Origin of the sequence: Pseudomonas sp. IT-P4, assembly GCF_949767755.1 — a bacterium.
Taxonomy (GTDB): Bacteria; Pseudomonadota; Gammaproteobacteria; order Pseudomonadales; family Pseudomonadaceae; genus Aquipseudomonas; species Aquipseudomonas monachiensis.
Window position 1 is genome coordinate 509,142 of the sequence record NZ_CATKPX010000045.1, and the last position, 55,282, is coordinate 564,423.

Genomic DNA, 55,282 nt, shown 5'->3' on the forward strand with positions numbered 1-55,282 from the left:
TATTTGAGCCAGCGACGGACGTCGGCGCCAGAGCTGTCGGTGGTGCGGGCAGTGGTGAAGTAGTGAAAACTGCCGTTCAGGCGACAGAAATCCCGGCTTGGTCTTTACTGTGAAGCGCGAAACCTCTCAATCGCCAAGGAGAAACAGCATGTCCGGATGGTATGAAGTGAGCAAAAGCAGCAATGGCCAGTTCAGGTTTGTCCTCAAGGCAGCCAACGCCGAGACCATTCTGACCAGCGAGCTGTACACCACCCACGCCGCCGCCGACAAAGGCATCGCCTCGGTCCAGGCCAACAGCCAGCTGGATGAGCGCTACGAGAAGAAAACCACCAAGGATGGCCACCCGTATTTCAACCTCAAGGCGGGTAACCACGAGATCATCGGCAGCAGCGAGGCCTATTCCTCTGATGCCGCCATGGAGAAAGGCATTGCCAGCGTGAAAACTAATGGCCCGAGTAAAGTGGTCAAGGACAAGACCTTGCCGGTGCTTTGAACGCTACCTTCACATCCAGTACAAATCCTGTGGGAGCGAGCTTGCTCGCGATGGCGGTCAGACAATCAACATCTGTGTTGAATGTAATGGCCTCATCGCGAGCAAGCTCGCTCCCACAGGGGTAATGCGATCCGACAATGGCGCCAGCCGCGTCGCCGCTAAACCTCGACAGGAACCGTGAGCTTCGTGCCGCCCAACGCATGGCTCTTGGAATCAAAAAACCGCAACTCAACCCCCGTCCCCTCAAACACCTTCGCGTAATGCCGTTTCTGGTGCTGGATGAATGCCTTGCTGCGCGGGTAAATCGAGATCGCCAGCACCTGCGGCTTTGCCTGGCGCAAGGCATGAATGATATGGCTGTCCTGCTCCCCCAGCGCATGGCCGAAGATGCACAGCGCCTGGCCGTGACCGAGTAGTTGCTCGTAGCAGAACGACAGATAGTCCGAACTGCGGATGGTCTTGAGCTTGTCCGCACTCGGCCCTTCGTTGACGAACAGCGGCACGTCGTCGAGGGTCTTGATCGTGTTGTTGATGGCGAAACTGCCCAGCAACGTGCCCTCGGTCGACATCAGCTTGCGCGCCGTACCGTCCTGGTTGCGCACCAGATGCAGACCGCCGTGCAGGTACAGCAAGCGGGTTTTGTCGGTGGCGGTGTCGCTCAGGTCGAAACCGGGCTCGGTACCCTGGAACAGATCGGTGATCGCCTCAGGCTGCTGTTGCACCGCCCAGTAGTTGAGCAAGTCGTAATTGGTGGTGAACACCGTGCGGTAACCGGCCAGTTCCTGATTGATGGTAACCAGCGTTGAAGGCACCACCAGCCGCCACGGGATATGCACCGCATGCACGGTGTTGATCAGCGCTTCCTTGATCGCGTAGTAGCGATTGCGCGGGGCGGCGGAGCTGACAGCCAAGGCCTTGTTGACCCGGCTGGTGATTTTCAGGGCGCTCAGTACCTGTTCGAAACTGCGGGTCTGCATCGCATCGAACACGCTCAGCTCGGACGGGCTCAGGGGTTTTTCTTCAACGGTGCGGGCGTTTTCGAACAGCGACTCGTAGCCGAAATCGTCCCACACCGCGCGACTGGCACCGTTGCCCACCAGCAAACCACTGAACGAAGCGGTGCTGCGCAAGGCGTTCCAGTCTTCAAGTTGAGCATCGACATCCTGGAAATCGGTCATTGCGGTCTTCGTCTCACGGCAAAAGGTCTGTGGGCGGCGACTTTATCACGACCGGTGACCGGACCACGGCACGACGCGGGTGAAGAACGCTATGCTGCGACTTCGCCTGAGCCGACTCGCCGAGTACCCGATGCTGCAAAAAAGCCTGATCCGCCGTCTCGACCTGATCACCCTGCAACTGTTCGTCGCCGTGCATGAAGAGGGTACGCTGACCCGCGCCGCCTCGCGCGAAGCGATTGCAGTCTCGGCGGCGAGCAAACGCTTGATGGAACTGGAGGAGGCGCTGGGCATCAGCCTGTTCGTGCGCCAGGCCAAGGGCATGTCCCTGACGCCGGCCGGTGAAACCCTGCTGCACCATGCCCGGCAGATGTTGTTTAACGTCGAGAAAATGGGGCTTGAGCTGGGGGAGCACAGCCACGGTGTGCGCGGCTATGTGCGGATGCTCGCCAACCTGTCGGCGATCATTCAGTTTTTGCCCGAGGACCTGCGGGATTTTTCCGAACGTCACCCACAGGTCAAGACCGATCTCGAAGAGCGCCCCAGCTCCGGGGTGATTCAGGGGGTGCTCGACGGGGTGGCCGACTTCGGGATCTGTTCCATCGACAGTGACATCAAGGGCCTGCACAGCGTGCTGTATCGCCAGGACAAGCTGGTGGTGTTGATGCCGCCGTACCATTCATTGGCGGGCCGGTCGAGCGTGGCGTTCGCCGATACGCTGAGCAGTGATTACGTTGGCTTGCATGCCGCCAGTTCGATCAACATGCGCACCCACGCGGCGGCGCGCGAGGCCGGCAAGGTGCTGCGGGTTCGTATTCATGTGCCGGGGTTCGATGCGATGTGCCGGATGATCCAGGCCAACATGGGGATCGGCATTTTGCCGCACAGGGCTTATGAATTGTTTGGCCGGGCACTGGGTTTGCACGCGGTGCCGTTGACGGATGAATGGTCCGATCGGGCCTTGATCCTGGTGGTGCGCGATGAGGCGTTACTGTCGCCGGTGAGCAGGATGTTGTTTGAGCATTTGCGGGGGCCAGCCTGATAGTTCTTCGCTGACTAGGCCGGCCTCTTCGCGAGCAAGCCCGCTCCCAGACTGGATCTGTGTAGCGCTGAAAATCCCTGTGGGAGCGGGTTTGCCCGCGAAGGCGGCCCTGAGGTCGCGACAATCTCCCCGAGCGTTCGCATTTCGCGAACGCTCGTTGCCAACTGAAGGTTGGATTCCCGAGTCCCCTGTCCTCTAGCCTTGGCGCATATTCCAAGAACAAGAGGTACCCCGCGATGACTGCCCCCTTGAGTGCGATCAAAGTGATCGAGATCGGCACGCTGATCGCCGCGCCGTTTGCGGCGCGCATGCTGGCCGAGTTCGGCGCCGAGGTGATCAAGATCGAAGCCATGGGCCAGGGCGATCCCCTGCGCAAATGGCGCAAGCTGCATGAAGGCACCTCGCTGTGGTGGTACCTGCAATCGCGCAACAAGAAGTCCCTGGCGCTGAACCTCAAATCCCCCGAAGGCATCGAACTGGTCAAGCAACTGGCGACCAGCGCCGATGTGCTGATCGAAAACCTGCGTCCTGGCGCCCTGGAGAAACTCGGCCTGGGTTGGGACGTGTTGCACGCGCTCAATCCCAACCTCACACTGGTGCGGATCTCCGGTTACGGCCAGACCGGCCCGTACCGCGATCGTCCCGGTTTCGGTGCCATAGGCGAAGCCATGGGCGGGATTCGCTACACCACCGGTACCCCCGGTTCGCCGCCAGCGCGGGTCGGCGTGAGCCTTGGCGATTCCCTGGCGTCGCTGCACGCGGTGATCGGTGCGCTGATGTCGCTGCTAAGGGTCAAGACCGGGCAGGGCGGCGGGCAGATCGTCGATGTGTCCCTGGCCGAAAGCGTGTTCAACGTCATGGAAAGCCTGGTGCCGGAATACGACATGCTGGGCCATGTGCGCGAACGCAGCGGCGGCGCCTTGCCGGGCATCGCGCCCTCCAACACCTACCTGACGGCCGACGGCGCCTACGTGGTGATTGCCGGCAACAGCGATCCGATCTACAAGCGCCTGATGCAAACCATCGGCCGCCCCGATCTGGCCGATGCGCCGGAATTCGCCCACAACGACGGGCGTGCAGCCAAGAGCAATCTGCTCGACGCCGCCATTACCCACTGGACCAGCAGCCTGCCCATCGACGAGGTGCTGACCGCCCTTGAAGCCGCCGAGGTCCCGGCCGGCCGCATCTACTCGGTGGCCGACATCGTCGCCGATCCGCACTATCAGGCGCGGGACATGCTGCTCAATGCCGAGCTGCCCGGTGGCGCCACGGTGAAGATGCCGGGCATCGTGCCGAAACTCTCCGAAACCCCCGGCGGCGTGAATTGGTCCGGTCCCGGTTTGGGTCAGCACACCGACGGCATCCTCGCGCAATTGGGCCTGACCGCGATGGACATCGAACGCCTGAAAGTCGAAGGAGTGGTGCAATGATCAGCGATTATTCCGACAGCCTGATCGTGCAGGAAGTGTCCCCGCGCGACGGATTGCAAATCGAGCCGACCTGGGTTGAAACCGACGACAAGATTGCCCTGATCGATCAACTGTCGCAGGCCGGATTCAGCCGCATCGAAGCCGGTTCGTTCGTGTCGCCCAAGGCCATTGCGGCGCTGCGCGATGGCGAACTGGTGTTCAAGGGCATCGCCCGGCAACCAGGGGTGATCTACGTCGCGTTGATCCCCAACCTGAAGGGCGCGCAACGGGCGCTGGCGTGCCGTGCCGATGAGCTGAACCTGGTGATGTCCGCCAGCCAGACCCACAACCTGGCGAACATGCGCATGCGCTGTGAAGATTCGTTGGCCGCGTTCGGCGAGATTGTGCAATTCGTTGGCGACAGTCCTGTGCGACTCAACGCCAGCATCGCCACCACCTTCGGCTGCCCGTTCGAGGGCAAGATCGATGAGGACCGCGTACTGCAAATCGTCGAGGCCTATCAGGAACTCGGCATCCAGGGCATCACCCTGGCCGACACCACCGGCATGGCCAATCCGCGTCAGGTCGAGCGCTTGGTGCGGCGAGTGTTGCAGCGTGTATCGCCAGTGGACCTGACCCTGCATTTTCACAATACCCGCGGCCTTGGGCTGTGCAACGTGCTGGCTGCCTATGAGGCCGGTGCCCGACGCTTCGACGCGGCTCTCGGTGGCCTAGGCGGCTGCCCGTTTGCGCCGGGGGCATCGGGAAACATCTGCACCGAGGATCTGGTGAACCTGTGCGATGAAGTCGGTATTCATACCGGCATTGATTTGCCGCTGCTGCTGAAACTGTCCCGGGGACTGCCGGCACTGCTCGGTCATGACGTACCCGGTCAACTGGCCAAGGCCGGGCGCAATTGCGATTTGCACCCGATCCCCACCTGACACCGCAGAGCCCCTGTGGGAGCGAGCTTGCTCGCGATGACTGAGTCACAGTCAACATCAATGTTGGCTGACCCGACGCAATCGCGAGCAAGCTCGCTCCCACAGTAAAAGCACTACCGCTGAGATACTCAACCAGACAACAAAAACAATCGGACACCCACGGGAAGTCCGCCTGGAGAACTGCAATGAGCCTTAAAACACTGGAGGCCGGCGCAAACCCGGCCGTTAGCCACGACGAAGAAAAAGCCCTGGTCAGCAAAGTCGCCTGGCGCCTGATGCCGCTGATCATGGTCTGCTACCTGTTCGCCTTTTTCGACCGCATCAACATCAGCTTCGCCAAGTTTCAACTGCAGGCCGACCTGAGTCTGAGCGACACCGCTTACGGCCTCGGTGCCGGGTTGTTTGTGGTCGGTTATGTAATTTTCGAAGTGCCCAGCAACATGATGCTGTACAAGGTCGGCGCCCGGCGCTGGATCGCCCGGATCATGATGTCCTGGGGCCTGGCCACGGCGCTGATGGTGTTCGTCAACAGCGAATGGCAGTTCTACGTGCTGCGCTTCGTGATCGGCGCGATGGAGGCCGGTTTTGCCCCGGGCGTGCTGTATTACCTGACGTTGTGGTTCCCGCAGCACTATCGCGGGCGCATCACCTCGATGCTGTTCCTGGCGTCGGCGTTCGCCGGCCTGGTGGGCGCGCCGTTCTCGGGCCTGGTGCTGCAACACCTCGACGGCGTGCTGCAAATGCGTGGCTGGCACTGGTTGTTCCTGCTCGGTGGCGTGCCGTGTATCGGCCTCGGTTTGCTGGTGCTGACCCTGCTCAAGGATCGCATCGAAGATGCCCATTGGCTGACTTCATCGGAGAAGACCCTGCTGGCCAGCCGCATCGCCCGGCATGAGCCGCACAAGAGCGGTGGATCGCTGCTCGCAGCGCTGCGGATTCCGGGTTTCCTGACCTTGGGCCTGATCTATTTCCTGATTCAGGTGGCGTCCTACGGCTTGAATTTCTGGGCGCCGCAACTGATCCGCAGCGCCGGTACCGAGAGCCCGGTGATGATCGGCTTGCTGACGGCCATCCCATACATCTGTGGTGCCATCAGCATGGTGGTGATCGGACGCCTGTCCGATGCTACTGGCGAGCGACGCAAGTTTGTCGCCGGTCTGGTGGCGGTCGGTGCGATCGGGTTCTTCTGCGCGGGAATCTTCGCCAACCACACGACTTTCCTGATTGTCGCGCTGGGCCTGCTCGGTGCCGGGATCATCGCCTCCATCCCGAGCTTCTGGACCCTGCCGCCGAAACTGCTGGCCGGTGCCGGTGCGGGCGCTGCGGGCGGGATCGCGGTGATCAACACCCTGGGCCAGTTCGGCGGCATCGTCAGCCCGGTGATGGTCGGCCGGATCAAGGACCTGACCGGCAGCACCACACCGGCGCTGTATGTCATTGGTGTCTGTGCGTTGATCGCGGTGGCGCTGTTGCTGTGGGGGCTGCCGCAGAAGTTGCGCACACTCGACAAGTTTTAAAAGATCGCAGCCTTCGGCAGCGCCTGCTCGGACCACGCATCCCCGTAGGAACTGCCGGAGGCTGCGATCTTTTGATCTTCAAGAAGTCGCTGTCATCGCTTTTTGCGCCGAGTCACTGAACTGAATCAACACCACCCCGGCCATCAACAGCACCACCCCAACCACCTTTGGCAAAGTGACCTGTCGCTCCACCAACCCAAACCAGCCGTAGTGATCCAGCAACAGCGATGCCACGACTTGCCCCGCCAGCGCCAATGCCATGAACCCCGCGGCACCCAGCTTGGGCAGCAGTACCAATGCCAGGGAAATGAAGATCACCCCAAAAGCGCCACCGGCCCACATCCAGAGCGGAGCCTTGCTGATGAATGCCAGTGACGGCAATGGCAAGCGCATCGCAACGATGATCGGCAGCAGCACGATAACGCTCACCAACAGCGAAGCGAGCGTCGCCCACAACGGATGGCCCAACCCGCGTCCGAGGTTGACGTTGATCGCGCTCTGAAACGGCACCACCGCCCCGGCGATCATCGCCAGCCCTATCAGGCCGGCCCAATGCAACGTACTCATGATCGATCTCCAACAGGTTTTGCTGGACTCTAGGGTATTCGTCGCGCAGATTTAAATTCCGTTTTGTTATCCAGAACATGCAGCAAATGAATGATCTACGACGCATCGACCTCAATTTGCTGGTGATCCTCGACGCTTTGCTCAGCGAGCAGCACGTGACCCGGGCGGCCGAGCGTCTGCATTTGAGCCAGCCAGCAGTCAGCCATGCGCTGGCGCGCTTGCGTGACCTGCTCGGCGATCCGCTGCTGGTTCGCGCCGGTGCCGGCCTTGTACCGACTGCGCGAGCGCTGGAGCTGGTGGCACCGCTGGCCGAAGCCCTGGCCCAGGTGCAAGCGCTGCTGGCGCCGAACGCCTTCGATCCCGCGATCACCCGGCGGACCTTCCGCCTGGCGATGTCCGACTACGGCGCCGCCATTGTCTTGCCGGGACTGATCCGAACCTTGCGCCGCGAAGCGCCGTGCATCGACCTGCAAATCAGCCATGGCAGCCGCGAAAGCATGCTCGAAGGCGTGCTCAATGGTGACATTGATGTCGCCGCCGGGGTTTTCCCGGAAATGCCCAACGAATTGCGCAGCACCCCACTCTTCGAAGAGCACTACGCCTGCCTGGTGGACCGCAATAGCTTGCCCGCCGACGGTGGTCTCGACCTGCCCACCTATCTGGCTCGGCCCCATGTACTGCTGGAAATGCGCGGCAGCGGCACCCCGGAGATCGAACGCGCGCTGACCGCCTTGCGCGAACGCCGGCGTGTCGCCATCAGCCTGCCGCACTGGAACGTCGCCCCGCAGCTCATTAGCGGCACCGACCTGATCCTCACCGTCGCGTCGCGCGGCTTGCGCGATATTGGTGAGCCTTCATTGGTTGTCGTGCCGCCGCCGTTTCACATTCCGTCGTTCACCTTTGTGTTGGCGTGGCATAAACGGCGGGGTGGGGATCAGGCATTGAACTGGTTGAATGAGCGAGTCGTGCAGGGGGCCACCGCTGAAGAATTTCTGTCGCGATCAGGCAGCTGACAGTTGAAGACCTGATATAGACTGGTGGCCATTCACCATGCCGTTCATAAGGACTTTCCATGACCCCATCGTTGCTAATGGCCGTGCTTGCCTCGGGTTTTATCTACGGCATCACCCCGGGGCCGGGTGTGCTGGCAGTGTTCGGCATAGGCGCGGCCCATGGACGACGGGCCGGGGCGGGGTTTCTGTGCGGGCATTTGCTCGGCGATGTGGTGTGGTGCAGCACGGCGCTGATCGCGATTGTCGGTGCGCGGGAGATCGGCAGTACCGCGTTCGACGTGCTCGGAGTGCTCAGTGGCCTGTACCTGTTCTGGCTCGGCTGGCGTGCGGTGCGCGCCCGACGCAGCAGCGCGGATGCGCCACAGGGCCCGGCGCGACAGCCGTTCTGGCACGGCATTGTGTTTGGCTTGACCAACCCCAAGGCCTATCCGGTGGCGGTGGCAACGTTCACGGCATTGCTGTCGAGCCGCGCGGAACTGCTCAACTGGTCAATGCTGCCGGGGCTGATCGCACTGAGTTTCGTCGGCGGGTTGCTCGCCTACGCCATTCTCATTGGCGTTGTCGGTGCGCGGCGGGTGCGCAGCCTGTACCAGCGTCATGAATTGGCAATCACCCGGTTGTGCGGGGTGATGTTCATCGGTTTTGCCATCAACGCGTTGGTACATGCGTTGCCGGGGCTGATGCCGAACAAGGCTTGAACGAGATCACAAGGATGCAAGACTGACAGGGCAGGGATGATTGATGAGCGCTGTATTATCGGGACACCCACGCTGAACCATGGAAAACCGGAATTCCGCGCCGCTGGCGAGTTATATCGATCTGTTACTGGATGCCGTCTGTGCGGTGGATAAACAGGGCCGCTTCGTTTTTGTCAGCGCGGCGTGCGAGCGTATTTTCGGCTACAGCGCCGATGAGATGATCGGCGAGGCGATGATCGACATGGTGCACCCGGGCGACCGCCAGCGCACCCTCGACGCCGCCCGGGAAATCATGGACGGCGAGCCCAAGCTCAACTTTGAAAACCGCTACCTGCGCAAAGATGGCAGCGTGGTGCACATCCTCTGGTCGGCACGCTGGTCCGAGGACGATCAGTTGCGCATCGCGGTGGCACGCGACATCACCGAACGCAAGCAGGCCGAATCCCGGCAGGCAGCGTTGTATGCGATTTCCGAGGCTGCCCATGCGGCAGAGGATCTGCTGGCGTTGTTCAAACGCATTCACCTGATCATCGGCGAATGGTTGCCTGCACTGAATTTTTCCGTGGCGCTGTACGACGAACACTGCGCGCAGCTGAATTTCCCTTATCACGTCGATGACCACGAGCCTCAGCCCGAACAGCCCGGAACCATGACCGGGCGTCTGTGTGCCGAGGTAATCCGCACGGGGTTGCCGATCCTGTTGACCCCGGATCAGTACCCACCTCCCGCCGGCTTCGAAATGCTGCAGGACGAACAGAACGCACCCTGTTGGTTGGGTGTGCCGCTGAATTCGCAAAACGGCACCATCGGCGCGCTGATCGTCAAAAGCATTCCGGGCGGCGAGCGCTACACCGAGCAAGACAAGGAACTGCTGCAATACGTCTGCGCCCAGGTCGCGACCGCCATCGAGCGCAAGCAATTGCACGCCCGCCTGCAACACATGGCCCAGTACGACCAATTGACCCAGTTACCCAACCGCGAGCTGCTGCGCGACCGGCTCAAGGTATCAATGCAAGCGGCCCGGGAGGACGGCGGGCGCATGGCGCTGTTGTACGTCGACCTCGACCGCTTCAAGCAAGTCAACGACACCCATGGCCACGCGGTCGGCGACATGTTGCTGCAAGCGGTGGCCAACCGGCTCAAGGGCTGCGTGCGGGAAACCGACACCGTGGCCCGCATCGGCGGTGATGAATTCGTGGTGTTGTTGCACAGCATTCACGCGGCGGACGATACCGATATCGTGGTTGAAAAAGTCCGTCAGGTCCTGGCCCAGCCCCTGCGACTGGACGGGCATAGCCTGAACATCCAGCCAAGTATCGGCGTCGCCCGATACCCCGATCACGGCACCGAAGAGAAGCAATTGTTCCGGCATGCCGACGAGGCGATGTACTGCGCCAAACGCGAGCATCACCTGCGACTCGTCTGAAAACCCGGGCACCGTTCGTCGTGGCATCCACGTAATTTTCTAAACCTTTTGGAGCGCGCAAATTCAGATTCTATGCGGGCGCAAGCTCGCCGCGACTACTACCAAGAGGAAGAGAATCATGCCTAATTCAAGAAACTCGAACTCGGGGAACTTCGCCAACGATCGAACGAAGGCCTCTGAAGCCGGTCGCAAGGGAGGGAAAACCACTACCACGACCGTCGATAAAGACCCGACGAAACCCGACATGGGTCGCAAGGGCGGTCAGAAATCCCGCTAAGGGGTTCAGGTGGTTTTGATTGAGAGGCGGGGGCGAAAGCTCCCGCTTGAATTTGAAGAGGAGGGCGCGACCATGAACCGGATGGCCACCCGATTATGTAGTACCAGTCTTGCCACGTTACTGGGCCTGTTTGCCAGCGGCGTCTTTGCCCAGTCGACTGCCGAATTCATCGACGAGGCCTCGGCAAAAGGTATCGCCGATATTGAAGCAAGTCGCCTGGCGCACCAGAAGGCCGAGTCCAAAGAGGTCAAGGACTACACCATTATCGTCATCAACGACCGTACCACCGCGAACCAGCACCTGGCGAAAATCGCCAAACAACTGGATATACCGGTCGCCCCCCGGGAAGAGATTGTCGAAAAGGCCAAAGCCCTGATGCCACAGGTCATGGACGGGGCGACCTACGACGAGGCCTATACCGCCAGTCAGGTGAAGACCACCCAGGAAGCCATCGATCAGTTGCAGCAGGAGGCGCAGACCACCGACGTGCCGCAAATCAAGGCATTCGCCGAAGAAACCCTGCCTAAATTGCAAAATCATCTGCAAATGGCCAAGGCGCTGCAAGCCAAAAGTTGAGCGCAAGATTTGAACATGAACGGCGCGGGGCTTGAGTCACGCGCCGTTTTTCTGTTCAGCACTGATCCAGATGTGGCTTGGGATTATGCGTTGGGTTCAGGCCATCGAGGTCGAACACCTGGTTCTCGCCCATGGCGCGGTAATGCCTGCGCAGCGCCTCCAGTTGCTTGAGGTCCAACGCCTCAAGCCCGAGCATGGCCTTTTGCGCCTCCTTGTTCACCCGCAACAACTCGTCGACTTTCAAGTGCAGGATGTCGGTGTCGCGGTTCTGCGTGTTCTGGATCAGGAACACCATCAGGAACGTGATGATGGTGGTCGAGGTATTGATGATCAGCTGCCACGTATCGTTGAAATGAAAAATTGGCCCGCTCAGCCCCCACAGGAAAATCAGGAGCAACGCGCTCATGAACGTCTTGGGGCTACCGGCCCAGAGGGCGAGTTTCTGCGCGATTTTTGCGAATTTCATGACCGAGTTCCTTTTGAGGGGGGCGCCTGATTTTTCAGACAGTGGCGGCGGGATGAAAATTCGAAATGACCGAAAAGGTGATTTTCTGAAACATTTGGTGGCGCTCACCGCGGTATCGTAGCGTCCCGAGGACAACGCACCGACAGGAGAACGCAATGAGTTGGTCCGCCAAACAGTACGTCGCTTTTGAAGATGAACGCACCCGTCCCGCCCGTGACCTGCTGGCGGCCGTCCCCGCCGGAGACGTGCGCTCGGCCATCGATATCGGTTGCGGGCCCGGCAACTCCACCGAGTTGCTGGTGGAGCGCTTTGCCGATGCCAAGGTGCGTGGGCTGGACAGTTCCAGCGACATGATCGAAGCCGCTCGCAAGCGCTTGCCGCAAGTGCAGTTCGACATCGCCGACATCGACACCTGGAATGACAGTGGTCCCTTCGATGTGATTTTCGCCAACGCGGTGTTGCAGTGGGTGCCGGATCACGCGACTTTGCTACCGTCGCTGGTGAGCAAACTGGCGCCGGGTGGCAGCCTGGCCGTCCAGATGCCTGACAACCTGAATGAACACTCGCACCGCTTGATGCGCGAAGTCGCCGCTGATGGCCCATGGGTCGGCAAACTGGCAGGCGCCGCCGGGCAGAGGACCGAAATGGCCGATGCCAGTGGCTATTATTCGATATTGAAAGCCTGTTGCACCCGCGTCGATGTCTGGCGCACCACTTACCATCATCCGCTCGCAGGCGGCGCGTCTGGCGTGGTGGAGTGGTTCAAGGGCAGTGGCTTGCGGCCGTTTCTCGATCCGCTGGACGAGGCGGAACGGGCGCAGTATCTGAAGCAATATCAGGTTGCTATCGAGCGGGCGTATCCGGCCCTGGCCGATGGTTCGGTGCTGTTGCCGTTTCCGCGACTGTTTATCGTCGCGACCCGCTGATGCAAAACAGGGACAGTTGATGAGCGTCAACTGTCCCTTTTTACCGCTTGGAAAAATCACTGCGGCTTGTTCTTTTTTGAGCGTCGGGCACTCAAGTACTCAAAGGCAAACGAGGCAAAGCCGAACAACCCGATCAATGAAATGATCATGATTCCCAACTCTGAATTGTGCATGTTGATCTCGAGGCGAAGGATGAGCCGGGAGAATAAGGGAACTGTTGCCGGGCTCAACGCAGCTCTACGGCTTCTTTACTCGCTTGCGGTGATCTATACGCAAAAGATATGAGCGTCTGGGAGGCGACGAGTAATTGCAACCTGTGGTGAGGGAGCTTGCTCCCTCGCCACTATCGACCACGCTATCTCTTAACTGACCGCGTTTGGCCGATGTGACGTCAGGACGGTTCTGCGTCCATTCGGCGAGCGATCACATCCAGTACATCGCAACCGTCACGCAAGGGCACACAGCACAGCAACGCAAAGTCACTGAGTACAACCGAGTCAGAGGTCAGGTCGCCGCGCATCGCGAGGTTTTCAAGAAGCTGCGTCACGGCGCGAATTCTGTAGCTGGCGGTGCTGAGCAGGGAGTGCAGGGGTTGGGTGGTATTGACATACAGGGAGGGAAGGTCGTCGGCATTGCTGGTTAAAGCCATGAACTCTTTCATGAGTGATTCCTTGAATTGAGGTGAACTACCACTCAGTGTCGCCAAACAATGGGTGGCAGCTGTACGCAGGTTGGCGAACCGGGACAAGGCAAACCGGCAGACCCATAGGTCTCCCACGCACAGCCACCATAAACAGGTAGCCAAGTGCGTTCAGAAACGCTCCGAGATAGCTCGGAGGTTTCTATGCTTTGCCATCGAGTCGCCAAACCCGATACGCCATTTGGGCGCGATCGGACTATAGGTCTCATGGCAAAGGCACAGCAATGCGCAAGTGTACGGACAATTCCCAGTGTCGTGTAGGACGTTGCTTTTTCTGGCGTTGATCTCCGTTGGGCCTTTAAAAGTGGGCGCTTAACACTAGCGTTGACAGGCGCATCACCAAATCTCGCGCACAAAAAAACCGGTCACCCGGACCGGCTTTCTCCTGAGTTGCAGATGTAAGCTATCCAGTTCTACCGGAGATCACTCTTCACCGGCCCCCATCAATTGATCCTCAAACGCCGAACGCACTGCATCCACAACACGTTGCGCCATGCGCTCATCTTCAAGTATTGGGTACCCTTTTTTCAGCTTGCCGGAGACCTTCCAACCGTTTTCCTTGATCGAGCGGATGATGCGATTGGCATCCTGATCCGGCATTTCGATCACTTCTTTGAGTTGTTCCTGCGCTCGCTGAAAGATCACCAGTACTCTGGCCTCATCTGCCATCTCCGTACGAATCGTATGTTCGACAACGCGTGCGGTGTAGAGAACGTGCTCGGTCAGGTCTGGGTACCGCCAGGCAAAGCTTGCGTCTACGTATTCATCGAAGTTGAAATTGCTAAGCGTCCCGTCCTCGTAGGTCACCAGTTCGCCAAACCGATAGGCTGCCGCGTAACGGCGCATGAACGGTCGTGAGAATACTTCAAGCGTACGATCGTAGCCGGCCCTGAAATCGATAGAGCTGGTGATCGTGGCTGACACGGGCAGAATCACTCCGTCGGGCACTGCCTTATCCCGGATCAAGGTGTCATTGATTAGAAAGCGATGGATCCGGCCGTTGCCGTCACGCATGGGATGGATGTACACGAATCCGAATGCAAGTACTGCGGCGCGTGCCACTGACTCGGCACCACGCGTTGCGACCTCGAACTCGTTGAGGCCTTCCAGGAGGGGGCCAAGATCTTCAAAGTGCGGGGCAATGTAATGCACGATGTCTTCGCGCATTGTGGCTTGTCCCACGAAGACAGGGGAGCGTCGCAAGCCTAGTCCGATGGCATCGTGGCCCAGGATGCCGGCTTGCAGGGATCGAAGGGTGTCGTTGCTCAATGGGGCATCTATATGGCCGCAGTGCTGGGCAATGACATGCGCAAACCGCTGGATGCGATCGGCCTGGTCGGCTTCCTTTTCGATGAGAAAGCTCGCGCGCGATTCCTTGAACGTCAGCCAACTGGCCGTTCGCATCAGGATGTCGGAACCAAAGGCTTGATCCAACTCATCCAATGCCGCACGCAGTTCGAATTGCAAGGCCTCCCGCACTGGCTCGGTACGACGAACCAAGGGGCAGAAGTCGGGTGTCCCCGGCAGATTGTTATTGATTCGCCAGCGCCGCGTTCGCAACGACTCACGACGAGTCAGGTAATTTTGTGGTGAAAGTACATCAACATAGGCGCCATTGGTCACATCAGGCACCTCCAGACGTTCCCCTGTCAGCCATTCGTAGAGGAATCCTGTGCGACGGGCATACTGGCCAAAAGGCTCCCGTCGACACCAGTCTTCAACAGGCTGCGGGCCTATGGCCGCAAACAGGCGAGCAAAGAACTCGAGATGAATCTCTTCGTATTTGAGACCGAACTCGAAATGCCCTGCGAAATCGTCTGCAGGGCGGTAGCGTGGCGGATACCTGTTCTCCACGTTTCCGGCGCTTTCACGGCTGACACGTACGGTGCCAATCATCGACTGTACGCGCAGAGGCTGCGCCAATGCGATGTTGTAACGGTTCGCGAGGGTCTGGAAACCGACTTGCATTGACGAAATCCTTTACGGGGACAGGAAAAACGCTAACAGAACTTCAATATTGTGGCGAAACGATAATTTCGTAGGTGGAAAAATACTAATGCTGGATGAAATTTGATACTGAATTCGTATTTTTGGAGAAAAACGCTAATAGCTTTCAGAGTAGTCGCCACAGCCGCGAAAGAAAGAATGTACTCTCCGATAACCGGAAAGTGACCGACCAAGCTATCCACAAATCCGACGCCATCAAATTACGCCCACAAAAAAACCGGCCACTTGGGCCGGTTTTTTCTGTCTCTACATCCCCCGTCAAAAACACCCTGACGTGAGATCAAAATTCGATTGGAGCGGGTGAAGGGAATCGAACCCTCGTTATCAGCTTGGGAAGCTGGAGTAATGCCATTATACGACACCCGCTCAGAGCGGTGACTTTGTACCAGATACGGCCGCGAATTTGAAGTTTTTCTTTACGTGGAGCGGGTTTAACACGATATGACAAAAAGCCCGGACCCCATGACGGTCGATCGCGGGCAAACCTCGCGCCTGCAGAATACGTTTAACGCAGCAGGGCGGGGCTTGCTCGCGATGACGCTGTTTCAGATGGACAATGCATGGTGGTCCTGGACGTAGTGGTAACGCGGTCGGCTTTCATGCGGTGCCGGCTTCAGGAAGCCCATCAGTGCATTGCGGCTGTCCCGGCAAGCGGCTTTGTGTTCCATGTCGAGAAAGTGCCCGGTGGCCTGCAAGGTAGTGAAGGTGGCGTGTTGCACGTGATTGGCGAACAATCGGGCGCCATCGGCGGCGGTGTATTCGTCCCATTCGCCGTTCATGAATAACACCGGTACGTTGATTTTCTCCGCAGCTTTGAAAAAGCACTGGCGATCACTTTGCAGCAGGTCGTTGATGTGGAAGTGCATCTGCCCGTATTCATGCTCGGCCAGGGAACTGACGTGCCGATAATTGAAGCGTTTGAACAACGTTGGCAGGTGTTTGCCGATGGTGCTGTTCACCAGGTTGCCGACCCGGTCCCCGTCCCGGTTGCCGAGGTAATCCACGCCGCGCTCGAGGTAATCGAGCATATGCGAGTTGATTTCCGGGGAGAACGAGCTGATCACCGCTTTTTCAATGCGTCGCGGCTGTTGGGAAAGCGCGACCATGGTCGCGGCACCGCCCCAGGAAAACGACAGCACGTGTTCGGCGGCGAAGTGGTCGATCAGCTCAATAAGGATCTGCCCTTCGATTTCCTTGGTGAGCATTTTTTCATGCAGGTTGTGGGCTTTTGACCGGCCCGCGTAGGGCTGGTCGTAGCAGACGACGTTGAACTGCGGATGGAGGTTTTTCACGGTTTGTGCAAACGACGCAGTCGTGGCCATCGAGCCGTTGACCAAGATAATGGTCTTCTCTGCGGCGTCTGCGCGATAGAACTCCGTGTAAACCCGGTACTGACCCTGTATATCCAGCACAGCGATTTCTGGCCTCATGTCATAAGACTCCTGGCAAGCGGGTATGCGCGCAAATGAGATTGCACGAGCTTTGTGACAGGTAGGCATACGCCTGGAATTTGAGAGGCCCATGTCGATCCATTGCAGTCCGGTCGACGGGTATTGTTATTGGCGGGCAGTCTGCCGGATGAGGCCGGAACCCTTGGGTTCCTACCGGCAAAAAGTTTCTTAGAAGTATGGGGTGACTCGTCGGTCACATTTCGGCCGACGTCCTGATTCAAGCAGGGGTCACATCAATGCGCAAGTGCCTTTGGTAAATTGTTCGACAACTTCTGCTGAGCGGTCGCTGGCTTAGATCGATCCGATCTCTTCAGCGCTCAGCGGGCGGTATTCGCCCGGTTTCAACGTGTCGTCGAGCAGCAGCGGCCCCATGCGTTCGCGGTGCAGGCGCATCACCTTGTTGTTGAAGTGGCCGAACATGCGCTTGACCTGGTGATAACGGCCTTCGACGATGCTCAGGCGCGCGCATTTTGGCCCGAGCAGCTCTAGCCCGGCCGGTTGCGTGGTGAGGTCTTCGAAGGCGAAGTACAGCCCCTGGCTGAACGTGATCGCGTATTCGGGGCCGATGTCCTGCTCGGTTTCGACGTAATAGACCTTCGGTAGCTTGGTCTGCGGTTGGGTCAGGCGCCGCGACCAGCTGCCGTCGTTGGTGATCAGCATCAGGCCGGTGGTATTGAAATCCAGGCGTCCGGCGATGTGCAGTTCGTCCTTGTCCGGTTCATGGATCAAATCGAGCACAGTCGGGTGTTGCGGATCCCGGGTGGCGCTGACGCAGCCGGCGGGCTTGTGCAGCATGAAGTGGCGCAGGGGTTTGCCGACTTGCAGCACCTCGTTGTCGACTTCGACGCGGCTGAATTCGCGGACTTCGCTGTGCGGGTCGCTGACGACGTTTCCGTCAACCCGGACGCGTTTTTCCACCAGCAACAGGCGTACTTGCTTACGGGTGAAGCACGGCAGGTTGCTGAGGAAGCGGTCGACACGCATGACTTAAGGATCGGTGAATAAAGGGGCGCGCATCTTACTTGATCGATTCGGGCGCTGCTTGCAACTGCGCCTCGACCTCGGCGCAACGCGGGCACAGGCACGAGGCGTCGCGCAGTTGCGCCGGCAGCGCCTGGAGCACGGCCGGGTCGATGCTGACGCCGTAGCACCAGCAGGCGCGGTCAGCGGTTCGCGGATCGGCCAGGGTGCAGTCGTTGGGGGCGCCGCAGGCGGGGCAGAGGTCAGGCTGGTTCATAGCTGGAGTGAGACATTTCCACACAGGTTCGGTTACGGCCACTTTGCTTGGCCCGATACATCGCATGATCCGCCCGTGACAGCAGGCTGTGCAAGGTGTCATCGGGCTGCAGGGTGGTGATACCGATGCTGACGGTCACATGCAAGGCCTGGCCGTTGTAGGCATAGCGCTGTTGTTCCACGTGCTGACGAATTTTCTCGGCAATCATCAGGCCAGTCCTGCCGTCGGTGTCCTTGAGCAGCACGATGAACTCTTCACCGCCCCAGCGGCAGACGATGTCGGAGTGCCGCAGGCAGCTCTTCAGATCCCGGGCAAAGCCAATCAATACCTGATCGCCGGCCAGGTGGCCATAGGTGTCGTTCAACACCTTGAACCGGTCGAGGTCCAGCAGCAAAGCGGTCAGCGGCCTGGGCTCGCGCCGGGCTTCGTGCATGGCCTGCGCGGCCAGCAGGTCGAAGCCGCGACGGTTGGGCAGTTCGGTCAGGCTGTCGAGGACGGCCTGGGCCTGGATCTTGTCCTGATAGCGTTTGATCACCTGGTTGAGCAGGGCCAGCACGATCAAGGTCACCAGCAGGCAGATCAGCAGGTTGAGGTACAGCGACTGGCGGATTTCACCGAGGGCGCTGTCTTCGCGTTTGTCGACGAACAGGTACCAGTTCAGCTCCGGGATAAACCGCACGTTGAGGAAATGCCCCTGGCCCTGCACGGAGTATTCATAGCTGCCGCTGTGGGGTTTGGGCAGCCGGCTGACCAGGTCTTTCATGCTGTCGAGTTCGCCGAGCTTCTGCCCGATGTGCGCACCCTGCGGACCCCCTTCGGCACCGGTGAGCACCAGGCGTCCGAAGTTGTCGACGAAATACACACTGCGTTGATAACGCTGCTGGTACTTGTCGATCAGCTTGATCACGGCGTCGACGGTCAGGCCCACCCCGGCCGCGCCGATGAATCGGCTGTTGTAGTCGTAGACCTTGTAGTTGATGAAGAAGGTCAGGTTGTCCTTGTTGGCGAGGTCCGGGTCGACGTTGATCTCGTACGGATCCTTCATGTCCCGCACACGAAAGTACCAGGCGTCGCGGGGCTCGGTGGCCTTGACCTGCTTGAGCACACCCTTGGCGTGGTAGTAGGTCAGGCTGGTGTTGGAGACGAAGAATGCGGTGTAGGCGCCGTAGTGGGTCATGACCTCGTTGAGGTAACGGGTCATCTGGTCGGAGTCCTTTTCGCCGTTGACCACCCAGTCGCGCATGAAGGTGTCGCGGGCCATCATCGAGGAAATCAGGATCGGCCTGACGAGGTCTTTCTGGATTTCCGAGTAGACCGTGTCCGACGTCAGCGGCAGTTCGGTGTTGACGATGTTGTCGCGGATCGAGGCCCGGGAGGCGTAGTAACTGAGGAAGGAGGTGGCGAGGAAACCAGCGCCCAGCAACGCGACCAGCGTGAGCACCAACGAACGTTGAGAGTACAGCGGCGAGCGAAGCGGCATGGTAGTTCCATTGGCAGTCATCCGATGGTTGCATTCTAATGGCACTGCGGGGAAATAACTGCTTCATGTGCGCCGCGAATGGTCGTTCCTGCGTACCACAGTGGTTACACCGGTCCTTGTGGGAGCTGCCGAAGGCTGCGATCTTTTGATCTTGAAAAAACAAAATCAAAAGATCGCAGCCTTCGGCAGCTCCCACAGGATCACTATCCGGCGAGAGTTTTCAGGTAGGCGCGCCACCCGCCCAGATGGCTGATGTTCACCGCGCCCTCCAGCCCATAGGCCTCGCAGATAAACCCGCTCTCCCAGTGACCGTCCGCCAGTTGCACCTTGCCCAACCCCAGTGGCGCCGGAATTCCGGTCAGGAACGAACCCAACTCGCTGCTCGGCAACTCCCAGACTTCCACCGCAATCGCCACGCCGCCATCCTTCACGCGGACCATGCCCGGACGAAACGGCGGGCCACCGGCCAGGGCATGGAGTTGATAATCCGGTGAGCTGAATGTCGTTTCCACCAGGCGGGCACCGCGCTGCTTGAGCTGCCAGTTCAACGCCAACCCGTCCAGGTGCGCACCGCAGACCACCAGTCGCGCCCGATCATGGCGGGCAACCGTCGCCGGTGCAGGCGCGGCCAGGCCTTGCTGGCGCTGCAGGGCATCCGCCACGCTCAATAGATACTGATCGGTGAAGGCGCGGCCAAACAGCGTCACGCCCCAGGGCAGGCCGTTGTCCATGAACGCGCCGGGCACGGCGACGGCGGCGTAGTCGAGCAGGTTCATGAAGTTGGTGTAGTAGCCCAGTTCCGAATTGCGCAGCACCGGTTCGGCCTCGAGCTCCGCCAGCGTCACCGGGCGGCCGATGGTCGGCGTGACGACGCAATCCAGGCCTTCCAGTGCTGTGTCGCACAGGGCTTTGAGCGCTTGCAGCCGGTATTGGGCGCGGAAAGTTTGCACACCATCGACGGCGGGTGCCTTGGCCAACACGGCGCGAATCACCGGCAACACGGCCTCCGGGTTTTGCGCCATCAACTCCCCGGCCACGCTGTAGCGCTCGGCCACCCACGGGCCTTCATAGAGCAAGCGTGCGGCCTCCAGAAATGGCGACAGGTCCAGTTCCACCGCTTCGCCGCCGAGGGCCTTGAGGCGGTCGATGGCATCACCGAACAACAGCGGGCCTTCAGGGCAACCGAAGAATTGCAGGTCCTGTGCACGGGGTACGCCGAAACGGAAGGGGCGTGGGGTACCGAATGCCGAGCCGTCGTTCCACAGCGGGTTGCTGCGGCTGTATTCGTCCCGTGGGTCGAGGCGTGCGGTGAGCGCCAGTAACTGACTGGCTTCCCGCGCCGTGGCGGTGAAGGTGGTGACGCAATCGAGCGTGCGACAGGCCGGAACCACGCCGGCTGTCGAGATCAGGCCCTTGGTGGCCTTCAGGCCGACCAGGTTGTTCAACGCCGCCGGCACACGCCCGGAGCCGGCGGTGTCGGTGCCCAGCGCAAAGCTCGCGACCCCGAGCGCCACCGCCAGTGACGATCCGGCGCTGGAGCCGCCCGACGGATACTCCGGCAATACGCTGTTGGGGCATGCGCCGTACGGTGAGCGGCTGCCGTTGAGCCCCGTGGCGAACTGGTCGAGGTTGGTCTTGCCCAGCGGAATCGCACCAAGGGCCAGCAGTTGTTCGACGATGGTCGCCGAACGCTCCGGCACGTAGGCGAATGCCGGGCACGCCGCCGTGGTCGGAATGCCCGCCAGGTCGATGTTGTCCTTGATCGCGAACGGCACGCCATACAGCGGCAGGCTGTCGAGGTCGCGACCGTCGAGGGTGGCGAGATAAGGCTCCAGTTCATCGACACTGAGCAAGTGGATGAACAGGTGATAGTCCGGGTTCAGCGCGGCGGCTTTGTCCCGCAGTTGCAGCAGTAATTGCCGTGGCGTGGTGCGGCCTTCGCGATAAGCGCTGCGCAGGGCGTCGAGTTGCAGATTGATGTTCATGACATGCGTCCTTTTCAAAATGGGTTCAGTCAAGTTCCAGCACCACGACGCGCTGCCCGGCGCGCACCGCCGAACCCGGTTGCACGCGAATCTCGCGCACGACGCCGGCCAATGGCGCGAGCAGGGGGATTTCCATCTTCATCGACTCCAGGATCACCAGCACATCGCCGGCCGCGACACGGCTACCGGTTTCTACCTGGACCTGCCAGAGGTTGCCGGCGATGTGGCTGTCGACGCTCTGCTGGCCGTTTTCCAGCGGTGCATCTTCGGTGGCCTCCGGGGCCAGCTCTTCACTGTCGAAATGCGCCTGGCCACTGGCGATCCAGCGTTCGCGCTCGGCATTGAATGCGCCTTTTTGCTGATCGCGAAACGCGTCGATGGTCTCGGCTTCCCGGGCCAGGAACGCCTGGTATTGCGCCAGGTTCAACTGACTGTGCTCGATGTTCAGGTCGAAGCGCCCGAGGGGGAAATCCCGGCGGATGCGCAGCAGTTCATCGGCGCTGACCGGGTAGAAACGGATCTGGTCGAAAAACCGCAGCAACCAGGGTTTGCCTTCGAACGCGGCGACTTCGCGATAGCGGTTCCACATCTGCAACGTGCGCCCGACAAACTGATAGCCGCCGGGGCCTTCCATGCCGTAGACGCACATGTAGGCGCCACCGATGCCTACTGAGTTTTCCGCGGTCCAGGTGCGCGCCGGGTTGTACTTGGTGGTCACCAGGCGGTGGCGCGGGTCGAGCGGAGTGGCGACCGGCGCGCCGAGGTAGACGTCGCCCAGGCCCATCACCAGGTAACTGGCGTCGAACACCGTGCGCTGCACTTCATCGAGGTCCGGCAGGTCGTTGATGCGGCGGATGAACTCCAGGTTGCTCGGGCACCACGGCGCGTCCTTGCGCACGGTGGTCATGTATTTCTCGATGGCCAACTGGCACGCCGGGTCGTCCCAGGAAAGCGGCAGATGCACGATGCGCGAGGGCACTTGCAGGTCCTTGGCGGCGCACACGGCGTCCCATTCGCCGGCGACGATGCCGAGCAGGTCGGACAGCGGCAGTTGCTCGGGCTGATAGTGGATTTGCAGCGAGCGGATGCCAGGGGTGAGGTCGATCACGCCGTGCAGGTCTTTGCTTTCCAGCGCCTGCATCAGGGCGTGGGCGCGGAAGCGCAGGACCAGGTCCAGTTCCGGGGCGCCGATTTCCAGCAGCAGGTGGGTGTCGCCGGAAAGGCGCGCCACCAACCGCGTGTCGTCCTGCCCAATATCCAATACAACAGGCGACACCAAACCCTGTGGGAGCGGCGGTGCGGCGATCCGACTTGCTCGCGAAAGCGGTGCTTCAGACACATCAATGTTGACTGACACGCCCTCTTCGCGAGCAAGCCCGCTCCCACATTGATCCCATTTCAAGGCCAGGGGGCGGGCGGTCTTGATGTCGACGGGGGAGAACTGCACCTTGTCCCCAGCCTTGAGCTGCCCCAACTGCCAGAGATCCGCCTCGATCACGGTCACCGGGCACACGAACCCGCCAAGGCTCGGGCCATCCGGGCCGAGGATCACCGGCATGTCCCCGGTAAAATCCACCGCACCGATCGCATACGGGTTGTCGTGGATGTTCGACGGATGCAAACCGGCCTCACCACCGTCGGTACGCACCCACTCAGGCTTCGGTCCGATCAGGCGAACGCCGGTGCGGCTGGAGTTGAAATGCACTTCCCACTGCGTGGCGAAGAAGGTGCCGATGTAGTTTTCAGTGAAGTATTCCGGCGCGCCGTGGGGGCCGTAGATCACGCGAATCTGCCGAACTGCCGGCAACTCGGTGACCTGTTCTTCAGCCAGTTGCCGGCCGGCACTGCGGTCATTGAGGGCCGGCAGGTGCAACACATCACCGGCTCGCAACGCGCGACCACCGTGGCCGCCAAACTGGCCGAGGGTGAAGGTGCTTTTGCTGCCCAGATAGTCCGGTACCTGCAGGCCGCCACGCAGGCACAGATAGCTGCGCGCACCTGCGCCTGCGATGGTGCCAAGGCTCAACGTCGCGCCCGCTGGAATCAGCAGTGCCGAGTTCATCGGTACGCTTTCGCCGTTCAAAGCCAACGGAATCACCGCCCCGGTCACCGCCACCACCGCCTCGCAATTGAAGCGCAGCAACGGCCCGCTCATGGTGATTTCCAGCGCCGCCGCGCCTTCGTCATTGCCCAGCAAACCGTTACCCAGACGCAGCGCCCGACTGTCCATCGGCCCCGATGGCGGCACGCCGACCGCCCAGTAACCGAGACGGCCGGGATAGTCCTGAACGCTGGTCTGGGTGCCGGCGCTGAGTACCTCGAACGTGTTGGCCTGATAGACCAGCCCTTCCAGGCAACGGGTCCACGGCTGGCCGCTGGCGAAAGGCGCATCGAGCAGAATCTGCCGCAGGTAATCGCGGTTGGTTTGCACGCCATACAGCTGACTGTCGCCGAGGGCTTGATGCAAATCGGCGCGGGCCTCTTCGCGAGTCGGCGCCCAACTGATGACCTTGGCGATCATCGGGTCGAAGTAGGGCGGAATCTCGCAGCCAGCCTCGACCCAAGTGTCGACGCGCAGTTCAATGCCATTGGCCGCGGGGAAATCCACGGCGGTGAGCAAGCCGGGGCTCGGTTGAAAATCGCGGCCCGGATCTTCGGCATACAACCGCGCCTGGATCGCATGGCCCACCGGTTTCAAACCTTGCATCAGTTCGCTCAGGGGCGGCAGATCACCGGCCGCCAGTTGCACCATCCAGCGCACCAGGTCGACCCCCCACACCTGTTCGGTGACACCGTGTTCCACCTGCAAACGGGTGTTCACTTCCAGGAAGTAAAAGCGCTGGGCCTCGCTGTCGAACACAAACTCCACGGTGCCGGCGCTGCGGTAATTCACCGCCTTGGCCAGTTTGATCGCAGCCGCGCACAACTCATCGGCCATGCCGTCGGGCAGGTTTGGTGCGGGGGTTTCTTCGAGGACTTTCTGGTTGCGTCGTTGCACCGAGCAATCACGCACGCCGAGGGCGATCACTTCACCTTGACCGTCGCCGAATACCTGCACTTCCAGGTGCCGGGCGCGCTGGATGTACTTCTCGATGAACACCCCGGCGTCGCTGAAATTGTTCTGACCCAGGCGTTTGACCGCTTCGAAGGATTCGCTCAACTCCGCCGCGCTGCGGCATACGCGCATGCCGATGCCGCCACCGCCAGCGGTACTCTTGAGCATCACCGGGTAGCCGATCTGCTCACCGGCCAGCAGCGCGGTATCGATGCTGTCGAGCAGCTCGGTGCCTTCGAGCATCGGCACGCCGTGTTGTCTGGCCAGGGCACGTGCGGTGTGCTTGAGGCCGAACACCCGCAGTTGTTCGGGTGTCGGGCCAATGAAGGCGATGTTGGCGGCTGCGCAGGCTTCGGCGAACGCGGCGTTTTCCGAAAGAAAGCCGTAGCCGGGATGGATCGCGGTGGCGCCGCTGGACTTGGCGATGGCGAGGATCTTGTCGACCGCCAGATAAGTGCCGGCGGCCGCGCCTTCACCGAGGCTGTGGGCTTCATCGGCTTGCAGGATGTGCAGGCTGGCGGCATCGGCTTCGGAGTACACGGCAACGCCCTGCACTTGCAGCTCGCGCAAGGTTCGCAGGATGCGGCAGGCAATGGCGCCACGGTTGGCAATCAGGACTTTTTCGAACATGGCATAACCCCCGGAGGCGATAGCGCATCAGCCTCGACTGGGATGCGGGCCGTCCCGCAGTTTTTCGACAGGCACCGGAGTCGTCCCCGGTGGCAGAATCAATTCTCTTCCAGACACCGCTGATCCCCTGTGGGAGCGGGCTTGCTCGCGAAGGGGGCGTGTCAGTCGACTTCGATGTGTCTGATACACCGCTTTCGCGAGCAAGCCCGCTCCCACATGGGGATTTGTGGTGTTTTTACTGTTTGAGGCACTGACCGGAACGGGCCTGGCACAAGGCGAACAACCAGCGACGCAACCGCGAGAACTTCAGTTCCATACCAGCAGCTCCGCAGGGGTGGGGTTGTAGGCGTTGCAGGGGTTGTTCAGTTGCGGGCAGTTGGAGATCAGCACGATCACGTCCATTTCTGCCCGCAGGTCGACGTACTTGCCCGGTGCCGAGATGCCGTCCTCGAAGGTCAGGCCGCCGTCTGCGGTGACCGGTACGTTCATGAAGAAGTTGATGTTCGGCCCGATGTCGCCCTTGCCCAGGCGGCCATCATGAGCACAGGCGCGCAGGTAGTTGTCGCGGCAGCTGTGCATGTAGCGTTTTTCCAGGGCGTAGCGCACGGTGTTGCTCTCTTGCGCGCAGGCGCCGCCCAGGGTGTCGTGACGCCCGCAGGTGTCGGCGACGATGGTCAGCATCGGCTTGCCGAGGTTGGAATAGAGCACGCTGCCAGTGCTCAGGTACACGCTGTTCTGCCGACGCAGGGTGCGCTGCACGTCGTAGCGCTCCCTGGGATTGGCGACGCTGTAGAACAAGGTGTCGACAGCCTGGTTGCCCTCAAGGTCGAGGATGCGCAGGGTCTGGCCGGCCTTGACCTCCATCAGCCAGGGCTCGCCGGCGGGGATGGTGGCGCGGTAGACGGCGGTTTCAGGTGACTGTGGAGCGGTAGCGATAGCGAGTGACATGGCAGCGATCCTCAGGCAAACAAACGGTCGGTGTTGATAAAGCCGCGCTCGTTTTCCGGGCGCGAGGTGCGGCAGTGTTCGGCGACGCTGGCGTCGGCGTTCATCCAGCTGAGCTTCAGCGGTTTCGGTGCATATTCCGGCGCCGGGTCCATCGGGTGCTGCAGGGCTGTTAGCACCACCAGGGTGTCCATCGGCGCGTACAGCTCGATGTAGTCGCCAGCCTTGGAATTGCCCTCGACGAAATGGAAGCGCCCTGCGTCATCGACGTTCACGCGGCTGAACAGGTTGAGGGTCATCAGCAGGTCGGACAGACCCAGCCCCCACTTGCCCAGCTCCACCAACAGGTTGTCGGTACCGTTGCGGAAGAAGCCGTTGCGCAGTTCCTGGTAGCGGCCCGTGCCGTACTTTTGCGCCACTTCCTCAGCGCAAAGCACGCCGCCCAGGCTGTCGCTCCAGCCGCAGGTGTCAGCGGTGATGGCGGCCAGCACGCGGCCCATGTCCGAGTACAGGCAGTGGCCGGTGGTGAGCTTGGCGGTGTGTTGGCACTTGAGGCTGTCGGGCAGGTTCAGCCGTTCGGTTTTTTCATTGGCGTTGAGCAGCGTCAGGCTGACGTTGGCGCCACCACGCAGGTCGGTCAGGCGCAGCAATTGGCCGCGTTTGAGCACGAAGGAACGATGGCCGCCGCCGGGGAGCATTTCCTCGGCGAAGGGTGGGAACAGTCGGGTCGAATCTGTCATTTTCAGAATTCCTCTAAGCGATACGAAGCGTGCCTGCCAAAGGCGCCGGCAGGGCGTCGACGGCGGCACGGTGGGTGCGGCGGTCGCTGTTCAAAGGGATGTCATAGGTGATGCGCGCGCCATAGCGGCCGGGTGCATGGGGGTCGAGGCGGACCTTGTCGAACACCAGCAGGCGGGTGCCGAGGCTGAAGCCTTCGGACAGGTCATGGGTGACCATGAACACCGTCAATCGGGTCTCGCGCCACAGCTCCAGGAGCAAGGCGTGCATGTCTTTGCGGATGCCCGGATCGAGGGCGCCGAACGGTTCGTCGAGCAGCAACACCCGCGGCTTCATGATCAGCGCCTGGGCGATGGCCAGCCGTTGTTGCATGCCGCCGGAGAGCTGCGCCGGGTACTTGTCCAGCGAGTGGCCCAGGCCGACTTTGTGCAGCAGCACTGAAGCCTGTTCACGGGCCTGTTTTTTCGCGCTGCCGAACAGGCGACCAAGCAACGGCGAGCGCGGCAGTTCGAGGCCGAGGGCGACGTTGTCCAGCACGCTCAGATGGGGAAACACCGAGTAGCGCTGGAATACCACGCCACGGCTGGCGTCCGGCTCGACGGCCAAGGGTTGGCCGTCGAGCAGGATCTCGCCGCGACTGGTTCGCTCCTGACCGAGCAGCAGGCGCAGGAAGGTCGATTTGCCGCAACCGGAGGCACCCACGAGGGTGCAGAACTCACCTTCGTTGACGTTCAGGTTGAGGCCTTCGAGCACCACTTGATCGGCGTATTGCTGCCAGACGTTTTTCACCGTGATGAAGCTCATTTTGCCGCTCCTTCATACCAAGGGAACGCGCGGCGGGTCAGCTGCTTGAGCCCCCAATCCATCAACCAGGCGAGCAGGGTGATCCACACCACGTAGGGCAAAATCACGTCCATCGCCAGGTAGCGGCGCACCAGGAAAATCCGGTAGCCGAGGCCGTCAGTGGAGGCAATGGCTTCGGCGGCAATCAGGAACAGCCACGCCGAGCCGAGCATCAGTCGCAGCGAGATCAACAGGCGTGGCAGCAGTTGCGGCAACACCACTCGCAGCATCAGGGTCCAGGTAGAGGCGCCGAGGGTCTGGGCCTTGATCAGCAACTCCACGGGAATTTCCCGGGCGCGCTGTTCCAGGTCACGGGCCAGCGCCGGAGTAATGCCGATCAAGATCAGCATCACTTTCGACAACTCACCCAGGCCGAAGACGATGAACAGGATCGGCAGGATTGCCAGCGGTGGCACCATCGACAGCACGGTCAGCAAGGGAGACAACGGCGCACCGAACAACGGCAGGGTGCCGGCGGCGATGCCCAGGCACAGCCCGGCCAGGGCGCTGATGCCCAGGCCGATGGCCAGACGCTGCAAGCTGGACGCCGTGTCCTGCCAGAGCAGGTATTCGCCGGTGCGGCTGTCGGCCACGAAGGCCAGGCGTTTCACCGCATCGGTCATCTGCACGGCGCTGGGCAGCAGCTTGTCGTTGGGGTTTTCCGCCAGTCGCTCGGCCGAGCCCGTGAAGTAGGCGAACAGCACCAGGGCGAACGGCAGGATCACCAGCAGCAGGCGACTCGGGCGGTCCGGGTGACGGTTGATCAGGCGCATGGCCAGTTCTCCTGATTACAGCTTGGCGTCGGCGGCCATCTGCACGTAACTCGGGTCGAAGCGCAGCTTGAGGTTGCCCTTGTCGCCGCTGGTCACGCCGTTGGCGAAGGCCATGCCGACCGCGCTGGTGTCCTTGGCGCCTTCACCCAGCAAGCCGTGCTGGAAGGAGAATTCGGCGACCTTGCGCATGGTTTCCGGCAGTTGCTTGCTGGTACTGAACGCCAGGGCTTCTTTCGGGGTGGCGAACAATCTGGTGGTGTCCAGTTGCGCCTGGAAACCCGCCAGGTCAGTGCCCGAGGCTTTGGCCATGTGCTCCAGGGCGGCTTTGCTGGCGGCGTTTTTCGCGTTCATCAACTCGACCACTTCGAACCAGGCGCCGGTCAGTGCCTTGCCGAGCGCCGGGTTGTCTTTGAGGGTCTGGGAGTTGACCACCATCATGTCCATGATCTCGCCGGGGATCTGGCTGGAGTTGAACACTTCGGTCACCGCAGGCTTGGCCTTGATGTCCGAGAGCATCGGGTTCCAGGTGGTGACGGCGTTGACCTGATCGGTGTTGAAGGCTGCCGAGATATCGGCGTCGGAGGTATTGACCACTTTCAGGTCTTTTTCGGTGAGGTCCACCGAATCCAGGGCCCGGGCCAGCAGGTAGTGGGAGACAGAGAGCTCCACCAGGTTGACGTCCATACCCTTGAGGTCGGCGACTTTCCTGCCTTCGCCCTTGAGCACGATGCCGTCGTTGCCGTTGGAGAAATCGCTGACGATCAGCGCGGTGCTGTCGACGCCGCCGGCGGCCGGAATGGTCAGCGCGTCCATGTTGGTCATGGTGCAACCGTCGAACTGCCCGGCGGTGTACTGGTTGATGGATTCGACGTAGTCATTGAGCTGCACCACATCGATCTTGATGCCGTACTTCTTTGCCCATTTGTCGACGATGCCCTGGCTGCCGGCGTATTCCCAAGGCATCCAGCCGGCGTAGATCGTCCAGCACACGCTGAAGTGGTCTTTCTGTGCAGCCTGGGACGAGAAGCTCACGAAGGCGGTGAACGCCGCGGCGAGCAGGGCGGGTAAACGAAGCTGGGACATGGTGGTTCTCCAGTTGATCAAGGACGGACAGGAAGGCAGCGGCACCGCTAACGGTGGCTTGTCTCCCGGGCTTTTGTCCCGCCGTGTAACCTCAACTGGAGGTCGCCAACTCTCGGACCAGTCACTCGCGATTGCGAGCCGGAACCCTAGTCAGCCATTGCAAATTGTGGTGCCGCGAACCTGTAGTGACTCCTGCACGGCTTTACTAAAGCGAGAGGCGTGCCAAGTTGGCCCGAGCGCTCTAGCGTGGGGGGCAGGAAGGTCGACGGTGCCGGTTGGAAAGGCGCACTGCCTTGTGATGGTGCGTTGGTGCACCGCATTGGAACCTGTCCGCCGCTGATCAGAAGGAGGGTGCAACGTCGCACTTGGCAGGGGATTGCCAGTCAAAACAGGTGTCAGTCGATGTGTTTCGACTGCTGTTACAGGTCTTTACGGAGGCCGCCATGTTGCGACGATTATTGTTAGGTGCAGTGCTTGGTCTTGGATTGTCTGGCTGCTACTACTACGCCGGTCCTGCCGACCCCTACGGGGGACCTTATTACTACCCCGGCTACTACTCGCCCTATTACTACGGTTACTACGGTCCACGTTATTACGGTGGCTATCGCACCTATTACTACGGTGGGCATGGTTACTACCGTGGCCACGGCGGTGGGCATCATGGCGGTGGACATCGCGGTGGCCATCATTGATCAGGGCGCGAATGGATGAAAAACCTTTCATCGGCCAGATGTTTCTACTTGTTTCGCGGACGCACCAGATTCCGAATTCGGTGTCTGATGTTTCGACAGTCAGCGAACATTTGACTGTCGCCTGCCAGCGTCGCTGGTGTGGCTTACCCGCGGTCCAGGAGGCCGCCATGCTCTGTCGAATTCTTCTGCTAGCTGTGTTTGGATTGTCCCTTGGTGGGTGCGTGCCTTATTACGATGAAGGAGGCAGTTACTACAGTTCCGAGGTCTATACCTCTCCATCGCCAACCTATTACGCCGGGGGGAGTTCCTACTACTCCAATGGTGGCGGTTATTACACACCGCCGCCCCGGTACTACGCGCCTCCAGCGCGCTACTACCAGCCGACACCGCGCTATTACTCACAGCCGCGGATCTATCAACCGTCGCGCTATTACTCGCAGCCGCGGATGTATCAACCCTCGCGCCATTACCAGTCGGCCCCTCGTTACAATCAGCCGTCTCGGGGTGACTACCGCATGCATCAGAACCATGGCTGGGACGGCCGTAGCCGCGGGAGCGGGAACAACGACTATCGCGGTCACGACGGTCGCGGCTATCGCAATGGGCGGGGTAACCACCGCTAATCATTAAACTGAATACAAAACCTGTGGGAGCGAGCAGGCTCGCTCCCACATTTTTATGCCCTGTCTTCAGTATTCCGACAGATCCGCCAGCGGATGTCGACCTTCCCACGCCTTGTGAAAGTGCGCTTCTACTACCGCGTCCGGCACGTTGTTGATGTCCGGCCAGTGCCAGTGCGGCTTCTGGTCCTTGTCGATCAACCGGGCTCGTACGCCTTCGCTGAACTCCGGATGCCGGCAGCAGTTGAGGCTCAGGGTGTATTCCATCTGGAAGACTTCGGCCAGCGACAGGTGGCGGGCACGGATGATCTGCTCCCACACCAGATGAGCGGTCAGCGGCGCGCCTTCGCTCAGGGTCTTGGCTGCGCGGCTCAGCAACAGGTCGGTATGGTCACGCAAGGCGCTGATGGCCTTCCAGGCGCAACGCACGTCGCTGACATCCAGCAGTTCGTCGATCTGCTGTCGGCGCGGTAGCCACTGGGCTTCGGGCATCTGTGCCACGGCTTCCTGCTGCAAGGCCTTGAGCAGGCTGTTGAGCTGCATGGGTGTCTGTTCCTGCCAGTTCAATTGCAACAGGCCTTCGATCAATTGCGGCTGCTGCTCATCGAGCAAGAAACGATCGGCCAGGTCCAGGTCGATGGCATCGCGGCCGTTCATGTGCGCTCCGGTCAGGCCCAGGAACAACCCGAGCTTGCCGGGCAGGCGCGACAGAAACCAGCTGGCGCCAACATCCGGGTACAGGCCGATGCTGATCTCCGGCATGGCCAGGCGGCTGCTCGGTGTAACGATGCGGGTGCCTGCCCCTTGCAACAGTCCCATGCCGCCGCCGAGCACATAGCCATGGCCCCAGCAGATCAGTGGTTTCGGGTAGGTATGAAGTTTGAAGTCCAGGCGATATTCCGCCGCAAAGAACTGCGCAGCCAGTGGCGGTACTTCGCCCGGATGGACGCGACAGGCTTCCACCAGGCTGCGCACTTCGCCGCCGGCGCAAAAGGCCTTGGCGCCATTGCCGCGCAACAGCACGCAGACAATCTGCGGGTCCTTGGCCCAGGCTTCCAGGCGGTCGCGCAGGGCGTTGATCATTGGCAGGGACAGGGCGTTCAGGGATTTTTCGGCATCCAGGCTGGCGATGCCGATGCGTGCGCCGTCGGTGCCGGTGAGTTCTTCGAAGTGCAGATTCATCGTGACCTCGATCGGGAATTTGAGGGTTAAGTATGATCGCTGTGTGGGAAAGTGCCGGATCTGCATCAGATCAATTGACAAGCGTGATGCGCTTTCCTAGGGTTCGCCCCATTGTTTTTGCCGGATGTAACCATGACTGCTGATGACCGTATCAAACTCGAACCGGGCTGGAAGGAGGCACTGCGTGCCGAATTCGACCAGCCCTACATGGCAGAGTTGCGAAACTTCCTGCAACAGGAGCGGGCGGCCGGCAAGGAGATCTATCCACCGGGACCAATGATTTTCAATGCGCTGAATTCAACGCCACTGGACAAGGTCAAAGTGGTGATCCTCGGTCAGGACCCTTATCACGGCCCGGGCCAGGCCCATGGCCTGTGCTTCTCGGTGCAGCCGGGCGTACCGGCACCGCCGTCGCTGGTGAACATTTACAAAGAACTCAAGCGCGACCTGAACATCGACATCCCCAACCATGGTTACCTGCAGAGCTGGGCCGATCAGGGCGTGCTGATGCTCAACACCACCATGACCGTCGAGCGCGCCAACGCCAATGCGCACAAGGACAAGGGCTGGCAGTTTTTCACTGATCGAGTCATTGAAGTGGTCAGCCAACAGCAACCGCACCTGGTGTTCATGCTGTGGGGCGCCCATGCCCAGAGCAAACAGAAACTGATCGATGCCACCAAGCATCTGGTGCTGACCTCGGTGCACCCGTCACCGCTGTCGGCTTATCGCGGCTTCCTCGGTTGCGGGCACTTCAGCCGGACCAACAAGTTTCTAGAGCAGAATGGCGAGTCGCCGATCGAGTGGCGGTTGCCGCCGGTTTGATGGGAGTGTGCTGATTTTTGTGGCGAGGGAGCTTGCTCCCGCTGGGCTGCGAAGCAGCCCCAATTTCTGCAACCTGATTTCTTCTGACACACCGTGCATACAGGCTTTACGACTGCTGCGCAGCCGAGCGGGAGCAAGCTCCCTCGCCACAGGTCTATCAGGCTGAATCCGGATTCCGGTTCCAATACTTGAACAACGGCTCCGCCAGAAACAACACAAACAACAGCCGCATCACCTGCATCGCCGTCACCAGCGGTACCGACAGTTGCAGGGTTTCCGCCGTCAGGCTCATCTCGGCAATACCGCCGGGCATCATGCCCAAGGTCAGCGAACGCAGATCCAGATGGGTCAGCGCACTCAAGCCCAACGCCGCTGCCGTGGCGATCAACATGGTCAACACCGTGCCGACCAAAGTGCGCCCCATGAACGATGGCGCACGCCGGAAAAACTGCCGGTTGAAGTGACAGCCCAGACCGCTACCGATCAGCCATTGGCCAATCTGGCTGCCACCATTGGGCAAACCGATGTGCAGATCCCAGCCGATGCTGACTGCCGCGCTGACCAGCAAGGGCCCGAACAGCCAGGGGTTGGGTTGGCGCAGGCGTTCCCAGATCCAGGCGGCCAATGCGCCTGCCGGGAACAGCAAGGCCAGCCAGCGCCAGTCCACAACGGTGGCATGTAAAACCGGGGCACCATCGCCCAGTAAATACTTGAAAGCCGCCGGCACGCACAGCACCACCACCAACACCCGCAGACTCTGCCCCGCCGCCACGCGGCTGAGCACCGCGCCATTGCGGGCGCCGAGGTTGACCATCTCCCCGGAACCGCCGGGCATGCTGGAAAAGAACGCCGTGGCGCGATCTTCACCGGTGCGGCGCATCAGCCACACGCCGACGACCGCCGACAGGCTGGTGACCAACGCACCGAAGAAGATCAGACCGAAATGACTGAGTACCTGCTCCATCACCACTGGAGTGAAATGCAGGCCGATACCGATGCCGACGATCCACTGGCCGCACTTGCGGCCGCCAGGGATTTCGGCCAATTGCCAGGGTGTCAGGCAGCGCACGAGGATGATCGCCAGCAACGAGCCGACCATCCACGGCAAAGGCCAGCCGACCTGGCTGGCGAGGAAACCGCCCAGCAGGCCGACCAGCGGGGTTCCCCACCAGAGTTTGAGGGGGGACCGATCAGACATCGGCAATAACGCGTTGCGCGGCCGAACGTTTGCGCCAGATGCGGATGAGCGGCATCAGCAGCATGATCGCCGTCAGCACCCAGCAACCGAAGGTGATCGGGCTCGACCAGAGGATTTCCAGCGCACCGTTGGAAATCGACAGGGCGCGGCGCAGGTTCTGTTCCATCAGGCCGCCGAGGATGAAGCCCAGCAATACCGGTGACAGCGGGAAGTCCAGCTTGCGCAGGATATAACCGAAGATGCCGATGCCGATCATCAGGAACAGGTCGAACGTTGTCGCGTGTACCGCGTAGACGCCAATCCCGGTAATGATCGCGATCACCGGCACCAGTGCCCAGTTCGGCACGGCGAGGATGCGGGTGAAGATGCGGATCATCGGGATGTTGAGGATCACCAGCATCACGTTGGCGATGAACAACGAAGCGATCAGGCCCCAGACGATGTCCGGCTGCTGTTGGAACAGCAGCGGACCCGGAGTGATGTTGTACAGCGACAGGGCGCCGATCATCACCGCCGTGGTGCCGGAACCTGGAACGCCGAGGGTCAGCATCGGCACCAGCGCACCGCAGGCCGCGCCACCGATGGCGGTTTCCGGCGCCGCGAGGCCGCGCATGTCACCTTGCCCGAAAGTACCCTTGGCACCCGCCATGCGTTTCTCGGTCATGTAGGCGACGGCACTGGCCAGGGTCGCACCGGCACCCGGCAACACGCCCATGATGAAACCCAGTACGCCGCAACGGATGTTCACCACGAACACCGACGCCGCTTCCTTGAAGTTGAACATCATGCGCCCGGTGGCTTTCACCGCTTCCTGGCCGTGGTGGGTTTTTTCCAGCAGCAGAAGAATTTCGCTGATGGAGAACAGGCCCAGCACCAGCACGACGAACTGGATGCCGTCGGTCAGGTGGATGTTGTCCCCGGTGAAACGGTACACACCGCTGTTGGCGTCGATGCCGACGGTCGACAGGAACAGGCCGATCAGTGCCGCGATGAACGTCTTCAGAGGACGGTCGCCGGCCATGCCGCCGAGGCAGACAATCGCGAACACCATCAGTACGAAGTATTCCGCGGGGCCGAAGGCAATCGCCCATTTCGCCAGCAGCGGGGCGAACAGCACCATGCCGCAGGTCGCGATAAAGGCACCGATGAACGAGCTCCATGCCGACAACGACAGCGCTACACCGGCCAGGCCTTTACGGGCCATCGGGTAACCGTCGAGGGTGGTCATCACGGTGGACGCTTCGCCCGGGATGTTCAGCAGGATCGAACTGATCCGGCCGCCGTATTCGCATCCCAGATATACCGCCGCCAGCAGGATCAGTGCCGACTCCGGTGGCAGGCCGAGGGCGAATGCGATCGGGATCAACAGTGCCACGCCGTTGATCGGCCCCAGGCCCGGCAACAGGCCGACCACGGTGCCGATCAGTGTGCCGCACAGCGCGGTCACCAGGTTGTACGGGCTCAGCGCGACGCCGAAACCCTGACCCAAATAGCCAAGAGTATCCATATCAGTTCTCCAGAACGTCGAGCACGCCCAGCGGCAGTGGAACGTCCATCAACTTGTCGAACAGCAGGTAGAGGCCGACGGCCATCAGGCTGATGATCACGATGCTTGGCACCCAGCGACCGCCATACAGACGGGCCATGGGCACGCCGATCAGGATGCTGGCGACGATGAAACCCAGGGGTTCGAACGTGCCGGCGAACACCAGCAACAGCAACACGCAGATGCCGATTTTGGTCAGGGTTTCGCGATCCAGCGGCGGCTCGTCAGCACTGTGCTTGATCGGCGCCGGACGGAACACCATGTACAACAGCGCCGAGCCCATCAGGCCAAGCATCAACAGCGGAAAGGCCCGAGGCCCCACCGGTTCGTAGGAAAAAGCCGCTTGATACGGCCACGCCATCAATGCCAGGCCGAGACAGGCCAGCAACAGCACCGAAGCAAAAATGCGTTGTAAGAGCATGGGAGAACTCCTGTGCCGCGACTCCGTGAAAGGGGAGCCGCAGCCGCTAGACAGAGACGATCACTGGATCAGGCCGAACTCTTTGGCCAGCACTTTGTAGTCCGCAACCTGCTTCTTCACGTAGGTGTCCAGTTCCGGGCCGGTCATGGCAAACGGGAAGAGCTCGCGCTGATCGCGCAACTTGGCGAAGTCTTCGGAAGCCAGCAGCTTGTCGAAGGCCGATTTCCACCAGGCATAGTCTTCGTCGCTGACTTTTGGCCCGAGGTAGAAGCCACGAACCACTGGCCAGACGATGTCGTAGCCTTGCTCGCGGGCGGTCGGAATATCCTTCATTTCCGGCTCGTCCAGGCGCTTGTCGGAGAACACTGCCAACAGGCGCATGTCGCCGCTCTGGATGTGTGGCATGGAGTCGGAAATGTCGGTGCTGCCGACCTGAATGTGACCGCCGAGCAGGGCGGTGGCGATTTCGCCGCCACCTTCGAGGGCGACGTAACGCAGGTCACGGGGGTTGATCCCGGCGGCCTTGGCGATCAGCGCGGTTTGCATCCAGTCCTGGCTGCCGACGGTGCCGCCGGAACCGATCACCACTTTGCTCGGATCTTTCTTCAGTGCCTGCACGAGATCGTCGAGGGTCTTGTAGGGCGAATCGCTTTTCACTGCGATGGCACCGTAGCTGGTGCCGACGGCAGCGAGCCAGCGCACGTTGGTTTCATCGAAACGACCGAACTTGCCCTGGGCCAGGTTCAACAGCGAACCGCTGGACCAGGCCACCAGGGTGCCGGCATCGGCCGGACGCTGGGCGACCACCGCGTTGTACGCCACCGCGCCGACACCGCCGGGCATGTAGGTCACGCGCATCGGTTTGGTCAGCAGTTTTTCGTTGACCAGCGCGCTTTGCGCCAGTTTGCAGGTCAGGTCGAAACCACCGCCGGGCGAGGCCGGGGCGATGCATTCCGGGCGTTTTGGCTCGGCCATGAGTTGGCCGGCGAACAGCACACAGCTGGCGGCGAGGGCGAAACGGCGCATTGAACGATTCATTTTTGTCTCCACTGGAGTTTTTGTTTTTCGGGATGATTCAGGTGCGACGATTTCGCACGGCGCTGACAAGCGTAAACATGGGGGAACGAGAGAAGGGGTGGGACGGGTAAGCCTGAAGCTGTATGGACAGCATGATGCAGTACCTCGGTTATTGTTCTTATTGGCGAAAACGCTTCGAGGCGTTTTTCGGTAGTTACATGTCAAAGCACGCTTTCAAACTACGATTCGATGGTTGGCAGTCGAAACCATCCGTGGGGCGACTCTAACGCCCCAACCTTTCGCTAACCTTTCATCGGGCTTTCACGGTTTTTTGGGCTTCACAGCGGCAATTGCGGCTGTAAACTCCGCGCCAAAGAATGGCGTCGGCCATCCCTGAACGAGGTAAAGATCCATGCGTGTCCTGCTCGTCGAAGACCATTTGCAGCTCGCCGAAAGTGTCGCCCAGGCGCTCAAGAGCACCGGGCTGACCGTGGATGTCCTGCACGATGGCGTGGCAGCCGACCTGGCGCTGGGCTGCGAGGAATACGCCATGGCGATCCTCGACGTCGGCTTGCCGCGCATGGATGGTTTCGAAGTGCTGGCGCGTTTGCGGGCGCGGGGCAAGAACCTGCCGGTGTTGATGCTGACCGCCCGCAGCGACGTCAAGGATAGGGTCCACGGCCTCAACCTCGGCGCCGACGACTACCTGGCCAAGCCGTTCGAATTGACCGAACTCGAAGCCCGGGTCAAAGCCTTGTTGCGCCGCAGCGTGCTGGGCGGTGAGCGCATTCAGCGTTGCGGTGTGCTGGCCTACGACCTGGAAACCCGGCGTTTCAGCCTTGGCGAAGAATTGCTGACCCTGACTTCCCGCGAACAGGCCGTGCTCGAAGCCCTGATTGCGCGCCCCGGTCGGGTGATGAGCAAGGAGCAACTGGCTTCTCAAGTATTCGGTCTCGATGAAGAGGCCAGTCCCGATGCCATCGAAATCTACGTGCACCGCCTGCGCAAGAAACTCGACGGCCAGCCGGTCGCCATCGTGACTTTCCGCGGCCTCGGTTACTTGCTGGAAAGCCGCGATGCATAAGCCCAGCAGCCTGCGCTGGCGGTTGCTGTGGAACCTGGCGCTGCTGCTGGTGGTGTTGATGCTGGCCAGTGGTTTGAGCGCTTACTGGAACGGCCGCGAAGCCGCCGACACGGCCTATGACCGGACGCTGCTGGCCTCGGCGCGAACCATCGCCGCTGGCGTCTCCCAACGCGACGGCACCCTGAGTGCCGACGTGCCCTACGTGGCCCTCGATACGTTTGCCTACGACAGTGCCGGGCGAATTTTCTACCTGGTCAACGACATCAATCAGAAGCTGATTTCCGGTTACGAAAACCTGCCGGCGCCACCGCCGGGAACGCCGCGCACCGATGACTATCCGGCGCTGGCACGTTTCTACAACGCGCAGTACCGTGGGCAGAACGTGCGTGTGGTGAGCCTGCTCAAACCCGTGAGCGAGCCGAACATGAACGGCATGGCGGAAATTCGCGTGGCGGAAACCGATGAGGCGCGGGTGAGCATGGCCCGCAGCCTGGCGGCCGACACCTTGCTGCGCCTGGGCATGCTGGCCATCGGTGCGTTGATGCTTGTGTGGTTTGCGGTGAGTGCCGCGTTGCGCCCGCTGGAGCGCTTGCGCACGGCGGTGGAAGAGCGCCAGCCGGACGATCTGCGCCCCTTGCCTCTGGTGGAAGTGCAGCGCGAATTGTGGCCGCTGGTGCGCGCACTCAATCACTTTACCGAGCGCTTGCGCGGCCAGTTCGAGAAGCAGGCGCAATTCATCGCCGATGCCGCTCACGAGTTGCGCACGCCGCTGGCGGCACTCAAGGCGCGCCTGGAGCTGGGCATGCGCTCGGCCGAACCCGATACCTGGCGCAGTACGCTGGAAACCGCCGCCCAAGGCACCGATCGCTTGACCCATCTGGCCAATCAGTTGCTTTCCCTGGCACGGGTCGAAAATGGCGCCCGGGCGATTGCCGAAGGCGGCGCGCAGTTACTCGATCTGAGTCAATTGGCCCGGGAACTGGGCATGGCCATGGCGCCGTTGGCCCACAAACGTGGTATCGCGCTGGCGCTGGAGGCGGATGAACCGGTCTGGCTGCGGGGCGAGCCGACGTTATTGAACGAGCTGCTGAGCAATCTGGTGGATAACGCACTGGCCCACACGCCGCCAGGTGGCAACGTGATTCTGCGGGTCTCGGCGCCCGCCGTGCTGGAAGTCGAAGATGATGGCCCGGGAATACCGCTTGAAGAACGCGATCGGGTATTCGAGCGCTTTTACCGACGCAATCAGCAAGTGGCCGGTTCCGGATTGGGTCTGGCAATTGTCGGTGAGATCTGCCGCGCGCATCTGGCGCAGATCAGTCTGCACGATGGTGAGCCCGCGGGGTTGAAGGTGCGGGTGAGTTTTGTTGCGGGGGATTGATGCAGCGTCTGTTCAGGCCCCTTCGTCGGAACGCCGCCCGGAGCGGGCTGGCTCCGGGCGGCGTTCCGACGAAGGGGGCAACGCGGTCTTTGATCAGTAAAACATCGTGCGCGTTTCTTCCAGATCGGCACGCATCGCCTTGTCGTCAAAGTCGATCCCGAGTGCCTTGCAGGCCGGTACATTCAGCGCATCGGCACGGGTGTGCGGGTGATCGCTGTCCTGTAGACAATACAGGCTGGCCACCTGCACCAGATCCACATAGTCGACCTGCGCAGACTGGCGCTTGAAGTCCAGGTATAGCCGCGGCACTTGCACCAACATGTCTGGAAATTCCCAGACCTTGAGCAGTTTTTCGCCGATCAGCGGATGAATCTGGTCGATCACATGGTTGAGGCTGACCGGGTCGGACAGCAGCTCATAGTGATCTTCGGCGTAGGTCAGGATCGGCAGTACGCCGATCTGGTGCACCAGCCCACCAAGGGCCGCCTGATCGGGCTTGAGTCGGGTGTAGCGGCGGCACAAGGCGTAGCTGACGCCGGCAATTTCCAGGCTTTTGCGCCAGACATCGCGCATCTTCTGTTCCACCACGTCGGAGCGGGCATGGAAAATCTGCTCCATGACCAGGCCGATCGCCAGGTTACAGCTGTAGTTGATGCCCAGGCGGGTGATCGCGGTATGCAGGTCGGTCACTTCCTGGGCTGCGCGCAACAGTGGGCTGTTGACCACTTTGATCAGGCGTGCCGACAGCGCGGTATCACGGCCGATCACTTTGCTCAGGGTGCTGACGCTGACTTCCGGGTTTTCCGCGGCCTTGCGAATCTGCAGGGCCACTTCCGGTAACGTTGGCAGAACCAGGTCATCGTTATTGATGGCCTCAACCAAATCCTGTTGGACCTTTTCCGCCAGCTCGCTCATTTAGTCTCTCTAGCTGTTGCGTCAAATACTGCCGTTATTGCTGGATTTCGCGGTCGCGGTCCAGTTCATAAGGCAGGTCGAGCAGCTGCAAGGACGGCCCTTCGGGCGCGCCCAGGTGGATGTCTCCACTTTCTGCTGCTTCGGCTTGCAACACAGCCAGGAGTTCAATGTTCTGCCCGGCGCGGGCCGCCAGCACCACTTCGCCGATGGAGCTGCCGTGAGTCGGGGAAAACAGCGGTGTACCAGGCTCAGGCAGTTCGTCGGCAGCCAGTTGCAGGCGGTACAGGCGGCGCTTGAGTTTGCCCAGGTACTGCATCCGCGCGACGATTTCCTGCCCGGTGTAGCAACCTTTCTTGAAACTCACGCCACCAACCGCTTGCAGGTTGAGCATCTGCGGGATGAACAACTCGCGGGTGCCGGGCATGACCTGCCCGATCCCTGCGCGGACCTGGCCCAGCAGCCATTGATTCAGGTCGCCTTCGCTCAGCAGCGTCGAAAGCTTGCCTTTGATCGCGCCGGCTTGACCGGCGGCGACCCACAGCTCGGCACGGTCAGGCGAGACACGGATAGCGATCAGCCCATCGCTGCGCACGACGCTGTCGGTTTCTGCCGGCAGGTCCAGGCCGAGGCTGACCAGTGCGGCGTCGCCATGGTCAACGCCGAAGCGGACCCAGGCGGCACTTTCGTCGGTCAGTTTCGACTTGGAAAACACCGCGTATTTTTTCAGGTCCGCCAGTTGCGGTTCGAGCAATTCGGTGGCCATGGCCAGGACCACGCCGTCACCCTCGAGCAGGATGCGGAAACTCGATTGCATCCGGCCTTTTTGCGTGCAGCGGGCACCGAGGCTGGCCCGGGAATCGCTCAGGTAGTTGAGGTTGCAGGTCAGTTGGCCTTGCAGGAATTTGCTGGCGTCCGCGCCGCGGACCGCGAGAACACCTTCATGAGAAAGGGTGCAGAAAAAAGCTGAATCGGCCATGGGTCATCGCAGGATAAAAAGTCTGGTGGACATCATAAGGGCCCGTCTTCGAAATGGGTAGTTAACAAAGGCTCGTCGGTGGCCGACCAAAGCCGACTGTTCGATAGGGCGCGGGCCTGTATACTTGCGGCCTATTTGAGGAGCGCTCCATGGTCGAAGATGTTGAACTGAATCGCCTCTACTGGCACAGCCGCCGCGGCATGCTTGAGCTTGACGTGTTGCTGGTGCCGTTTGTGAAAGAGGTTTATCCGCACCTCAACGAAGTGGATCGCGCCTGCTACGTCAGGCTGCTCGAATGCGAAGATCAGGACATGTTCGGCTGGTTCATGGAACGCGCCGAATCGGAAGATCCCGAGCTGCAACGCATGGTTCGCATGATCCTGGATCGTGTCCAGCCCAAGTAAGGGGTTCGAATGCCGCTGGCATGCCTCACGGCAGTTGCTGGCGGCATATCTTCTGGCCCAGCTGTTCGCGTTGGGTTCTTTGTTTTCACTGTCAATTCCGGTCTGGGCCAGCGCGCTCGGCGTCGTGCTGTGCGTGGCTCACGGAGTCTGGCTGTTGCCCCGGCAAATCCTGCTGACCCACCCGCAGGCCTTTTGCGGCTTGCGGCGCGATGCCGATGGCTGGCAGCTGTGGAGTCGGGCCAGGGGGTGGCAGCCCGTGCAACTGAGGCCGGACAGCCTGGCGCTGCCATTGGTGGTGGTACTGCGTTTTCGACTGCGTGGCGAGCGCCGGGTCCGGGCCATTTGCGTGCCCCGGGATGCGCAGGCGGCGGATGTGCACCGACGCCTGCGGGTCCGGCTCAAATTCAGCCGACGTAGGTGGGCGGCACCAGAATAGTGTCCAGTGCGACCGGCAGCATGTCCGGGTAGTCGAGGGTGTAATGCAGGCCACGGCTTTCCTTGCGCTCCATGGCTGACAGAATCATCAGCTCTGCCACTTGGGCCAGGTTGCGCAGTTCGATCAAGTCTCGGCTGACCTTGTAGTTGCTGTAGAACTCGTCAATTTCATCCAGCAACAGTTGCACGCGGTGTTGCGCCCGTTGCAGGCGCTTGTTGGTGCGCACGATGCCAACGTAGTCCCACATGAATCGCCGCAGTTCATCCCAGTTGTGCGCAATGATCACGTCTTCATCGGAATCGGTGACCTGGCTCGCATCCCAGGCGGGAAGGGGGGCCGGCATCGGCACCCGGGGCAGTTGCTCGAGAATGTCCGCGGCCGCCGAGCGGGCATAGACGAAACATTCCAGCAGCGAGTTGCTGGCCATGCGGTTGGCGCCGTGCAGGCCGGTGAAACTGGTTTCGCCGATGGCATATAGCCCCGGCACATCGGTACGGCCCTGTTGATCGACCATTACGCCGCCACAGGTGTAGTGCGCCGCCGGAACCACCGGAATCGGCTGTTTGGTGATGTCGATGGAAAATTCCAGGCAGCGTTCGTACACCGTCGGGAAGTGCGCCTTGATGAAGGCTTCGGGTTTGTGGCTGATGTCCAGGTAGACGCAATCGACACCCAGGCGCTTCATTTCATGGTCGATGGCCCGGGCGACGATGTCCCGTGGTGCCAACTCGGCCCGTGGGTCGAAGCGCGGCATGAAGCGCTCGCCATTGGGCAGCTTAAGGTGCGCACCTTCGCCTCGCAGGGCTTCGGTGATCAGGAAGCTCTTGGCTTGCGGGTGATACAGGCAAGTAGGGTGGAACTGGTTGAATTCCAGGTTCGCCACCCGGCAGCCCGAACGCCAGGCCATGGCGATGCCGTCACCGCAGGCGCCGTCAGGGTTGCTGGTGTAGAGGTAAACCTTGGCCGCGCCACCGGAGGCGAGGATCACAAAACGGGCGCCGTAGGTGTCGACTTCGCCAGTGCCGCGATTGAGCACATAGGCGCCGAGGCAGCGATCACCTTCGAGTCCCAGGCGTTTCTCGGTGATCAGGTCAACCGCAACCCGTTGCTCCAACAGTTCGATGTTCGGTCGTTTCCTTGCCTGGTCGAGCAGGGTGGTGAAAATGGCCGCACCGGTGGCATCGGCGGCATGGATGATGCGCCGATGGCTGTGACCGCCCTCGCGGGTGAGGTGGAACTCGAACCCGCCATCTTCGGTACTCGACTGTTCATCGCGGGTAAAGGGCACGCCCTGGTCGATCAGCCATTGAATCGCCTCCCGGCTGTGCTCGACGGTAAAACGCACTGCGTCCTCATGGCACAGGCCGCCACCGGCATTGAGAGTGTCATCGACATGGGATTCAACGGTGTCGGTGTCATCCAGCACGGCCGCAACGCCGCCCTGGGCCCAGAAAGTCGAGCCATTGGCGAGGTTGCCCTTGCTCAGAACGGCGATGCGCAAATGACCGGGCAAGGTCAGCGCAAGGCTCAAGCCGGCAGCACCGCTGCCAATTACCAGAACATCGTGTTGAAACTGTTGGCTCATTTCAGGATTCCGCTCAAAGCGACCCGGATCGGGGGTGGCGCAACTGGACTGTCGAGTCGATGCAGCCGCACAGCCCACTAGTATATAGAGGGGGGGAGCGGCACAATACCCGAGCTGACATGGCATTGTGAAACTACCGTGACGCAAAATATCGGTCGCTTCGTCGGATGTTTTTCTGCCCGTTGGGCGCGAGAATGACTGTATCGCCGATTTAACAGTCTTTTTCCCTTCACGGTTGCACAATGTCGGGTTGGCACGGCTATAAATATTTGGAACTTTTGCCAAAGGGCCAAGATCAATAGACGGTTGCCTGAAACAAGGGACAGTGTCGGCTTCAGTGCGGGATTGCAGTTCGATCCTTGCTGAAGAGTCCGATGACAAGATTATCCGCGCAGCCGGGTCAACTCGTGCTGCGCTTTTCGTGCGTGCCAAATCAGAGCCCGCAGGAAACTTGCCTGGAGGGGGAGAACTTTTGCGAAAAGACCGAGTCTATGTTTGCAAGTCTGGTGGTTTACTTCTGCAATCCTCCTCCGAGCTCATCGAGGAGTGTTCATGCTAACCCAGGAAGAGGATCAGCAACTGGTCGAACGCGTTCAGCGCGGCGACAAGCGTGCTTTCGATCTGCTAGTGCTGAAATACCAGCACAAAATTCTCGGGTTGATCGTGCGTTTCGTGCACGACACCCATGAAGCCCAGGATGTGGCACAAGAAGCCTTTATCAAGGCATACCGTGCACTTGGAAATTTTCGCGGAGACAGCGCGTTTTATACGTGGCTTTACCGCATCGCCATCAACACGGCGAAAAACTATCTGGTTTCACGCGGCCGTCGGCCGCCGGATAGCGATGTCAGTTCCGAGGATGCAGAGTTCTACGATGGCGATCATGGCCTCAAGGATCTCGAGTCGCCAGAGCGGGCCTTGCTGCGGGATGAGATCGAGGGCACCGTCCATCGAACCATTCAGCAACTGCCGGAAGATTTGCGTACGGCTTTAACTTTACGTGAGTTTGATGGTCTGAGTTACGAGGACATTGCGAGCGTCATGCAATGTCCGGTAGGCACCGTGCGCTCCCGGATCTTCCGCGCCCGGGAGGCCATCGACAAAGCCCTGCAGCCGTTGTTGCAGGAAAACTAAAGACAGCGGCGACAGCCAAGAGAGGAACGCCATGAGTCGTGAAGCCCTGCAGGAATCGCTGTCCGCAGTGATGGATAACGAAGCGGACGAATTGGAATTGCGTCGGGTATTGAATGCCTGTGACGATGTTGAAACCCGTGATACCTGGGCTCGTTATCAGATCGCTCGGGCAGTGATGCACAAGGATCTGCTGCTTCCACGCCTGGACATCGCCGCGGCTGTTTCTGCTGCCCTGGCTGACGAAGCCGTACCGGCAAAAGCCTCCCGTGGTCCATGGCGCAGCCTGGGTCGTCTGGCGGTTGCTGCTTCCGTGACCCTGGCGGTGCTCGCCGGTGTGCGTCTGTACAACCAGGATGAGATCGCCGGCGTCGAATTGGCCCAGCAATCCACCCAGCCCGGACTGGCCGTTCCTCAAGTAAAAGGCCCAGCCGTTCTGGCAGGCTACAATGAGAGTTCGGATGCTACCGGCCCAATGGCCAGCGGCGTATTGCAAGGTCAGCCAGGCTGGCACGATCAGCGTCTGCCAGGGTACTTGCGCCAACACGCACAACAGGCTGCACTGAAAGGCACTGAGAGCGCTCTGCCGTACGCTCGTGCCGCAAGCCTGGAAAACCGTTAAGGAGGATCATGCGCGCCATACCTCTACTTTCGCTTCTGCTCAGCGGCTGGTTCATCGTTCCAGCCCAAGCCGATGAAGCCCGGGACTGGTTGACCCGCCTGGGCCAGGCAGAGCAACAGCAAAGCTTTCAGGGTACTTTCGTCTACGAGCGTAACGGTAGTTTTTCTACCCATAACATCTGGCACCTCGTCCAGGATGGAAAGGTCCGCGAGCGCTTGATCCAGCTCGACGGTTCCGCTCAGGAAGTCGTTCGCATTGATGGGCAAACCCAATGCGTCAGCGGCACGCTGATAGCAGGGCTTGGTGACTCACCGAACTCCGCTGCCCGTGCACTCGATCCCCAAAAGCTCAAGAATTGGTATGACCTCGCCGTCATCGGCAAGTCGCGTGTCGCCGGGCGTGCGGCGGTGATTGTATCGCTGACACCCCGCGATCAGCACCGCTACGGTTTTGAACTGCATCTGGATAAAGAGACCGGCCTGCCTCTGAAGTCCTTGCTACTGGACGACAAGGGGCGGTTGTTGGAGCGCTTCCAGTTCACACAACTGGATACCGCTGACGTTCCTTCCGAAAAAGACCTGCAGGCCAGTAATGATTGCAAGCCGGTCAATCTTGAAAGTGACAAGGCTTCTGCCGTCAAGTCTGCCCAGGTCTGGCGTTCCGACTGGCTGCCGCCCGGCTTTGAGCTGACCAGCAGCACCGCTCGCAAGGATCCGCAGACCAAGACCCAGGTCAACAGCCTGATGTATGACGATGGCCTGACGCGCTTTTCGGTGTTCCTCGAGCCGTTGAATGGCGCAACAGTCACCGACACCCGTACTCAGTTGGGGCCGACCGTTGCGGTTTCCCGGCGCCTGGCCACGGCACAGGGCGACATGATGGTGACCGTCGTCGGCGAGATACCGGTCGGTACTGCTGAACGGATAGCGCTTTCGATGCGCACCGACGCCGCTGCAACCAAGCAGTGAGCTGAATTCGAAATGTTTCGTGAGCATTTCAATTTGCAAAAATCCCGTAAATTTCTTATAGGTCAGAGCCCCTCGGCTCTGGCCTTGTTTGTTGTTCCCGGAACAAAAATACCGGCGTATCGTTCCCGGTGTTCCTTGCTCCATATCGCTTAACCATGCTCGTCGTAACGGGAGCCGTATGTCGATACCACGCTTGAAATCCTACCTTTCCATTATTGCCACCGTGCTGGTGCTCGGTCAGGCGGTCACCGCCCAAGCGGTCGAATTGCCTGACTTTACGCAACTGGTCGAACAGGCCTCGCCTGCAGTCGTGAACATCAGTACCACGCAAAAGCTGCCGGATCGCAAAGTCAGCCAGCAAATGCCCGATCTCGAAGGCTTGCCGCCGATGCTGCGCGAATTCTTCGAACGGGGCGTGCCGCCACAATCGCGCTCACCTCGTGACCGTCAGCGCGAGGCAACTTCCCTGGGCTCGGGTTTCATCATCTCTTCCGATGGCTATATCCTGACCAACAACCACGTGATCGCCGATGCTGACGAAATCCTCGTTCGCCTGGCCGATCGCAGCGAAATGAAAGCCAAGCTGATCGGTACCGATCCACGTTCCGACGTGGCGCTGCTGAAAATCGAAGGCAAGGATCTGCCCGTGCTCAAGCTCGGTAAATCCCAGGACCTGAAGGCTGGCCAATGGGTTGTCGCGATCGGCTCGCCGTTCGGCTTTGACCACACCGTGACCCAAGGCATCGTCAGTGCCGTCGGTCGCAGCCTGCCGAACGAAAACTATGTGCCATTCATCCAGACTGACGTGCCGATCAACCCGGGTAACTCCGGTGGTCCGCTGTTCAACCTCAACGGTGAGGTGGTGGGGATCAACTCGCAGATCTATACCCGCTCCGGTGGCTTCATGGGCGTGTCGTTTGCGATCCCGATCGACGTGGCCATGGATGTTTCCAATCAGCTGAAATCCGGTGGCAAGGTCAGCCGTGGCTGGCTGGGTGTCGTGATTCAGGAAGTGAGCAAGGACCTGGCCGAGTCGTTCGGCCTGGAGAAACCGGCCGGTGCGCTGGTTGCCCAGATCCAGGATGATGGCCCGGCTGCCAAGGGTGGCCTGCAAGTGGGCGACGTGATCCTGAGCATGAACGGTCAACCAATCGTTATGTCGGCCGACCTGCCGCACCTCGTTGGCGCATTGAAATCTGGTACCAAGGCCGATCTGGAAGTGATTCGTGACGGCAAGCGCAAGAATGTCGAGTTGACGGTCGGCGCGATTCCGGAAGAAGGCAAGGAACTGGACGCGCTGCCAAAATCCGGCATCGAGCGCAGCAGCAATCGCCTGGGTGTTTCCGTGGTCGAGTTGACTGACGAGCAGAAGAAAACCTACGACCTCAAGGGGGGTGTGCTGATCAAGGAAGTGCAAGACGGCCCTGCCGCCCTGATCGGCTTGCAGCCCGGTGATGTGATCACCCACCTGAACAACCAGGCCATCGGTTCCACCAAGGAGTTCGCGGACATCGCCAAGGCGCTGCCAAAGAACCGTTCGGTGTCGATGCGGGTACTGCGTCAGGGGCGTGCGAGCTTCATCACCTTCAAGCTGGCTGAATAACCCGGTTGTTGGTTGAATAAAAAACCGCCTCGAAAGAGGCGGTTTTTTTTTCCGAAGTTTTTGTCACCGGGGCGTCAGCCCATCATGTCCTTGATCATTCGCTCCTGTTCCATCAGCTCACGTTGCCGCGCGTCGATCCGCGAAGACAGCGGGAAATTGCTGCCTGCCCGGCGTTTGGCGAAGTCCAGTTGCTGAATGGCCTGTTTGTAGTCGCCGACCAGCGCAAAGTATTCGGCGCGAGCCTGATGCAGGCCGATGATGTTGCCCGACAGGCCGCGCGTCTCGGCAACCTGATACCACACGTCCGGGTCATCCGGACGGGATTTGAGCAGGCCTTCGAGGGCTTTCTCCGCATCCGCAGTACGGTTTTGCTTGAGCAGCAGGTCGACGCGAATCTGGTTCAGCGGGTAGTTGCCAGCGTATTGGCCCATCAACCGGTCAACCCGGGACTGGGCATCCGCCAGGCGATTATTGGTGATATCCAGATCGACCTGAGCCAGGTTGTAGATGATTTCGTTGGGTGACTTGGCCAGCAACAGCTTGAGGTTTTCCCGTGCTTCGTTCAGTTGACCGCCCTTGATCTGGGCAATTGCCAGGCCGTAGCGCGCCACGTCGTTTTTCGGGTTTTCGTCGAGCTGGGCTCGGAAGCGCTTGGCGCCGAGCCCCGGGGTTTCTTCATAGATCAACTGGACGCGCGCGCGAATCAGTTGATAGCGCATGCTGTCTTCGATGCCGCCCGCTGGAAACTGTTCGGCGCGGTTGCGGGTGTCGGCGATACGCGACTCGGTGACCGGGTGAGTCAGCAGAAATTCCGGTGGCTTGGCATCGTAGCGGTACTGACGCCCCAGGCGTTCGAACATGCTGGGCATCGAGCGGGGGTCGTAACCGGCCTTTTCCAGATTGAGGAGGCCGATACGGTCGGCTTCCTGCTCGTTCTGGCGCGAGAATCGCCGCTGTTCCTGGATGGCGGCGGCCTGTGTGCCTGCAATGGCTGCAATCCCGGCGTCACCGCCACCTGCGGCTGCCACCACGATACCCGCCAGCAATGCAGCCATCATGGGTACTTGCATGCGTTGCTGCGCTTCGACGCCCCGGGCAAAGTGGCGCTGCGACAAGTGAGCCAATTCGTGCGCCAGTACCGAAGCGTATTCGCCTTCGGTCTGGGCGTAGAGGAACAAACCACCGTTCACCCCGACGATCCCGCCGGGTGCCGCAAAGGCGTTGAGCTGCGGGCTGTTGATCAGGATGAACTCCAGGCGCCGGTCAGTGACCTGGCTGGTCTCCAACAGTCGGTAGACGCTGGATTCCACGTAATTCTTGAGTTGCGGATCGTTGAGCTGTGAAACCTGACTGCGCAACATGGCCAGCCAGGCGCGGCCGAGCTGGTACTCCTGTTGCGGTGAGACAATGGCAGAACTGGCGTCGCCGAGTGACGGCAGGTCGTCGGCGAAGCCCGGTGAGGCGAGCAGGCAAGCGAGCGTCAGCAGGGTAGGGCGCAAAAATGTCATGCACAAAGCCTTAGTCGACAAAGACCTTACTGTAGCCGGACACCGGCGTTGCGACCAGATATTCTAGGCATCTCAACCATCTGACCCGGAGTGATGCAATGACCGACGCTGTAGAGCATGACGTTGAACTGGATGCCAGTGGCCTCAATTGCCCATTGCCGTTGCTAAAGGCCAAGATGGAGCTCAACCGGCTGGCCAGTGGTGCGGTACTCAAGGTCATCGCCACCGATGCGGGTTCGCAGCGCGACTTTCGCACCTTTGCCCGATTGGCCGGTCATACCCTGCTTCGTGAAGAAGATGATGCGGGTGTTTACCGCTACTGGTTGAAAAAGGCCTGAACTCGGCTGCGTTTGCTCCTAAGGATTATTGATGTTCAAAGTGTTACGCGACTGGATTCAGCGCTATTTTTCCGATGAAGAAGCGGTGGTGCTGGCTGTCCTGCTATTTCTGGCATTCACCGTCGTGCTGACCCTGGGCGGTATGCTGGCGCCGGTGCTCGCGGGCATGGTGCTGGCGTACCTGATGCAGGGGCTGGTGGTGACCCTCGAGCGCTTGCGCGTGCCGGGCTGGGCAGCGGTGGGGCTGGTCTTTGCATTGTTCATGGGGCTGTTGCTGGTATTCATCGTGGTGGTCGTGCCATTGCTATGGCACCAACTGATCACCTTGTTCAACGAATTGCCCGGCATGCTTGCCAAATGGCAGTCGCTGTTGCTGTTGCTACCCGAGCGCTATCCGCACCTGGTATCCGACGAGCAGGTGTTGCGGGCCATCGAAGTGGCGCGGGGTGAAATCGGCAAGTTTGGCCAGTGGGCACTGACGTTCTCGCTGTCGAGCCTGCCGTTGCTGGTGAACATCATGATCTACCTGGTGCTGGTGCCGATCCTGGTGTTTTTCTTCCTCAAGGATCGGGCCATGATCGGCCAGTGGGTGCGCGGTTACCTGCCCCGTGAGCGGGCGTTGATCACCCGGGTCGCTCATGAAATGAACCGGCAGATCGCCAATTACATTCGCGGCAAGGTCATCGAAATCTTCATTTGCGGTGGCGTGACCTACATCGCCTTTGTTGTTCTTGAACTCAACTACGCAGCGCTGCTGGCTCTGCTGGTGGGGATTTCGGTGGTGGTGCCTTATGTCGGCGCCGTGGTGGTGACCGTGCCCGTGTTTTTGATTGCGCTGTTCCAGTGGGGCTGGAGCGATCAGTTCATATACCTGATGGCGGTCTACGGGATCATTCAGACGCTGGATGGTAACGTGTTGGTGCCATTGCTGTTCTCGGAGGCGGTCAACCTGCACCCGGTGGCGATCATCTGCGCAGTGCTGTTGTTTGGCGGGTTGTGGGGCTTCTGGGGGGTGTTCTTTGCGATTCCCCTGGCGACGCTGTTCAAGGCTGTGCTGGATGCGTGGCCGCGCAAGGAGCCGGTGGTGGCACCGCTGCTTTAGATTGTAGAAAGATCGCAGCCTGCGGCAGCTCCTACAGATAAATGCGTAATCCTGTAGGAGCTGCCGCAGGCTGCGATCTTTTAAAGGTCAGGCTTTATTCAGGGCCTGAGCGGCAGCCAATACCGCATCAACATGCCCCGGCACCTTCACGCCGCGCCATTCCTGGCGCAACACGCCTTTGGCGTCGATCAGGAACGTGCTGCGATCCACGCCCATGTATTCCTTGCCGTAGAGCTTTTTCAGCTTGATCACGTCGAACAGCTGGCAGATGGCTTCGTCCTTGTCGCTGATCAGCTCAAAGGGGAATTCCTGCTTGCACTTGAAGTTCTCGTGGGATTTCAGGCTGTCGCGCGACACGCCGAACACTTCGGTATTGGCGGCCTTGAACGCAGCGTATTGATCACGAAAGCCCTGCCCCTCGGTCGTGCAGCCGGGCGTGCTGTCCTTGGGGTAGAAGTAGATCACCACTTGCTTGCCCTTCAGGCCGGCGAGGCTGACGGTCTGGCCGCTGGTGGCGGGGGCTTCGAAATCGGCAACCGGTTGGTCGATGGCAACGGCCATGAAAGCTTCCTTACATTGGGTTCTGTGGGCGCCAGGGTTCGATCAGGGCATCGAGGTTCAGCGCGTCGGCAAAATCCAGGAACTGATCGCGCAGCCAGCTGATTTGCACGCCGGCCGGCAAGGTCACGGTAAACGTGGCGTTGAGCATGGTGCCGCCGGTCTGCGGAGCCTGGTAGGTGTCGCAGGTCAGGTTTTCCAGTTCGACATTGTGGTCCATGAAGAACTGGCACAGCTCGTTGATGATGTCCGAGCGGTAGGCCGAGCTGACATAAGCGACGTACGGCAGGGCCTGGGGGCGGTTTTCCAGGGCCGCGCTGCGCACCACGTTGACCGTGAATGCATGTCGCTTGGCCAGTACAGGCAGGCTGCCTTCCAGGCGTGCCAAGGCATCCCAGCTACCGGAGATTTCCAGCACCAGGGCACTGCATTCGCCATGGCGGGTCAGGCGAGAGGTGACAACGGCGCAGCGGTTTTCATGGCTGGCGCGGCACAGGACGTTGGTCAGCTCCATGGGGTTGGCGCCGAGGGCACTGATAACAAGGAATTGTTCGCGAACTGTGGGGGTGGACATGCAGCATTCCTAAAGCGATGAGCGGTCGGTACGTCCAGAGGTCGTTTTGCCGGGAGCGAGCCTGCGGATGCGAATTCAGAAAACCCCGGAAGGCAGGTTGCGACGTGCTCCGGCAGGGCGGGAGCGAGAGGCGGCAACGCTGGATCAGGGCTTGTGATGCCGAAAATGGAGGCTGAAACCCGACGCACGAGCTTGTCTGTACCGATCAAAGTCTGAAGGGTAGCGAAAACCGGCGCCAAGGGGAATGGCGGCAGCACAGTACTTCGCTTGTGCAAGCATCTTGGCGCCAGTACCATTACGGCTCTCTTTTTCCGGCAGGAGCGGTTTCATGATTGCGGGCAGTATGGTGGCACTGGTCACACCCATGGATGCACAGGGGCGTCTTGACTGGGACAGCCTCAGCAAACTCGTGGACTTCCACCTTGAAAACGGCACCCATGCCATTGTCGCCGTCGGTACCACCGGCGAATCGGCAACCCTTGATGTCGATGAACATATCGCCGTCATCAAGGCGGTAGTCAAGCAGGTCAATGGCCGTATTCCGGTGATCGCCGGTACCGGCGCCAATTCGACCCGCGAAGCCGTCGAATTGACCCGTAATGCCAAGGAAGCCGGCGCCGATGCCTGCCTGCTGGTAGTGCCGTACTACAACAAGCCGACCCAGGAAGGCCTGTACCTGCACTTCAAGCACATCGCCGAGTCGGTCGACATCCCGCAGATTCTCTATAACGTTCCTGGTCGCACCTCCTGTGACATGCAGGCCGAAACCGTGATCCGCCTGTCCACCGTGCCGAACATCATCGGTATCAAGGAAGCGACCGGCGACCTCAAGCGCGCCAAGGCTATCCTCGACGGCGTAAGCAAGGACTTCATCGTCCTTTCCGGCGATGATCCGACCGCCGTCGAGCTGATCCTGATGGGCGGCAAGGGCAACATCTCCGTCACCGCCAACGTCGCGCCGCGTGAAATGGCCGATCTGTGCGAGGCCGCCCTCAAGGGCGATGCCGAGACCGCACGGGCAATCAACGAAAAACTGATGCCGCTGCACAAGGACCTGTTCATCGAAGCCAACCCGATTCCGGTGAAATGGGCTTTGGTTGAAATGGGCCTGATGCACGAAGGCATTCGCCTGCCGTTGACCTGGCTGAGCACACCTTGTCACGAAACGCTGCGCACGGCCCTGCGCCAGTGCGGCGTCCTGGTTTAATTGAGGAAGTACAACGCATGAAGCGAATGGCCGGACTTTCCGCACTTGCCTTGATTATCTCCAGCACCAGTGGCTGTGGATGGGTCTGGGGCCCGGAAGGTTATTTCCGTGACCGTGGTAGCGATTACCTGGAAGCGCAACAGACTGCACCGATGCAAATACCGCAGGATATCCATGACGCCAAGCGTCTGGATCCGTTGTTGCCGATCCCGCGCAACGTGGCCGATGACACCGCCAAGGGCGAATACATCGTTCCTCGGCCACAGCCGCTGACCGCGGGTGCCGACGCCAGTGCCTACTCCCTGCAGAAGAGCGGCGGCTCCAGCTCCATCCTGGCGCAGAATCCGCCGGCTGAAATCTGGCCAGTGGCCGTTCAGTTCTTCCAGGACAACGGTTTCCGTCTGGATGAACAGCGTCCGCAAACCGGCGAATTCACCACGACCTGGCAGCATTCCGATGAACTGTCCGCGGCCGTGGCCAAGCGCCTGAGCGCGGCCGGTGTCAGCACGGACAGCGAAACCCGCGTGCGGGTGCGCATCGAGCCGGGCGTGCAGCGCAACACCAGTGAAGTCTATGTGGTCAGCGCCGAGCGTCCTGCCGGCAGCACCGCCGACGTGGCCTTCACCAACCGTTCGGTCAACACTGGCCTGGATGCGGCACTGGTCGACGACATGCTCGTGAGTATGAGTCGTATTTCCGAGAAGGGCGGTTCGGTCTCCATGCTGGCCTCTCGTGATTTTGACGCGCCTAGCCGTGTCAGCCTGAGTGAAGACGGCAGCGGCAACCCTGTGCTGAACGTCGGTACCGATCTGGATCGTGCCTGGTCAAGTGTCGGTCGTGCGCTGGAACAAGGCGAATGGCGTGTTGAAGACATTAACCGCAGCCTGGGCCTGTACTACATCAACCTGGCCGAAAAAGCCGAGAGCAAAGACGACAAGCCAGGCTTCTTCAGCGGCCTGTTCGGCAGCGCGCCGAGCAAGGAAGAGCTTGAGGCCCGCGCCGAGCGTTATCAGGTTCGCCTGAGCAAGGTTGGCGAGAACGTACAGGTCACCGTCGAGAAAAACATCAACACCGTGGCGCCGGCAGACGTGGCGCGTAAAGTGTTGAGCAAGATTCAGGACAACCTGGGCTGATCCTATGCGTTTTGCCGTTCTCGGCAGCGGTAGTCAAGGGAACGGCACGCTGATAGCCAGCGCTGATACGTATGTATTGGTCGATTGTGGTTTTCCCTGCGGGAAACCGAAAAACGCCTGCTGCGCCTGGGTGTGAACCCTGCGCAGCTGAGCGCGATACTCGTGACCCACGAACATGCCGACCACGTGCATGGCGTGGGTTTGCTGTCTCGGCGCTACAATCTGCCTGTCTACCTCAGTCGCGGGACCTTGCGCGGGATGCGCAAACCGATTGAACCCGCAGGCTTTCTGGCCGGCGGCGAGCAGCTGCAAATCGGCGACTTGAGCATCGGTGTCATTGCCGTGGCCCACGATGCACAAGAACCGACGCAGTATGTTTTCAGTGATGGTTTACGGCGCTTCGGCCTGTTGACCGACCTGGGTTCGTATTGTGACAAGGTGCTGGACGGCTATCGGGACCTCGATGCGTTGATGATCGAGTCCAACCATTGCCGTGACATGCTGGCTCGCGGTCACTACCCGTACTTTCTCAAGCAGCGGGTGGGCGGTGAACTGGGGCATTTGAATAACCACCAGGCGGCATTCCTGGTGTCCGAGCTGGGCTGGAAAGACCTGCAACACCTGGTCCTGGCCCATCTGAGCAGCAAGAACAACCTGCCGCAGCTGGCCCGGCAATGTTTTGTCGACACCCTCGGGTGCGACCCGGACTGGCTGCAACTGGCCGATCAAGATTCAGGGCTCGACTGGCGACACATCGCCTAGCCCATCTACTTAGCAAGCGGAGCCCATCATGGAAAAAC

At 60.6% G+C, this 55,282-nt stretch carries 55 protein-coding genes, 1 tRNA gene, 1 pseudogene and 1 riboswitch (2 of these 58 only partly in view); of the genes and pseudogenes, 29 read left to right on the top strand and 28 right to left on the bottom strand.

The window, feature by feature from the left end:
• Together ACM6IT_RS20285 and ACM6IT_RS20290 are read left to right on the top strand one after the other, a co-directional pair.
• Positions 1-63, top strand: partial view of a ribbon-helix-helix domain-containing protein gene (locus ACM6IT_RS20285; RefSeq protein ID WP_008051823.1) — the 3' end only. 243 nt of this gene lie to the left of the window's left edge; 63 of the gene's 306 nt are visible here — the last part of the coding sequence; the start codon falls outside the window, past its left edge; it ends in the stop codon at positions 61-63.
• A gap of 85 nt (positions 64-148) precedes the next feature.
• Positions 149-493 carry a YegP family protein gene (locus ACM6IT_RS20290; RefSeq protein WP_056720740.1) on the top strand — a complete coding sequence of 115 codons (345 nt, stop codon included), beginning with the start codon at positions 149-151 and terminating at the stop codon, positions 491-493.
• 158 nt (positions 494-651) lie between these two features.
• Here the strand turns inward: ACM6IT_RS20290 and ACM6IT_RS20295 are convergent, their stop codons facing one another.
• A complete protein-coding gene (locus ACM6IT_RS20295) occupies positions 652-1,671 on the bottom strand; it encodes a DUF4917 family protein (RefSeq protein WP_414918564.1) in 1,020 nt (339 codons plus the stop codon).
• 130 nt (positions 1,672-1,801) lie between these two features.
• Here ACM6IT_RS20295 and ACM6IT_RS20300 point away from each other — a divergent pair, with 130 nt between their 5' ends.
• The 4 genes from ACM6IT_RS20300 to ACM6IT_RS20315 all read left to right on the top strand — a co-directional run bounded on the left by ACM6IT_RS20300 (position 1,802) and on the right by ACM6IT_RS20315 (position 6,580).
• On the top strand, positions 1,802-2,710 hold the full coding sequence (locus ACM6IT_RS20300; RefSeq protein WP_056722260.1) for a LysR family transcriptional regulator: 909 nt from the start codon (positions 1,802-1,804) through the stop codon (positions 2,708-2,710).
• Between the two features lie 236 nt (positions 2,711-2,946).
• Positions 2,947-4,140 carry a CaiB/BaiF CoA transferase family protein gene (locus ACM6IT_RS20305; protein WP_056720737.1) on the top strand — a complete coding sequence of 398 codons (1,194 nt, stop codon included), beginning with the start codon at positions 2,947-2,949 and terminating at the stop codon, positions 4,138-4,140.
• Positions 4,137-5,063: a hydroxymethylglutaryl-CoA lyase gene (locus ACM6IT_RS20310; protein ID WP_409079381.1), complete on the top strand. Its 927-nt coding sequence runs from the start codon at positions 4,137-4,139 to the stop codon at positions 5,061-5,063. Before ACM6IT_RS20305 ends, ACM6IT_RS20310 begins: the two co-directional genes overlap by 4 nt.
• Before the next feature lie 185 nt (positions 5,064-5,248).
• Complete coding sequence (locus tag ACM6IT_RS20315; RefSeq protein WP_414918565.1) at positions 5,249-6,580, top strand: MFS transporter; 1,332 nt, start codon at positions 5,249-5,251, stop codon at positions 6,578-6,580.
• A gap of 78 nt (positions 6,581-6,658) precedes the next feature.
• Here ACM6IT_RS20315 and ACM6IT_RS20320 read toward each other — a convergent pair whose 3' ends face one another.
• Positions 6,659-7,147, bottom strand: a complete 489-nt coding sequence (locus tag ACM6IT_RS20320; RefSeq protein ID WP_414918566.1) for a DMT family transporter — start codon at positions 7,145-7,147, stop codon at positions 6,659-6,661.
• Positions 7,148-7,224: 77 nt separating this feature from the next.
• On the opposite strand from ACM6IT_RS20320, the gene ACM6IT_RS20325 reads away from it, so the two are divergent.
• The 5 genes from ACM6IT_RS20325 (at position 7,225) to ACM6IT_RS20345 (ending at position 11,137) form a co-directional block, all read left to right on the top strand.
• The gene (locus tag ACM6IT_RS20325) at positions 7,225-8,160 is read left to right on the top strand and encodes a LysR family transcriptional regulator (RefSeq protein ID WP_414918567.1); all 936 of its coding nucleotides are present in this window, start codon (positions 7,225-7,227) and stop codon (positions 8,158-8,160) included.
• A 59-nt stretch (positions 8,161-8,219) separates the two neighbouring features.
• Positions 8,220-8,858: a LysE family translocator gene (locus ACM6IT_RS20330; protein WP_056720727.1), complete on the top strand. Its 639-nt coding sequence runs from the start codon at positions 8,220-8,222 to the stop codon at positions 8,856-8,858.
• A gap of 79 nt (positions 8,859-8,937) precedes the next feature.
• Positions 8,938-10,284: a bifunctional diguanylate cyclase/phosphodiesterase gene (locus tag ACM6IT_RS20335; RefSeq protein WP_223541824.1), complete on the top strand. Its 1,347-nt coding sequence runs from the start codon at positions 8,938-8,940 to the stop codon at positions 10,282-10,284.
• Between the two features lie 118 nt (positions 10,285-10,402).
• Entirely contained in the window at positions 10,403-10,561 is a 159-nt protein-coding gene (locus ACM6IT_RS20340) for a KGG domain-containing protein (RefSeq protein WP_082562877.1), read from the top strand.
• Between the two features lie 72 nt (positions 10,562-10,633).
• On the top strand, positions 10,634-11,137 hold the full coding sequence (locus ACM6IT_RS20345; protein WP_056720724.1) for a DUF4142 domain-containing protein: 504 nt from the start codon (positions 10,634-10,636) through the stop codon (positions 11,135-11,137).
• 55 nt (positions 11,138-11,192) lie between these two features.
• Here the strand turns inward: ACM6IT_RS20345 and ACM6IT_RS20350 are convergent, their stop codons facing one another.
• Positions 11,193-11,603 (bottom strand): low affinity iron permease family protein, encoded by a 411-nt coding sequence (locus tag ACM6IT_RS20350; protein WP_056720722.1) that lies wholly within the window; start codon positions 11,601-11,603, stop codon positions 11,193-11,195.
• A 155-nt stretch (positions 11,604-11,758) separates the two neighbouring features.
• Here ACM6IT_RS20350 and tam point away from each other — a divergent pair, with 155 nt between their 5' ends.
• Positions 11,759-12,529, top strand: a complete 771-nt coding sequence (gene tam / locus ACM6IT_RS20355; protein WP_056720718.1) for a trans-aconitate 2-methyltransferase — start codon at positions 11,759-11,761, stop codon at positions 12,527-12,529.
• 391 nt (positions 12,530-12,920) lie between these two features.
• Here the strand turns inward: tam and ACM6IT_RS20360 are convergent, their stop codons facing one another.
• The 14 genes from ACM6IT_RS20360 to ACM6IT_RS20425 all read right to left on the bottom strand — a co-directional run bounded on the left by ACM6IT_RS20360 (position 12,921) and on the right by ACM6IT_RS20425 (position 29,456).
• Entirely contained in the window at positions 12,921-13,190 is a 270-nt protein-coding gene (locus tag ACM6IT_RS20360; protein WP_007997797.1) for a hypothetical protein, read from the bottom strand.
• A 462-nt stretch (positions 13,191-13,652) separates the two neighbouring features.
• Positions 13,653-15,197, bottom strand: coding sequence for a Fic family protein (locus tag ACM6IT_RS20365; RefSeq protein ID WP_414913813.1), 1,545 nt, complete (start codon positions 15,195-15,197; stop codon positions 13,653-13,655).
• Between the two features lie 331 nt (positions 15,198-15,528).
• A tRNA-Gly gene (locus ACM6IT_RS20370) sits at positions 15,529-15,602 on the bottom strand.
• 179 nt (positions 15,603-15,781) lie between these two features.
• On the bottom strand, positions 15,782-16,666 hold the full coding sequence (locus ACM6IT_RS20375) for an alpha/beta fold hydrolase (RefSeq protein WP_056720712.1): 885 nt from the start codon (positions 16,664-16,666) through the stop codon (positions 15,782-15,784).
• A gap of 312 nt (positions 16,667-16,978) precedes the next feature.
• Positions 16,979-17,671 (bottom strand): pseudouridine synthase, encoded by a 693-nt coding sequence (locus ACM6IT_RS20380; RefSeq protein WP_414918568.1) that lies wholly within the window; start codon positions 17,669-17,671, stop codon positions 16,979-16,981.
• Between the two features lie 34 nt (positions 17,672-17,705).
• Positions 17,706-17,924 (bottom strand): cysteine-rich CWC family protein, encoded by a 219-nt coding sequence (locus tag ACM6IT_RS20385; RefSeq protein WP_056720708.1) that lies wholly within the window; start codon positions 17,922-17,924, stop codon positions 17,706-17,708.
• Complete coding sequence (locus ACM6IT_RS20390) at positions 17,911-19,404, bottom strand: diguanylate cyclase (protein WP_414918569.1); 1,494 nt, start codon at positions 19,402-19,404, stop codon at positions 17,911-17,913. Before ACM6IT_RS20390 ends, ACM6IT_RS20385 begins: the two co-directional genes overlap by 14 nt.
• Positions 19,405-19,607: 203 nt before the next feature.
• Positions 19,608-21,389 (bottom strand): allophanate hydrolase, encoded by a 1,782-nt coding sequence (atzF, locus tag ACM6IT_RS20395; RefSeq protein WP_414918570.1) that lies wholly within the window; start codon positions 21,387-21,389, stop codon positions 19,608-19,610.
• A gap of 25 nt (positions 21,390-21,414) precedes the next feature.
• Positions 21,415-25,074 (bottom strand): urea carboxylase, encoded by a 3,660-nt coding sequence (uca, locus tag ACM6IT_RS20400; RefSeq protein WP_414918571.1) that lies wholly within the window; start codon positions 25,072-25,074, stop codon positions 21,415-21,417.
• 306 nt (positions 25,075-25,380) lie between these two features.
• Complete coding sequence (locus ACM6IT_RS20405; RefSeq protein WP_056720700.1) at positions 25,381-26,022, bottom strand: urea amidolyase associated protein UAAP2; 642 nt, start codon at positions 26,020-26,022, stop codon at positions 25,381-25,383.
• 11 nt (positions 26,023-26,033) lie between these two features.
• On the bottom strand, positions 26,034-26,759 hold the full coding sequence (locus ACM6IT_RS20410; RefSeq protein ID WP_414913809.1) for an urea amidolyase associated protein UAAP1: 726 nt from the start codon (positions 26,757-26,759) through the stop codon (positions 26,034-26,036).
• A 13-nt stretch (positions 26,760-26,772) separates the two neighbouring features.
• Positions 26,773-27,561 (bottom strand): ABC transporter ATP-binding protein, encoded by a 789-nt coding sequence (locus ACM6IT_RS20415; RefSeq protein ID WP_414918572.1) that lies wholly within the window; start codon positions 27,559-27,561, stop codon positions 26,773-26,775.
• The gene (locus ACM6IT_RS20420; protein WP_414918573.1) at positions 27,558-28,373 is read right to left on the bottom strand and encodes an ABC transporter permease; all 816 of its coding nucleotides are present in this window, start codon (positions 28,371-28,373) and stop codon (positions 27,558-27,560) included. Before ACM6IT_RS20420 ends, ACM6IT_RS20415 begins: the two co-directional genes overlap by 4 nt.
• Before the next feature lie 15 nt (positions 28,374-28,388).
• Positions 28,389-29,456 carry a putative urea ABC transporter substrate-binding protein gene (locus tag ACM6IT_RS20425; RefSeq protein ID WP_223541829.1) on the bottom strand — a complete coding sequence of 356 codons (1,068 nt, stop codon included), beginning with the start codon at positions 29,454-29,456 and terminating at the stop codon, positions 28,389-28,391.
• Between the two features lie 60 nt (positions 29,457-29,516).
• Positions 29,517-29,617: riboswitch (guanidine-I (ykkC/yxkD leader) on the bottom strand.
• Between the two features lie 282 nt (positions 29,618-29,899).
• Between ACM6IT_RS20425 and ACM6IT_RS20430 the strand changes: the two genes are divergently transcribed.
• Together ACM6IT_RS20430 and ACM6IT_RS20435 are read left to right on the top strand one after the other, a co-directional pair.
• Positions 29,900-30,148, top strand: a complete 249-nt coding sequence (locus ACM6IT_RS20430) for a hypothetical protein (RefSeq protein ID WP_414913806.1) — start codon at positions 29,900-29,902, stop codon at positions 30,146-30,148.
• 167 nt (positions 30,149-30,315) lie between these two features.
• A complete protein-coding gene (locus ACM6IT_RS20435; protein ID WP_082562875.1) occupies positions 30,316-30,771 on the top strand; it encodes a hypothetical protein in 456 nt (151 codons plus the stop codon).
• Between the two features lie 66 nt (positions 30,772-30,837).
• Here the strand turns inward: ACM6IT_RS20435 and ACM6IT_RS20440 are convergent, their stop codons facing one another.
• Complete coding sequence (locus tag ACM6IT_RS20440; protein WP_056720689.1) at positions 30,838-31,950, bottom strand: enoyl-CoA hydratase/isomerase family protein; 1,113 nt, start codon at positions 31,948-31,950, stop codon at positions 30,838-30,840.
• A 132-nt stretch (positions 31,951-32,082) separates the two neighbouring features.
• On the opposite strand from ACM6IT_RS20440, the gene ung reads away from it, so the two are divergent.
• On the top strand, positions 32,083-32,775 hold the full coding sequence (gene ung, locus ACM6IT_RS20445) for a uracil-DNA glycosylase (RefSeq protein ID WP_007979816.1): 693 nt from the start codon (positions 32,083-32,085) through the stop codon (positions 32,773-32,775).
• A 157-nt stretch (positions 32,776-32,932) separates the two neighbouring features.
• On the opposite strand, the gene ACM6IT_RS20450 is transcribed toward ung, so the two are convergent.
• Genes ACM6IT_RS20450 through ACM6IT_RS20465 form a run of 4 tightly spaced genes read right to left on the bottom strand, consistent with a single transcriptional unit; the run spans position 32,933 to position 36,978 of the window.
• Positions 32,933-33,973 carry an AbrB family transcriptional regulator gene (locus ACM6IT_RS20450; protein WP_056720686.1) on the bottom strand — a complete coding sequence of 347 codons (1,041 nt, stop codon included), beginning with the start codon at positions 33,971-33,973 and terminating at the stop codon, positions 32,933-32,935.
• The gene (locus ACM6IT_RS20455; RefSeq protein WP_056720684.1) at positions 33,966-35,480 is read right to left on the bottom strand and encodes a tripartite tricarboxylate transporter permease; all 1,515 of its coding nucleotides are present in this window, start codon (positions 35,478-35,480) and stop codon (positions 33,966-33,968) included. Before ACM6IT_RS20455 ends, ACM6IT_RS20450 begins: the two co-directional genes overlap by 8 nt.
• A 1-nt stretch (position 35,481) precedes the next feature.
• Positions 35,482-35,940: a tripartite tricarboxylate transporter TctB family protein gene (locus ACM6IT_RS20460; protein WP_414913805.1), complete on the bottom strand. Its 459-nt coding sequence runs from the start codon at positions 35,938-35,940 to the stop codon at positions 35,482-35,484.
• Between the two features lie 60 nt (positions 35,941-36,000).
• Positions 36,001-36,978: a Bug family tripartite tricarboxylate transporter substrate binding protein gene (locus ACM6IT_RS20465; RefSeq protein ID WP_414913804.1), complete on the bottom strand. Its 978-nt coding sequence runs from the start codon at positions 36,976-36,978 to the stop codon at positions 36,001-36,003.
• A 391-nt stretch (positions 36,979-37,369) separates the two neighbouring features.
• On the opposite strand from ACM6IT_RS20465, the gene ACM6IT_RS20470 reads away from it, so the two are divergent.
• Together ACM6IT_RS20470 and ACM6IT_RS20475 are read left to right on the top strand one after the other, a co-directional pair.
• On the top strand, positions 37,370-38,041 hold the full coding sequence (locus ACM6IT_RS20470; RefSeq protein WP_414918574.1) for a response regulator: 672 nt from the start codon (positions 37,370-37,372) through the stop codon (positions 38,039-38,041).
• Positions 38,034-39,422, top strand: coding sequence for a sensor histidine kinase (locus ACM6IT_RS20475; protein ID WP_056720677.1), 1,389 nt, complete (start codon positions 38,034-38,036; stop codon positions 39,420-39,422). The genes ACM6IT_RS20470 and ACM6IT_RS20475 overlap by 8 nt, the downstream gene beginning before the upstream one ends.
• Before the next feature lie 93 nt (positions 39,423-39,515).
• Here the strand turns inward: ACM6IT_RS20475 and ACM6IT_RS20480 are convergent, their stop codons facing one another.
• Both ACM6IT_RS20480 and ACM6IT_RS20485 read right to left on the bottom strand, forming a co-directional pair.
• Positions 39,516-40,337 (bottom strand): HDOD domain-containing protein, encoded by an 822-nt coding sequence (locus ACM6IT_RS20480; RefSeq protein WP_056720675.1) that lies wholly within the window; start codon positions 40,335-40,337, stop codon positions 39,516-39,518.
• 34 nt (positions 40,338-40,371) lie between these two features.
• The gene (locus ACM6IT_RS20485) at positions 40,372-41,313 is read right to left on the bottom strand and encodes a YgfZ/GcvT domain-containing protein (RefSeq protein WP_414918575.1); all 942 of its coding nucleotides are present in this window, start codon (positions 41,311-41,313) and stop codon (positions 40,372-40,374) included.
• Positions 41,314-41,462: 149 nt separating this feature from the next.
• Here ACM6IT_RS20485 and ACM6IT_RS20490 point away from each other — a divergent pair, with 149 nt between their 5' ends.
• Both ACM6IT_RS20490 and ACM6IT_RS20495 read left to right on the top strand, forming a co-directional pair.
• Positions 41,463-41,717, top strand: coding sequence for a succinate dehydrogenase assembly factor 2 (locus ACM6IT_RS20490; RefSeq protein ID WP_007898624.1), 255 nt, complete (start codon positions 41,463-41,465; stop codon positions 41,715-41,717).
• The gene (locus tag ACM6IT_RS20495; RefSeq protein WP_414918576.1) at positions 41,701-42,153 is read left to right on the top strand and encodes a protein YgfX; all 453 of its coding nucleotides are present in this window, start codon (positions 41,701-41,703) and stop codon (positions 42,151-42,153) included. The genes ACM6IT_RS20490 and ACM6IT_RS20495 overlap by 17 nt, the downstream gene beginning before the upstream one ends.
• Here the strand turns inward: ACM6IT_RS20495 and nadB are convergent.
• Entirely contained in the window at positions 42,122-43,738 is a 1,617-nt protein-coding gene (gene nadB, locus ACM6IT_RS20500) for an L-aspartate oxidase (RefSeq protein ID WP_414914044.1), read from the bottom strand. The genes ACM6IT_RS20495 and nadB overlap by 32 nt on opposite strands.
• 552 nt (positions 43,739-44,290) lie before the next feature.
• Between nadB and rpoE the strand changes: the two genes are divergently transcribed.
• The 4 genes from rpoE (at position 44,291) to ACM6IT_RS20520 (ending at position 48,062) form a co-directional block, all read left to right on the top strand.
• A complete protein-coding gene (gene rpoE, locus ACM6IT_RS20505) occupies positions 44,291-44,872 on the top strand; it encodes an RNA polymerase sigma factor RpoE (protein WP_003172477.1) in 582 nt (193 codons plus the stop codon).
• A 31-nt stretch (positions 44,873-44,903) separates the two neighbouring features.
• Positions 44,904-45,491, top strand: a complete 588-nt coding sequence (locus tag ACM6IT_RS20510) for a sigma-E factor negative regulatory protein (protein WP_056720668.1) — start codon at positions 44,904-44,906, stop codon at positions 45,489-45,491.
• Positions 45,492-45,499: 8 nt separating this feature from the next.
• Positions 45,500-46,459: a MucB/RseB C-terminal domain-containing protein gene (locus tag ACM6IT_RS20515; protein WP_414914045.1), complete on the top strand. Its 960-nt coding sequence runs from the start codon at positions 45,500-45,502 to the stop codon at positions 46,457-46,459.
• A 178-nt stretch (positions 46,460-46,637) separates the two neighbouring features.
• Positions 46,638-48,062, top strand: a complete 1,425-nt coding sequence (locus ACM6IT_RS20520; RefSeq protein ID WP_414914046.1) for a DegQ family serine endoprotease — start codon at positions 46,638-46,640, stop codon at positions 48,060-48,062.
• 74 nt (positions 48,063-48,136) lie between these two features.
• Here the strand turns inward: ACM6IT_RS20520 and ACM6IT_RS20525 are convergent, their stop codons facing one another.
• Positions 48,137-49,570 (bottom strand): M48 family metalloprotease, encoded by a 1,434-nt coding sequence (locus tag ACM6IT_RS20525; RefSeq protein ID WP_056720662.1) that lies wholly within the window; start codon positions 49,568-49,570, stop codon positions 48,137-48,139.
• 98 nt (positions 49,571-49,668) lie between these two features.
• Here ACM6IT_RS20525 and ACM6IT_RS20530 point away from each other — a divergent pair, with 98 nt between their 5' ends.
• Positions 49,669-49,908 carry a sulfurtransferase TusA family protein gene (locus ACM6IT_RS20530; protein ID WP_007996208.1) on the top strand — a complete coding sequence of 80 codons (240 nt, stop codon included), beginning with the start codon at positions 49,669-49,671 and terminating at the stop codon, positions 49,906-49,908.
• Positions 49,909-49,939: 31 nt separating this feature from the next.
• Positions 49,940-51,010: an AI-2E family transporter gene (locus ACM6IT_RS20535; protein WP_056720660.1), complete on the top strand. Its 1,071-nt coding sequence runs from the start codon at positions 49,940-49,942 to the stop codon at positions 51,008-51,010.
• An 87-nt stretch (positions 51,011-51,097) separates the two neighbouring features.
• Here the strand turns inward: ACM6IT_RS20535 and ACM6IT_RS20540 are convergent, their stop codons facing one another.
• Both ACM6IT_RS20540 and ACM6IT_RS20545 read right to left on the bottom strand, forming a co-directional pair.
• Entirely contained in the window at positions 51,098-51,571 is a 474-nt protein-coding gene (locus tag ACM6IT_RS20540) for a peroxiredoxin (protein WP_110658539.1), read from the bottom strand.
• Positions 51,572-51,581: 10 nt separating this feature from the next.
• Positions 51,582-52,142 (bottom strand): glycine cleavage system protein R, encoded by a 561-nt coding sequence (locus ACM6IT_RS20545; RefSeq protein WP_007979776.1) that lies wholly within the window; start codon positions 52,140-52,142, stop codon positions 51,582-51,584.
• A 328-nt stretch (positions 52,143-52,470) separates the two neighbouring features.
• On the opposite strand from ACM6IT_RS20545, the gene dapA reads away from it, so the two are divergent.
• From dapA to purC, 4 genes and pseudogenes are all read left to right on the top strand, one after another.
• Entirely contained in the window at positions 52,471-53,349 is an 879-nt protein-coding gene (gene dapA, locus ACM6IT_RS20550; RefSeq protein WP_056720657.1) for a 4-hydroxy-tetrahydrodipicolinate synthase, read from the top strand.
• 17 nt (positions 53,350-53,366) lie between these two features.
• Positions 53,367-54,482 carry an outer membrane protein assembly factor BamC gene (gene bamC / locus ACM6IT_RS20555; RefSeq protein WP_056720655.1) on the top strand — a complete coding sequence of 372 codons (1,116 nt, stop codon included), beginning with the start codon at positions 53,367-53,369 and terminating at the stop codon, positions 54,480-54,482.
• A 4-nt stretch (positions 54,483-54,486) separates the two neighbouring features.
• A pseudogene (locus ACM6IT_RS20560) lies at positions 54,487-55,244 on the top strand (MBL fold metallo-hydrolase).
• A 28-nt stretch (positions 55,245-55,272) separates the two neighbouring features.
• Positions 55,273-55,282 carry the 5' end (the start) of a phosphoribosylaminoimidazolesuccinocarboxamide synthase gene (gene purC, locus ACM6IT_RS20565; protein WP_007944067.1) on the top strand. 704 nt of this gene lie beyond the right edge of the window, so only the first 10 of its 714 coding nucleotides appear in the window; its start codon is at positions 55,273-55,275; its stop codon lies beyond the right edge, outside the window.

Coding starts and splice junctions, on each gene's coding strand:
- uca (WP_414918571.1), bottom strand. CDS start 25,074: ATGTTCGAAAAAGTCCTGATTGCCAACCGTGGCGCCATTGCCTGCCGC.
- ACM6IT_RS20305 (WP_056720737.1), top strand. CDS start 2,947: ATGACTGCCCCCTTGAGTGCGATCAAAGTGATCGAGATCGGCACGCTG.
- ACM6IT_RS20385 (WP_056720708.1), bottom strand. CDS start 17,924: ATGAACCAGCCTGACCTCTGCCCCGCCTGCGGCGCCCCCAACGACTGC.
- ACM6IT_RS20525 (WP_056720662.1), bottom strand. CDS start 49,570: ATGACATTTTTGCGCCCTACCCTGCTGACGCTCGCTTGCCTGCTCGCC.
- nadB (WP_414914044.1), bottom strand. CDS start 43,738: ATGAGCCAACAGTTTCAACACGATGTTCTGGTAATTGGCAGCGGTGCT.
- ACM6IT_RS20465 (WP_414913804.1), bottom strand. CDS start 36,978: ATGAATCGTTCAATGCGCCGTTTCGCCCTCGCCGCCAGCTGTGTGCTG.
- ACM6IT_RS20380 (WP_414918568.1), bottom strand. CDS start 17,671: ATGCGTGTCGACCGCTTCCTCAGCAACCTGCCGTGCTTCACCCGTAAG.
- ACM6IT_RS20435 (WP_082562875.1), top strand. CDS start 30,316: ATGCTCTGTCGAATTCTTCTGCTAGCTGTGTTTGGATTGTCCCTTGGT.
- ACM6IT_RS20325 (WP_414918567.1), top strand. CDS start 7,225: ATGCAGCAAATGAATGATCTACGACGCATCGACCTCAATTTGCTGGTG.
- ACM6IT_RS20330 (WP_056720727.1), top strand. CDS start 8,220: ATGACCCCATCGTTGCTAATGGCCGTGCTTGCCTCGGGTTTTATCTAC.
- ACM6IT_RS20510 (WP_056720668.1), top strand. CDS start 44,904: ATGAGTCGTGAAGCCCTGCAGGAATCGCTGTCCGCAGTGATGGATAAC.
- ACM6IT_RS20420 (WP_414918573.1), bottom strand. CDS start 28,373: ATGCGCCTGATCAACCGTCACCCGGACCGCCCGAGTCGCCTGCTGCTG.
- ACM6IT_RS20310 (WP_409079381.1), top strand. CDS start 4,137: ATGATCAGCGATTATTCCGACAGCCTGATCGTGCAGGAAGTGTCCCCG.
- ACM6IT_RS20405 (WP_056720700.1), bottom strand. CDS start 26,022: ATGTCACTCGCTATCGCTACCGCTCCACAGTCACCTGAAACCGCCGTC.
- ACM6IT_RS20415 (WP_414918572.1), bottom strand. CDS start 27,561: ATGAGCTTCATCACGGTGAAAAACGTCTGGCAGCAATACGCCGATCAA.
- ACM6IT_RS20425 (WP_223541829.1), bottom strand. CDS start 29,456: ATGTCCCAGCTTCGTTTACCCGCCCTGCTCGCCGCGGCGTTCACCGCC.
- ACM6IT_RS20410 (WP_414913809.1), bottom strand. CDS start 26,759: ATGACAGATTCGACCCGACTGTTCCCACCCTTCGCCGAGGAAATGCTC.
- ACM6IT_RS20360 (WP_007997797.1), bottom strand. CDS start 13,190: ATGAAAGAGTTCATGGCTTTAACCAGCAATGCCGACGACCTTCCCTCC.
- ACM6IT_RS20545 (WP_007979776.1), bottom strand. CDS start 52,142: ATGTCCACCCCCACAGTTCGCGAACAATTCCTTGTTATCAGTGCCCTC.
- ACM6IT_RS20515 (WP_414914045.1), top strand. CDS start 45,500: ATGCGCGCCATACCTCTACTTTCGCTTCTGCTCAGCGGCTGGTTCATC.
- ACM6IT_RS20535 (WP_056720660.1), top strand. CDS start 49,940: ATGTTCAAAGTGTTACGCGACTGGATTCAGCGCTATTTTTCCGATGAA.
- ACM6IT_RS20520 (WP_414914046.1), top strand. CDS start 46,638: ATGTCGATACCACGCTTGAAATCCTACCTTTCCATTATTGCCACCGTG.
- rpoE (WP_003172477.1), top strand. CDS start 44,291: ATGCTAACCCAGGAAGAGGATCAGCAACTGGTCGAACGCGTTCAGCGC.
- ACM6IT_RS20455 (WP_056720684.1), bottom strand. CDS start 35,480: ATGGATACTCTTGGCTATTTGGGTCAGGGTTTCGGCGTCGCGCTGAGC.
- ACM6IT_RS20295 (WP_414918564.1), bottom strand. CDS start 1,671: ATGACCGATTTCCAGGATGTCGATGCTCAACTTGAAGACTGGAACGCC.
- ACM6IT_RS20390 (WP_414918569.1), bottom strand. CDS start 19,404: ATGCCGCTTCGCTCGCCGCTGTACTCTCAACGTTCGTTGGTGCTCACG.
- ACM6IT_RS20345 (WP_056720724.1), top strand. CDS start 10,634: ATGAACCGGATGGCCACCCGATTATGTAGTACCAGTCTTGCCACGTTA.
- ACM6IT_RS20320 (WP_414918566.1), bottom strand. CDS start 7,147: ATGAGTACGTTGCATTGGGCCGGCCTGATAGGGCTGGCGATGATCGCC.
- ACM6IT_RS20470 (WP_414918574.1), top strand. CDS start 37,370: ATGCGTGTCCTGCTCGTCGAAGACCATTTGCAGCTCGCCGAAAGTGTC.
- bamC (WP_056720655.1), top strand. CDS start 53,367: ATGAAGCGAATGGCCGGACTTTCCGCACTTGCCTTGATTATCTCCAGC.
- ACM6IT_RS20440 (WP_056720689.1), bottom strand. CDS start 31,950: ATGAATCTGCACTTCGAAGAACTCACCGGCACCGACGGCGCACGCATC.
- ACM6IT_RS20490 (WP_007898624.1), top strand. CDS start 41,463: ATGGTCGAAGATGTTGAACTGAATCGCCTCTACTGGCACAGCCGCCGC.
- ACM6IT_RS20485 (WP_414918575.1), bottom strand. CDS start 41,313: ATGGCCGATTCAGCTTTTTTCTGCACCCTTTCTCATGAAGGTGTTCTC.
- ACM6IT_RS20315 (WP_414918565.1), top strand. CDS start 5,249: ATGAGCCTTAAAACACTGGAGGCCGGCGCAAACCCGGCCGTTAGCCAC.
- ACM6IT_RS20300 (WP_056722260.1), top strand. CDS start 1,802: ATGCTGCAAAAAAGCCTGATCCGCCGTCTCGACCTGATCACCCTGCAA.
- ACM6IT_RS20350 (WP_056720722.1), bottom strand. CDS start 11,603: ATGAAATTCGCAAAAATCGCGCAGAAACTCGCCCTCTGGGCCGGTAGC.
- ACM6IT_RS20335 (WP_223541824.1), top strand. CDS start 8,938: ATGGAAAACCGGAATTCCGCGCCGCTGGCGAGTTATATCGATCTGTTA.
- ACM6IT_RS20540 (WP_110658539.1), bottom strand. CDS start 51,571: ATGGCCGTTGCCATCGACCAACCGGTTGCCGATTTCGAAGCCCCCGCC.
- ung (WP_007979816.1), top strand. CDS start 32,083: ATGACTGCTGATGACCGTATCAAACTCGAACCGGGCTGGAAGGAGGCA.
- dapA (WP_056720657.1), top strand. CDS start 52,471: ATGATTGCGGGCAGTATGGTGGCACTGGTCACACCCATGGATGCACAG.
- ACM6IT_RS20450 (WP_056720686.1), bottom strand. CDS start 33,973: ATGTCTGATCGGTCCCCCCTCAAACTCTGGTGGGGAACCCCGCTGGTC.
- ACM6IT_RS20480 (WP_056720675.1), bottom strand. CDS start 40,337: ATGAGCGAGCTGGCGGAAAAGGTCCAACAGGATTTGGTTGAGGCCATC.
- ACM6IT_RS20430 (WP_414913806.1), top strand. CDS start 29,900: ATGTTGCGACGATTATTGTTAGGTGCAGTGCTTGGTCTTGGATTGTCT.
- ACM6IT_RS20475 (WP_056720677.1), top strand. CDS start 38,034: ATGCATAAGCCCAGCAGCCTGCGCTGGCGGTTGCTGTGGAACCTGGCG.
- ACM6IT_RS20375 (WP_056720712.1), bottom strand. CDS start 16,666: ATGAGGCCAGAAATCGCTGTGCTGGATATACAGGGTCAGTACCGGGTT.
- atzF (WP_414918570.1), bottom strand. CDS start 21,389: ATGAACATCAATCTGCAACTCGACGCCCTGCGCAGCGCTTATCGCGAA.
- ACM6IT_RS20340 (WP_082562877.1), top strand. CDS start 10,403: ATGCCTAATTCAAGAAACTCGAACTCGGGGAACTTCGCCAACGATCGA.
- ACM6IT_RS20530 (WP_007996208.1), top strand. CDS start 49,669: ATGACCGACGCTGTAGAGCATGACGTTGAACTGGATGCCAGTGGCCTC.
- ACM6IT_RS20290 (WP_056720740.1), top strand. CDS start 149: ATGTCCGGATGGTATGAAGTGAGCAAAAGCAGCAATGGCCAGTTCAGG.
- ACM6IT_RS20365 (WP_414913813.1), bottom strand. CDS start 15,197: ATGCAAGTCGGTTTCCAGACCCTCGCGAACCGTTACAACATCGCATTG.
- tam (WP_056720718.1), top strand. CDS start 11,759: ATGAGTTGGTCCGCCAAACAGTACGTCGCTTTTGAAGATGAACGCACC.
- ACM6IT_RS20460 (WP_414913805.1), bottom strand. CDS start 35,940: ATGCTCTTACAACGCATTTTTGCTTCGGTGCTGTTGCTGGCCTGTCTC.